Annotated in this window: 51 protein-coding genes (1 of these 51 only partly in view); 25 read left to right on the forward strand and 26 right to left on the reverse strand. The window is 71.7% G+C overall.

From position 1 onward, the window contains the following. Positions 1-18: 18 nt before the first annotated feature. The 14 genes from ACIQUC_RS11430 to ACIQUC_RS11495 all read right to left on the reverse strand — a co-directional run bounded on the left by ACIQUC_RS11430 (position 19) and on the right by ACIQUC_RS11495 (position 15,431). Positions 19-669 (reverse strand): hypothetical protein, encoded by a 651-nt coding sequence (locus tag ACIQUC_RS11430; RefSeq protein ID WP_402266845.1) that lies wholly within the window; start codon positions 667-669, stop codon positions 19-21. After that, entirely contained in the window at positions 666-2,246 is a 1,581-nt protein-coding gene (locus tag ACIQUC_RS11435) for a nicotinate phosphoribosyltransferase (RefSeq protein WP_402266848.1), read from the reverse strand. Before ACIQUC_RS11435 ends, ACIQUC_RS11430 begins: the two co-directional genes overlap by 4 nt. Next, complete coding sequence (locus ACIQUC_RS11440; RefSeq protein WP_402266851.1) at positions 2,243-3,073, reverse strand: ribose-phosphate pyrophosphokinase; 831 nt, start codon at positions 3,071-3,073, stop codon at positions 2,243-2,245. The genes ACIQUC_RS11435 and ACIQUC_RS11440 overlap by 4 nt, the downstream gene beginning before the upstream one ends. Before the next feature lie 50 nt (positions 3,074-3,123). Next, positions 3,124-7,494, reverse strand: coding sequence for an FtsK/SpoIIIE domain-containing protein (locus ACIQUC_RS11445; RefSeq protein ID WP_402266854.1), 4,371 nt, complete (start codon positions 7,492-7,494; stop codon positions 3,124-3,126). Between the two features lie 208 nt (positions 7,495-7,702). Continuing rightward, a complete protein-coding gene (locus ACIQUC_RS11450) occupies positions 7,703-8,257 on the reverse strand; it encodes a hypothetical protein (protein WP_402266856.1) in 555 nt (184 codons plus the stop codon). After that, positions 8,254-8,844, reverse strand: a complete 591-nt coding sequence (locus ACIQUC_RS11455; RefSeq protein WP_402266859.1) for a hypothetical protein — start codon at positions 8,842-8,844, stop codon at positions 8,254-8,256. Before ACIQUC_RS11455 ends, ACIQUC_RS11450 begins: the two co-directional genes overlap by 4 nt. After that, a complete protein-coding gene (locus ACIQUC_RS11460; RefSeq protein ID WP_402266862.1) occupies positions 8,841-10,055 on the reverse strand; it encodes a hypothetical protein in 1,215 nt (404 codons plus the stop codon). The genes ACIQUC_RS11455 and ACIQUC_RS11460 overlap by 4 nt, the downstream gene beginning before the upstream one ends. A gap of 254 nt (positions 10,056-10,309) precedes the next feature. Continuing rightward, positions 10,310-10,885 carry a hypothetical protein gene (locus tag ACIQUC_RS11465; protein ID WP_402266865.1) on the reverse strand — a complete coding sequence of 192 codons (576 nt, stop codon included), beginning with the start codon at positions 10,883-10,885 and terminating at the stop codon, positions 10,310-10,312. After that, a complete protein-coding gene (locus tag ACIQUC_RS11470; protein ID WP_402266868.1) occupies positions 10,882-12,363 on the reverse strand; it encodes a hypothetical protein in 1,482 nt (493 codons plus the stop codon). Before ACIQUC_RS11470 ends, ACIQUC_RS11465 begins: the two co-directional genes overlap by 4 nt. Then, positions 12,356-12,829, reverse strand: coding sequence for a hypothetical protein (locus ACIQUC_RS11475; protein WP_402266871.1), 474 nt, complete (start codon positions 12,827-12,829; stop codon positions 12,356-12,358). Before ACIQUC_RS11475 ends, ACIQUC_RS11470 begins: the two co-directional genes overlap by 8 nt. Continuing rightward, the gene (locus ACIQUC_RS11480) at positions 12,826-13,437 is read right to left on the reverse strand and encodes a hypothetical protein (RefSeq protein ID WP_402266874.1); all 612 of its coding nucleotides are present in this window, start codon (positions 13,435-13,437) and stop codon (positions 12,826-12,828) included. Before ACIQUC_RS11480 ends, ACIQUC_RS11475 begins: the two co-directional genes overlap by 4 nt. 17 nt (positions 13,438-13,454) lie before the next feature. After that, positions 13,455-14,738: a WXG100 family type VII secretion target gene (locus ACIQUC_RS11485; protein WP_402266877.1), complete on the reverse strand. Its 1,284-nt coding sequence runs from the start codon at positions 14,736-14,738 to the stop codon at positions 13,455-13,457. After that, a complete protein-coding gene (locus ACIQUC_RS11490; protein ID WP_402266880.1) occupies positions 14,738-15,031 on the reverse strand; it encodes a hypothetical protein in 294 nt (97 codons plus the stop codon). The genes ACIQUC_RS11485 and ACIQUC_RS11490 overlap by 1 nt, the downstream gene beginning before the upstream one ends. Positions 15,032-15,137: 106 nt before the next feature. Continuing rightward, positions 15,138-15,431: a WXG100 family type VII secretion target gene (locus ACIQUC_RS11495; protein WP_022908339.1), complete on the reverse strand. Its 294-nt coding sequence runs from the start codon at positions 15,429-15,431 to the stop codon at positions 15,138-15,140. A gap of 118 nt (positions 15,432-15,549) precedes the next feature. On the opposite strand from ACIQUC_RS11495, the gene ACIQUC_RS11500 reads away from it, so the two are divergent. Further along, complete coding sequence (locus tag ACIQUC_RS11500) at positions 15,550-16,059, forward strand: FHA domain-containing protein (protein ID WP_022908338.1); 510 nt, start codon at positions 15,550-15,552, stop codon at positions 16,057-16,059. On the opposite strand, the gene ACIQUC_RS11505 is transcribed toward ACIQUC_RS11500, so the two are convergent. The 5 genes from ACIQUC_RS11505 to ACIQUC_RS11525 all read right to left on the reverse strand — a co-directional run bounded on the left by ACIQUC_RS11505 (position 16,032) and on the right by ACIQUC_RS11525 (position 19,932). Then, complete coding sequence (locus tag ACIQUC_RS11505) at positions 16,032-16,823, reverse strand: oxygenase MpaB family protein (RefSeq protein ID WP_402266886.1); 792 nt, start codon at positions 16,821-16,823, stop codon at positions 16,032-16,034. The two genes, ACIQUC_RS11500 and ACIQUC_RS11505, sit on opposite strands and share 28 nt — an antisense overlap. A gap of 56 nt (positions 16,824-16,879) precedes the next feature. Next, positions 16,880-17,287, reverse strand: a complete 408-nt coding sequence (locus ACIQUC_RS11510; protein ID WP_022908336.1) for a hypothetical protein — start codon at positions 17,285-17,287, stop codon at positions 16,880-16,882. A 40-nt stretch (positions 17,288-17,327) separates the two neighbouring features. Continuing rightward, positions 17,328-17,621, reverse strand: a complete 294-nt coding sequence (locus ACIQUC_RS11515; RefSeq protein WP_402266889.1) for a hypothetical protein — start codon at positions 17,619-17,621, stop codon at positions 17,328-17,330. A 30-nt stretch (positions 17,622-17,651) separates the two neighbouring features. Continuing rightward, a complete protein-coding gene (locus ACIQUC_RS11520) occupies positions 17,652-18,074 on the reverse strand; it encodes an ester cyclase (protein WP_022908334.1) in 423 nt (140 codons plus the stop codon). A 229-nt stretch (positions 18,075-18,303) separates the two neighbouring features. Further along, complete coding sequence (locus tag ACIQUC_RS11525; RefSeq protein WP_402266893.1) at positions 18,304-19,932, reverse strand: RecQ family ATP-dependent DNA helicase; 1,629 nt, start codon at positions 19,930-19,932, stop codon at positions 18,304-18,306. 181 nt (positions 19,933-20,113) lie between these two features. Here ACIQUC_RS11525 and sucC point away from each other — a divergent pair, with 181 nt between their 5' ends. From sucC to ACIQUC_RS11570, 9 genes are all read left to right on the forward strand, one after another. Then, positions 20,114-21,283: an ADP-forming succinate--CoA ligase subunit beta gene (gene sucC / locus ACIQUC_RS11530; protein WP_402266896.1), complete on the forward strand. Its 1,170-nt coding sequence runs from the start codon at positions 20,114-20,116 to the stop codon at positions 21,281-21,283. Between the two features lie 11 nt (positions 21,284-21,294). Then, positions 21,295-22,182 (forward strand): succinate--CoA ligase subunit alpha, encoded by an 888-nt coding sequence (gene sucD, locus ACIQUC_RS11535; RefSeq protein ID WP_402266899.1) that lies wholly within the window; start codon positions 21,295-21,297, stop codon positions 22,180-22,182. Between the two features lie 138 nt (positions 22,183-22,320). Beyond that, positions 22,321-24,435 carry a DUF6350 family protein gene (locus ACIQUC_RS11540; protein ID WP_402266901.1) on the forward strand — a complete coding sequence of 705 codons (2,115 nt, stop codon included), beginning with the start codon at positions 22,321-22,323 and terminating at the stop codon, positions 24,433-24,435. Between the two features lie 23 nt (positions 24,436-24,458). Then, positions 24,459-25,052, forward strand: coding sequence for a phosphoribosylglycinamide formyltransferase (purN, locus tag ACIQUC_RS11545; protein WP_402266904.1), 594 nt, complete (start codon positions 24,459-24,461; stop codon positions 25,050-25,052). Then, a complete protein-coding gene (gene purH / locus ACIQUC_RS11550; RefSeq protein ID WP_402266907.1) occupies positions 25,049-26,683 on the forward strand; it encodes a bifunctional phosphoribosylaminoimidazolecarboxamide formyltransferase/IMP cyclohydrolase in 1,635 nt (544 codons plus the stop codon). The genes purN and purH overlap by 4 nt, the downstream gene beginning before the upstream one ends. 142 nt (positions 26,684-26,825) lie before the next feature. Further along, complete coding sequence (locus ACIQUC_RS11555; RefSeq protein ID WP_148287049.1) at positions 26,826-27,032, forward strand: hypothetical protein; 207 nt, start codon at positions 26,826-26,828, stop codon at positions 27,030-27,032. Positions 27,033-27,389: 357 nt separating this feature from the next. Then, the gene (locus tag ACIQUC_RS11560; protein ID WP_402266911.1) at positions 27,390-29,213 is read left to right on the forward strand and encodes an ABC transporter ATP-binding protein; all 1,824 of its coding nucleotides are present in this window, start codon (positions 27,390-27,392) and stop codon (positions 29,211-29,213) included. Between the two features lie 92 nt (positions 29,214-29,305). Beyond that, positions 29,306-31,114, forward strand: coding sequence for an ABC transporter ATP-binding protein (locus ACIQUC_RS11565; protein WP_402267263.1), 1,809 nt, complete (start codon positions 29,306-29,308; stop codon positions 31,112-31,114). A gap of 107 nt (positions 31,115-31,221) precedes the next feature. Then, the gene (locus tag ACIQUC_RS11570) at positions 31,222-31,647 is read left to right on the forward strand and encodes a DUF805 domain-containing protein (RefSeq protein ID WP_402266914.1); all 426 of its coding nucleotides are present in this window, start codon (positions 31,222-31,224) and stop codon (positions 31,645-31,647) included. Positions 31,648-31,684: 37 nt separating this feature from the next. On the opposite strand, the gene ACIQUC_RS11575 is transcribed toward ACIQUC_RS11570, so the two are convergent. Both ACIQUC_RS11575 and ACIQUC_RS11580 read right to left on the reverse strand, forming a co-directional pair. Then, complete coding sequence (locus ACIQUC_RS11575) at positions 31,685-32,131, reverse strand: MGMT family protein (protein ID WP_402266916.1); 447 nt, start codon at positions 32,129-32,131, stop codon at positions 31,685-31,687. After that, positions 32,131-32,586, reverse strand: a complete 456-nt coding sequence (locus tag ACIQUC_RS11580; RefSeq protein ID WP_022908321.1) for a GNAT family N-acetyltransferase — start codon at positions 32,584-32,586, stop codon at positions 32,131-32,133. The genes ACIQUC_RS11575 and ACIQUC_RS11580 overlap by 1 nt, the downstream gene beginning before the upstream one ends. Before the next feature lie 108 nt (positions 32,587-32,694). On the opposite strand from ACIQUC_RS11580, the gene ACIQUC_RS11585 reads away from it, so the two are divergent. The 9 genes from ACIQUC_RS11585 to ACIQUC_RS11625 all read left to right on the forward strand — a co-directional run bounded on the left by ACIQUC_RS11585 (position 32,695) and on the right by ACIQUC_RS11625 (position 46,339). After that, positions 32,695-33,939, forward strand: a complete 1,245-nt coding sequence (locus ACIQUC_RS11585) for an ROK family protein (protein ID WP_402266918.1) — start codon at positions 32,695-32,697, stop codon at positions 33,937-33,939. A 190-nt stretch (positions 33,940-34,129) separates the two neighbouring features. Next, a complete protein-coding gene (locus tag ACIQUC_RS11590) occupies positions 34,130-36,607 on the forward strand; it encodes a lamin tail domain-containing protein (protein ID WP_402266921.1) in 2,478 nt (825 codons plus the stop codon). Between the two features lie 243 nt (positions 36,608-36,850). Next, on the forward strand, positions 36,851-37,372 hold the full coding sequence (locus ACIQUC_RS11595; protein WP_402266924.1) for a DUF805 domain-containing protein: 522 nt from the start codon (positions 36,851-36,853) through the stop codon (positions 37,370-37,372). A 208-nt stretch (positions 37,373-37,580) separates the two neighbouring features. Then, positions 37,581-38,420 (forward strand): PhzF family phenazine biosynthesis protein, encoded by an 840-nt coding sequence (locus ACIQUC_RS11600; RefSeq protein ID WP_402266927.1) that lies wholly within the window; start codon positions 37,581-37,583, stop codon positions 38,418-38,420. Positions 38,421-38,541: 121 nt separating this feature from the next. Further along, positions 38,542-39,903 carry an extracellular solute-binding protein gene (locus ACIQUC_RS11605; protein WP_022908317.1) on the forward strand — a complete coding sequence of 454 codons (1,362 nt, stop codon included), beginning with the start codon at positions 38,542-38,544 and terminating at the stop codon, positions 39,901-39,903. A gap of 110 nt (positions 39,904-40,013) precedes the next feature. Further along, positions 40,014-40,964: a carbohydrate ABC transporter permease gene (locus ACIQUC_RS11610; RefSeq protein ID WP_402266930.1), complete on the forward strand. Its 951-nt coding sequence runs from the start codon at positions 40,014-40,016 to the stop codon at positions 40,962-40,964. Between the two features lie 2 nt (positions 40,965-40,966). Further along, positions 40,967-41,866 (forward strand): carbohydrate ABC transporter permease, encoded by a 900-nt coding sequence (locus tag ACIQUC_RS11615; RefSeq protein WP_022908315.1) that lies wholly within the window; start codon positions 40,967-40,969, stop codon positions 41,864-41,866. Positions 41,867-41,945: 79 nt separating this feature from the next. After that, the gene (locus ACIQUC_RS11620; protein ID WP_402266933.1) at positions 41,946-45,056 is read left to right on the forward strand and encodes an alpha-mannosidase; all 3,111 of its coding nucleotides are present in this window, start codon (positions 41,946-41,948) and stop codon (positions 45,054-45,056) included. 311 nt (positions 45,057-45,367) lie between these two features. Beyond that, the gene (locus tag ACIQUC_RS11625) at positions 45,368-46,339 is read left to right on the forward strand and encodes a hypothetical protein (RefSeq protein WP_402266936.1); all 972 of its coding nucleotides are present in this window, start codon (positions 45,368-45,370) and stop codon (positions 46,337-46,339) included. Positions 46,340-46,493: 154 nt separating this feature from the next. Here ACIQUC_RS11625 and ACIQUC_RS11630 read toward each other — a convergent pair whose 3' ends face one another. Then, entirely contained in the window at positions 46,494-46,931 is a 438-nt protein-coding gene (locus ACIQUC_RS11630; protein ID WP_402266938.1) for a YdeI/OmpD-associated family protein, read from the reverse strand. Between the two features lie 180 nt (positions 46,932-47,111). Here ACIQUC_RS11630 and ACIQUC_RS11635 point away from each other — a divergent pair, with 180 nt between their 5' ends. The 4 genes from ACIQUC_RS11635 to ACIQUC_RS11650 are packed head-to-tail and all read left to right on the forward strand — an operon-like array spanning position 47,112 to position 51,209. Beyond that, positions 47,112-48,254: an ABC transporter substrate-binding protein gene (locus ACIQUC_RS11635; RefSeq protein WP_402266941.1), complete on the forward strand. Its 1,143-nt coding sequence runs from the start codon at positions 47,112-47,114 to the stop codon at positions 48,252-48,254. Positions 48,255-48,259: 5 nt separating this feature from the next. Beyond that, a complete protein-coding gene (locus ACIQUC_RS11640) occupies positions 48,260-49,276 on the forward strand; it encodes an ABC transporter permease (RefSeq protein ID WP_402266944.1) in 1,017 nt (338 codons plus the stop codon). Then, positions 49,273-50,142 carry an ABC transporter permease gene (locus ACIQUC_RS11645; RefSeq protein ID WP_402266947.1) on the forward strand — a complete coding sequence of 290 codons (870 nt, stop codon included), beginning with the start codon at positions 49,273-49,275 and terminating at the stop codon, positions 50,140-50,142. Before ACIQUC_RS11640 ends, ACIQUC_RS11645 begins: the two co-directional genes overlap by 4 nt. Continuing rightward, entirely contained in the window at positions 50,139-51,209 is a 1,071-nt protein-coding gene (locus ACIQUC_RS11650; protein WP_402266950.1) for an ABC transporter ATP-binding protein, read from the forward strand. The genes ACIQUC_RS11645 and ACIQUC_RS11650 overlap by 4 nt, the downstream gene beginning before the upstream one ends. Before the next feature lie 180 nt (positions 51,210-51,389). Here ACIQUC_RS11650 and ACIQUC_RS11655 read toward each other — a convergent pair whose 3' ends face one another. Further along, positions 51,390-51,869, reverse strand: a complete 480-nt coding sequence (locus ACIQUC_RS11655; protein WP_402266952.1) for an NUDIX hydrolase — start codon at positions 51,867-51,869, stop codon at positions 51,390-51,392. 61 nt (positions 51,870-51,930) lie between these two features. Between ACIQUC_RS11655 and nagB the strand changes: the two genes are divergently transcribed. Then, positions 51,931-52,716: a glucosamine-6-phosphate deaminase gene (gene nagB / locus ACIQUC_RS11660; RefSeq protein WP_402266955.1), complete on the forward strand. Its 786-nt coding sequence runs from the start codon at positions 51,931-51,933 to the stop codon at positions 52,714-52,716. 9 nt (positions 52,717-52,725) lie between these two features. Here nagB and ACIQUC_RS11665 read toward each other — a convergent pair whose 3' ends face one another. Continuing rightward, positions 52,726-53,913 carry a MalY/PatB family protein gene (locus tag ACIQUC_RS11665; protein ID WP_402266958.1) on the reverse strand — a complete coding sequence of 396 codons (1,188 nt, stop codon included), beginning with the start codon at positions 53,911-53,913 and terminating at the stop codon, positions 52,726-52,728. A gap of 142 nt (positions 53,914-54,055) precedes the next feature. On the opposite strand from ACIQUC_RS11665, the gene ACIQUC_RS11670 reads away from it, so the two are divergent. Beyond that, the gene (locus tag ACIQUC_RS11670; RefSeq protein ID WP_402266961.1) at positions 54,056-56,509 is read left to right on the forward strand and encodes a GH92 family glycosyl hydrolase; all 2,454 of its coding nucleotides are present in this window, start codon (positions 54,056-54,058) and stop codon (positions 56,507-56,509) included. Between the two features lie 70 nt (positions 56,510-56,579). Here the strand turns inward: ACIQUC_RS11670 and ACIQUC_RS11675 are convergent, their stop codons facing one another. Together ACIQUC_RS11675 and nagA are read right to left on the reverse strand one after the other, a co-directional pair. Beyond that, the gene (locus ACIQUC_RS11675; protein ID WP_402266964.1) at positions 56,580-56,855 is read right to left on the reverse strand and encodes a hypothetical protein; all 276 of its coding nucleotides are present in this window, start codon (positions 56,853-56,855) and stop codon (positions 56,580-56,582) included. Continuing rightward, positions 56,852-57,478: the 3' portion of an N-acetylglucosamine-6-phosphate deacetylase gene (nagA, locus tag ACIQUC_RS11680; RefSeq protein WP_402267266.1), read on the reverse strand. 504 nt of this gene lie beyond the right edge of the window; the window shows 627 of its 1,131 coding nt (coding positions 505-1,131); the start codon falls outside the window, past its right edge; it ends in the stop codon at positions 56,852-56,854. Before nagA ends, ACIQUC_RS11675 begins: the two co-directional genes overlap by 4 nt.

The following is a 57,478-nucleotide window of genomic DNA, read 5'->3' on the forward strand; positions in this document are numbered from 1 at the left end:
GCCTCCACCCAACCGTGCTCAGTCCAGCCACGCCCAGGCTGCCGGGGGACGTCCGCCGCGGGGCCCGGCGCTCGCGGGGGCGTCGACCCGTGTGAGCGCGGGGTTCGACCGGAGCATCCGGTTGAGGTTGCCGGGGTCCGGGGCCGTGCCGGTGACCGCTGTCCGGAGCCGACTCGCGTCCGCGGTGGTGAAGCGCTCGCCGAGCAGCGCGCGGGTGAGCGGCAGGTCCGACCAGAGCCGGAGCCGGAGGTGCTCGAGCGCGGAACCGACGATCCGGTCGTGGTCGAAGGGCAGGCCGAGCGGGAGCGCGTCCACGCCGTGCCAGGCCGCATCCGGACCCGCGACCGCGTCGACGACGGCGAGGAACGCGATGCTGATCGCGGCGTTCCGCGGGTCGCGGTCGGGTCCGTCGAACGCACCGACCTGCGCGAGGTGGCGCACCGCCGTCGGATCGGTCCCGGCCTTGGTGCGCAGGGCGCGCAGTGCACCGTCGGCGAGGATCTCGGGACCGTCCAGGAGCACGCCGGGCAGCGCCTCCTGGCCCGCGTACGGCGCGTACTGCCGACGCGCGGTGGCGACCCGCAACCCGTCGCCCGTCGTGAACGACACCGGGACGACGTCGATCGCGATGAGCGGCTGGTCGCGGGCCGCCGACGGGGCGTCGGTCACGCCGACGCCCGACGGGTCGCGCGCTCGGCGCGTGCGCGGCTGAGGGTCGCTCGCACGTCGGCGAAGGACTGGAGGCGCGTGAAGCGTCCGTCGACCCACACCGGCTGGAGCAGGCTGGTCGCCTCGTCGTCGGCGGTGGCCTGGTCGGTCTGCCGGATCTCGCCCGTCTCGTCGCGGTGCAGGGCGATCCGCCCCTTCGCACTCTTCTTGCCGCTGCCGGTCTTCGGGTCCTTCTGGATGTCGACGGGCTCGCCGTCCACCAGTGCCCATGTCGCCTTCACGGCGCTGCCGAGGTTGTCGCGGGTCATGTACTGGTACGTGTACGACCCGATGCCGAGCACGATGTTGTCGCTCGCGTACCCCTTCGCGGCGAGGCGCTCGTAGATGCGGCGGGCACGGTCGAGGGTGATGCTGTCGCCGTAGATCACGCCGATGTGCTGGTCGAGGACCTTGAAGCCCTGCTCGTTCACGGTGTGGCCGAAGATCTCGTCGAGGAGCTCGACGACGCCCTTCTCCTCGTGGCTGCGGGCCGGGTCGCTCAGCGCCGCGGTGTCGACCCCGTGCACGGTGCCCGTGACGATGTCGACCGGGTCGCCGGAGTCCGGCCGGATGACGAGCTTGCCGTCGCGGCCGGTGATGCGGTCCTTGAGTGCCGGGAGCGTCTCGGTGACCACCTTGAAGAGGTCGAAGCCGTCGCTGACCGCCGACACGATGCCCGTCGGGTACACGTCGAGGATCTGCTCGAACGTCGCCAGCTCGCCGTCGGCGCCGCGGACGCACATCACGCTGTGCTCGGTGGCCGGGACGCTCGCCGCTACCCAGCCGTTGTCGCCCGGGTAGTAGCGGTCGATGAAGTCGAGCGACGGCATCGAGTCAGTGCCGAGGAACGAGAGCAGGTGTCCGGCCCCGCCGGCCGCAGCCGACTCGATGCTCGACTGGCCCCGGAAGGAGAAGTCGTGCGCGGCGAAGTCGATGCTGGCCTGGTCGGCACCGGTGCGGGCGGCCCAGTCCTCCATGAGGTCGCGGTACTCGAGGGCCTTCGTCGCGACGGTCGACGGGTGCCAGATCGAGGCCGAGAGCGCGGTCTCGATGTAGTTCGGCAGCCAGAAGAACTCGTCGACGGTGTTCTCGACGGTGAGGGTCGCGACACCGATCGGCGCGAGCGTGCCCTCGGGCAGCGCCCGGATCTCGAGCGGTAGGTACCCGAGGCGGTGCAGCGCCCGGACGTGGTCGGTGCCGATGTGGTTCGGCCCGAAGTACCCCTGGAGCGCCTGCTCGAACAGGTCGGCGACCTCGTCCTCGTCGGCCGCGAAGAACGGTGCCCACGCCTCGACGAGCGAGCGCTGGATGAACGCCTGCAGGCCGAACACGACCGCGTGGGTCGACTCGGGCATGTGCGCGTTCGAGCGGTTCGTCCAGTTGATGAGGATCCGCGTGGTGCCGGCGGGGTAGACCTGCCGGTGCGAGTGCTTGTAGCCGTCGACCGCCAGCAGTGGTGCGATCGGACTCGCCGTCGTGATGCGCGGTTCGAGGCCGGTCGTCGTCGTGTCGGTGGTGGTCGGTTCGGTCGCGGTCATCGGATCTGCTCCGTCAGGGTGGGGGTGAGTTCGATCGTGCGCAGGCCCTCGATGGGGTTCTGCGCGGGGTAGGAGTCCGTCGTGACGATGTCCCCGAAGTGCTCGGCGAGCTGCGGGGCCCGACCGGAGAAGACGCCGTGCGAGACCCAGAGGCCGAGGCGCTCCTTCGGCAGGCCGGTGGCGCCGGCGAGGCCCATGAACGTCCCGCCGCCGTCGCAGATGTCGTCGACCACGAGCAGTCGTCCGGTCTCGGGCAGCGGCTCGCAGGTGAACCCGTCGAGCTTGCCGGTGTCCGGGTTGCGGTGCTTCTCGGCACGGAACACCGGCAACCCGCAGGTCTCGGCGACGGCGGTCGCGCGTGCGACGGCGCCCTTGTCGGGGGCGATGATCCCGCTGTAGTCCGACCCGGCGACGACGTGGTCGCGGACGACCGTCTCGCTCGTGACCACGGTGAGCCGCTCCACCAGGTCCACGATCACCGGCGAGTGCGGGTCGAACGCGATGACCTGGTCGATCCCGAAGCCGTTGACCACGTCGGCGTAGACCTTCGCCCCGAACGGGAGCCCACGGTCCTGCCGGGCGCCGGGCAGGTAGGGGATGAGTGCGACGGACCGGGATCCGCGCTGCCGGACGGCGTCCGCCCACATGCCGAGCATGAGGAGGTCGTCACCGTTCGTGCCGCGCAGGGTCGCGATCTCGATGAGGTCCCCCACGTCGGCGTCGTGTGCGACCTTGACGTGTGCTTCACCGGCGGGGAACCGCATGGTGGAGAACGTCGCGGTCGTCTGGGTGCCCCGGGTGGTCCGGGTGCTGAGTTCGACTGCCATGACCCGACCGTACCACGGTATTTGTCAGTGTGACAAGAACTGCCGCGAGATCAGGGGACCGGCACCTGGACCGACACCAGCTCGCCGTCGCCGAGGTGCACGAGGGCAGAACCGACCTGCACGCGTTCGACGATGCTGCTGCGCGGCAGGCGCATGCCGAGCAGGTCGCCCTCGGTGATCGTCTGCGGGCTGAGGAGTGCCCCGGACCGACGCCGCTTCATGTCGACCTGCCAGCCCGTGAAGCCCACGCCGAACTCGGCCGTCAGCCCCGCCGCGACGATGGCCTGCCCGTTGTCCGCCGCGCTCTTCACGAAGCCCTGCAGCCAGCTCTTCGCGGGTGCGTCCTTGACGAGCTCGGCGTCGTCGATGACGAGGACCCGGCGGCCGGGTTGTCCGTCGAACAGCGGCGCGAGGTCGTCCTCGGTGACGTCGGCACCCTCGTGCGCGCCGAGGACGCCGGGCTCGGACGCGAGGGCGCGCAGGGGTGACTGCCGCGGGGTGACGAGCACGATCTCGCCCCCCTCGCGCAGCACCGACCGTGCGATCGAGAGCAGGACGGAGCTCCGACCGGACTTCGCGGGACCGCCCACGACGAACGAGCCCGCGGCCGCGAGGTCCGGCCCGATGGCGGTGAGGTCGTCGCCGCCGATGCCGACGAGCCCGAACAGGGCGGCGTCGTCGTCGCGCATCTCCCACGCCCGGTCGAACGGCACCGGTCCGGACAGCTGGTCGACGCGGAACGGCCGACGCGCACGCTCGACCGCGCGGTCGCGCTCGGTCGCGAAGGTCGCGAGGGCGGTGATCGCCGCAGCCTGCGACTGGCCCGTGCCGGCGGCGGCGAGCAGGGCGATCTGCGTCTCGGTGGCGGACTCCGACGCGAACGCCCGTCCGTCCGGGACCTGCTCCGGCAGCTTGCGCGGGTTGAGCGACGCGAGGCCGTAGTCGCCGCGGTCGGAGAGCCGGAGGACGAGCTTGTCCTCGACCAGGGTCGCCATCCGGCTCGACAGGAGCTGACGGTCCCCGGTGACCACCAGGTGGATGCCGACGCTCGCCCCTTCGCGCAGGAGGGTCATCACCTGGTCGGTCGGTGCACCGTGGTCGAGTTCGCCCAGCGAGCCGACGAACCCTTCCCACCGGTCGAGCATGAACACGATGTGGGGCAGCCGGTCGGAAGGGACGACCGCGGCGGCACGCTGCTCGACGATGCTCGCGAACCCGCCGTCGGCGAGGACCTGCTGCCGGCGGGCGAGCTCCTGGGTGAGCTTCGTGAGGAGCCGCTGCGCGCGCTCGGTCTGCACGCGCTGCACCACGGCGCCGGCGTGCGGGAGGGCCTGGATCGGCAGCAGCGCACCGTTGCCGCAGTCGAGCGCGTACACGTGGACGTCGGCAGCCGAGGTGTTCCGGGCGACCGCGGCGGCGATCGTGCGGAGTACCTGCGACCGACCGCTCCGCGGAGCACCGACCACGTAGAGGTGCCCGTCCGAGTCGAGGTCGAGGCTCCGGACCCGCTGCGCCTGCTCGGCCGGGAAGTCCTGCAGCGCGAAGGGCAGCGGGCCGACCCGGGCGTCGGTCGTGCTGCTGTCGTCGAGCTCCCACGCCCGGTCGTTCAGGTCGGTGAAGAGCAGCGTCTCCGGCAGGGCGTCGAGCCACGGACGGTAGGGAGCCGGTCCACCGAGCTCGGTCGCCGCCTCGGCCACCGCACCGACCAGCTCCTGCAGGTCGGTGCGTTCCTCGGCCTGCAGTTCCTTCGACTTCGGTGGTGCCGGCGGAGTGGTGCCGAGCGACGACCACGTCACGGTTCCGGCCCAGACCTGCTTGCGTCCGGTCGACAGCCCCGGACGCCGACCGCCGACCCGACCGGCCTGGAACGGCAGCAGCGCACCGGCGCCGAGCCGGATGTACCCGCGGCCGGGTGTGCTCTTCTGGATCTGCGCCGCGTCGCCGGCGTCGATGACGTCGGTGCTCTCGCTCGAGTCCGTCACCCGGAGCGCGATGCGGAGGTTGGTGTTCGCGCGGATGTCGTTCGACACCACACCCGTCGGACGCTGCGTGGCGAGGATCAGGTGGATGCCGAGCGACCGTCCCCGCTGCGCGATGTTCACCAGGCCGGTGACGAAGTCCGGGAGCTCGCGCACGAGGCTCGCGAACTCGTCGATCACGATGAGCAGGCGCGGCATCGGTGGCAGCGGCTCACCGCGGACGAGCCGGTCGACGTAGTCCTCGATGTCCTTCGCGGCGGCGTCGGCCAGCAGGTGCTCGCGGCGGCGGAGTTCGGCGCCGAGCGACTCGAGGGCGCGCTCGACCAGGTGCGTGTCGAGGTCCGTGACCATGCCGACCGTGTGCGGCAGCGGCGCGAAGTCGCGGAACGCCGCACCGCCCTTGTAGTCGATGAGGACGAAGTTCATGCCCTCCGGGGTGTTCGTCGCCGCCAGGGACGCGACGATCGTCTGCAGGAGCTCGGACTTGCCCGACCCGGTCGTGCCGGCGACCAGGCCGTGCGGGCCGTCCTTGCGGAGGTCGAACGCGAACGGGCCGTCGAGGCTCTCGCCCAGTACCACCTCGGTGGTGCGCGCACGCACGTTCCACCCGCCCGTGATCGCCCGCGCAGTCGGCGGCTCGAGCAGCATCACGTCGAGCAGTCGCGACGAGGACGGGAGCCCACCGGCATCGCTCTCGTCGTCGGCGTCGACCATGGGCGCCACCGCCCGGGCGACGGTCTCGAACCAGCCGTCCGGGATGCGGTCCGGTCGGACGTCGGTCACCGTCGCCTGACGCTGGGCGGCGACGCGGATGCGCTCCGGCCCCACCGTGACGACGACCGAGCACTCCTCGGGCAGCAGACGGGCCTCTTCCTCGATGCAGATCGCCCGGACACCGACCGCGGGGCCCTCCTTGAGGATGCGGATCAGGCCCGGCAGTGCGCGCAGCCGTCGAGCGCCGTCGAGCACCACGACCACGTCGGGACCGGGGATCCCCCGCACGTTCGACTCGCGCATCGCCCGCTGCCGTGCGTCGATGAGCTGCCCGATCTCGGCCACCCGAGCGCCGAGCGTCTCGGCGTCGTTGCCGATCGCGATGACGGCGTCCTGCCCGAACCCCGGTCGGGCCTGCGGCACCCAGCGCAGCCAGGCCCACTCGTCGGCGGACTGCGCGTCGGTGAGCACCACGAACTGGGTGTCCCGCGGGCTCTGCAGCACCGCGAGCTGCGCCACGAGCCACGACGTGAGGTGCCTCGTGTGCTCGTCGCGCCCGGCGACACCGACCACGCCGTGCTCGCCGAGGTCGACCACGACCGGCACGTCCTCGGCGAGCTTGTCGACCGCACGCCGGTGCTCCAGCGCTGCCGGGTCCTCGAGCACGACGCCGGACGGCACGTCCGCCGTGCCGACGCGCAGCGTCAGGTAGTCCGGGTCGGTCCGCCGACGCTCCCACAGCCGGGCGCGACGGCGCAGGGCGATGTCGAGCACCGTCGCAGGATCGGGCGCGCTGGTGCGTGACTCGCGCTGGTACCGGACCACCGCCTCCAGGGCGTCCGCCTCGACCGCCTTCTTCGTCTCCTCGTACTCGGCGACCCGCTGCCGGTGCGTCTTCTTGCCGTTGCGGCGGTCCCACCAGGCGTTGCCGAACATGATGATCGGGGACATCAGGCCGAAGGCCAGGTAGGCGACGTTGTGGAAGATCGAGATCATCACCGCCGCCATGCCGAGCGGTGCGAGCGCCGCGATGATCGGGATGGAGCGGCGCGACTGCTGCCCCGGCGTCGCCGGCAGCTTGAAGACCGTCGGGGTCTCCTCCGGCAGCAGGCGCGGCGGCCGGGTGTAGTCGAGCGATCCGCCACCCGGTGTCAGCGTGATCGCCGCGCGGTCCGCGTCGGGGACCGCGACCGACAGCAGCGTGTCGCCGATCGTGACGACGCTGCCCGGCTCGACCGGCGTCTCCTCGTCGAGCTCCGTGCCGTCGAGGAGGACGCGGGAATCGCGCGTCGGGATGATCGAGAAGCGCCGGTTGAGGTCGAGGCGCAGGATCGCCGCGTACTCGGGCGCGGTCCGGTCCGGCAGGTGCACCGTGGCGTCGGGAGCGGAACCGACGTGTGCGATGCCGGCGTCCAGCACCACGACCGTGCCGGCACCGGGTCCACCCACGATGCGGACGCTCGGCAGGTCGGCCGGCAGCGGCAGGACCGGTGCGGGGGCACCGAAGGTCAGGCGGGACCCCTCGAGCAGGACACCGTCACCGAGCCGGGCGTGCGGGGTCGTCGGGACGGCGTCGACCGCGACCTCGACGATGGACTCGGCGCTCAGGCCGAAGCGGCGGGCGACGATCTCGACGACCTCGCCGAGGACGGTGTCCTCGTCGCACTCGACCACGAAGTCCGCGGTGGCGTCGGTCGGCAGGTGGGTCGCGGTGAACGTCAGGCGCACGTGACACCCGCCACGTCGTGGGTCCTGGTCGTCGCGGAGCACCCCGTCGAGGCCCCCCGCAGCGTCGTGCTGCCGCTCATGGGTCGATTCTCGCAGGTTCCTGCGACGTGCAGGCCGGGTTGCGCCCGGCTTGTGGATGAGCGGTCGGACTGGAGGCGCGGTGCGGGGGAGCGGGGCAGCTCGCCCATGACGCCTCCCGCCCTGGCGCTCACCTCGCGTTGTGGATGCGTCGGACGAACGCCTCCAGGGACGCCTCAGCGGCAGCGAAGGCTGCGGCATGATCGCCGAGACCGGTGACCGTTATGGTCAGGGTGCCGGATCGGAAACGCCAGCAGCGCACGACCACGGCTCCCGTCGCATCGACGAACGGCCACGTCTCCGCTGTCTGCTCCCACACCGTCTGGGCGCCGGCGCGGAGGCCGTCGAACGGTGGGATGCCGGTACCGACCAGTCTGTCCTCGGTCGCGGTGACGGAGACGGTCGTCGTGTCCGTCGGGGATGTGATTTGTGGGCGGAAGAACGCGAACCGGAGGTCGGGCGCGCTCAGCCTGCAGTGCTGCTCGAGCGACCCAGCGGTCACGATGACCTCCACGGTCTTGAACGGTCGCACGTACCAGGGGAAGAGCCGGTAGGTAGTCGAGTTCGCCCAGCGCTTCGGCTTGCCCCGGACGTCCTCCGGCAGCGGGACGACCAACCAGTCCGCTCCGGCGATGTCCTCGAGGTTGGGGAGGCCGACGGGCGTCGGGTCCGCGGCGCCGCTCATGACGTCTCCCGGAGTTCGAGGCTGAGCGCGAGCCGGTCCACGTGCGGCAGCGCGAGATCGACGTTGCTCTCGTGCGCGATCACCGATGTGAGCACGGCCGTGCGGGAGAGCGATTCGTCGGAGAACGGCTGCACCCATCGGACCGAGGTCTTGACGGATCGTCTCCGAAGGAACCTGCTCGGTTCCGAAGTGTGTCTGAGCAGGATCCGTGTGGCGGTACCCAGCGCGGTGCGTGTCGTCGTGATCTCGGGGTCAGCAGTGAGCGATCCATCGCGGCGCTCCGCCCAGGAGTCGTCGATCACGAAGTCGGCCGCTCCGTCTCCGACGAGGTAGTGCACCGCGGTGTGCGCGATGACGTGCACTGACGGTCTGTTCGTGGTGAGGACGGCGAAGTCCGGCGCCTCGAACGTGTCGCGGTACCGAGCAAGGTCGCTGAACTCGCGCACGAGGCGGGCACGGTCCCTCGACGACACGGCTGTCTCCGCGAAGCTCACCGCGCGAGTGACAGCGGCCGTCCCGACTTCATCTGGCGCCCCGGGCTCGATGAACGTCCAGGCGTCGATCGGCCGGAAGTGCAGGTTCTTCATGATTCCTCTCCTCGTGATGCGCCGCTGAGCCACCACCGGTGGAGCGCCAGTGGGCCGCTCCCGTTGATCAGTGCTCGACGCCGGTACGCCACCCAAGCGAGAACGGGGAGGGCCATCGCGAGCAAGACGGCTGCGACGACGAGGTCCCAGCGCTGGGCCGGAACGGTCCAGAGCAGGGTCAGCAGCGAAGCCAGCACGACGATCGTCAGCGCTGCGGACCGTCCGCTCATCCGGTTGGGCTTGTCGACCGCGACTCTCGTCGGGTCGCCGACGCGCACAGACGTCTCCGTCCAGCCCAGCCAGCAGGTGAGGCCGACGTTCGTCGCAGCGAGCGCGAGGCACAGTGCACCGGCCCAGGGCAGTCCCGCGGCGAACGACGTCGCAGAACCCAGGACCGGCAACATGGTTGCGACGAGGACCGGCGTCACCCGTGCGACCCCGAGCTCGTTGCAGGACGACAGCGATCCCTTCGCGATGTCCAGGCTGGATCGGGTGTCGAGGCGCTGCGCCGGAGAAGACCGCACGTCCGGTTGATGCGCCGTCAGGATGCCGGATGCGTTGAAGAACGCCGTCAGCTGGTCGGGTCCGTCCGGGTACCAGGTCGCTGCATCCAGTTCTGCGCGAACGGTACCGGAGCCGTCGACCAGCAGAGCAGTGCGACGAGCGTCTTCGGTGAACACCACACGGCTGACCGCCATCGGGGACAGCGTCGAACTGGGAGTCTCCAGACGGCGCCACATGCCCTGGCCGTCCGTGAGCTCCAGCTGCTGACCACCGTTGACCGACAGCGACGCCGTACTCGTGAACCAAGCTGGTCCGTGTGGTCGGATCGCGTCAGTCGGTTCCCTCGTGATCCGTCGCCTGCCGATGATCACCGAGGAGGCAGCGACGACGACAGCGATCGATGCCGCGATCTGTGGGAGGCTCCACAACTCCCAGAGCAGGCGATGCGCCGTCGCTGCCACGACGAGCGCGGACGCGACGGAGAGCGGGATGAGCGCACCACCCCCGAGGACCGCCACGCGCACGAGGAGCTCGGCACGGGTGAAGAACGCCGGTGGCCGAGGAAGGATGACCGTCGGACGTGGGGTTCCGTTGAGCGTTGCCGATGCTCCGTACCGCTGGATCAGCAACGCGAGACCGCTCGAATCGAGTGCGGTGGACAAGAGCGTCGGGCTCGACGGCGTGATCCACCAGTCGTCGATCGGCACGATGAACTCGCGTCCGTGCTCGTCGCGGATCGCGACGGCTCCGTTGCCGGGACTCGCGACGATCGAGCGCGGGACGTCCGACCAGTCGAGGGCCCAAGCGGCCACGATCCGCCCGGTGAGCGCGAGGTGGCCCGTCGACCGCACGCCGTACAAGCGGTCGTCCACGACAGCGAGTGACTCCAGCTGACCCCGCGCGGCGCGTCGGTCGCTCAGCACGGCCGCGTGGGCGACCGTCTCCGCCCCGTCGATGACGCTCACCCCCAGTCGATGCGCAGGTCGCGGAGGAGCTCATCGAGCATGGGCCGAGCGAGGGCGCTGTCGTTCGCGTCCGGGACGAAGAAGGACACGACCACCGTGAGCTCGTTCAAGTCATCGACGATGGGGATGATCGCACGAACGACCTGCATCACCGGCCGCCCCCGGCCGCCGGTGCTGCGTTCCCGCATCTCCACGAGCGTTGCACGGCCGACGGGCAGGTCGAGTGTCCCGACACTGGCGTCGCCGATGCCGGACGCCCGCGGTGCACGAGCGTCGTCGATGAAGGTGTCCGCGCGGTCGACACCGGCGACGGTGTGCACGACCGTGTACGCGATCGCTCGGACCGTCGGCGCCGTGGTCGAGAGCACGAAGCAGGTCTCCGCCTTCGCCGCGGTCTGGAAGGCGGCGATGTCACGCACGACCGTTCGGAGCACCGTGCGTTCTCGACGCTTCGGCCGCTGCTTCGCCTGCGCGAGCGCATGCTCCACCGCTGCGTCGGTGACCTCGTCGACCTCACCCTCGTCGTCGAGCAGCGTCCACGCGCGGTTGTAGTTCCACAGCAGGCGAGTCATTCGTCTCCTCTCGGGGCTCCGATCACGATCCACCGTCCGAGCCCGACCGGTGCCTTTCCCCGCTCTGCGCGACGGCGACGGAACGTCAGCCACGAGACCAGTGGGACGGCGAGCACCAGGAGCAGGATGCTGGTCGCAGAGAAGATGTTGCCCTGCTCGAAGTACCAGACGGCGACGGCTGCTCCGATGAGCGGGATGCCCACAGCGACGAGGTGGCGTCGGGTGAGCGCTGGCTGGTCCGGACGTCCGTGCTGTTCCGGACGGATGCGAGCGACGGGGAGGCGCGAACTCGATTCGACGACGAAGACCGCGGCGGCCGTTGCGACCGCGATGGCGGCGAACAGCGCCGTGACGATCGTCGCGGTGTCCCCGGGGCCCGCCGAACGAGCCCCGGCGAGCACGACCGTCGTGAAGGCCGACGATGCGAGGAACGGGTACGCGGGTACGGCGCCCAGGACGTTCGGCAGCATCAGCGACGACGGGCCGACGCGGCTGCTGCGCATCTCGTCAAGCGCGAGCGCGGGCTGGTTGCGCAGATCGTCGGATGCGACGGTAAGGACACCGAGACGCTGCAGGAACTCTCGGAGGACGAGTGCCTCGTCCGGCGACGGCGCCCACAGACGCAGCGGCAACTGCGCGCGGACGGTGTCCGTTCCGTCGATGAGCAGCACTCGAGGGTCCTCGTCGTGGACGAACGCCGCGCGCACCACGGCATCCGGCCCGAGATGCCGATCCGGTGTTGCCAACCGTTGCGCGATGCCCTGCCCGTCGACGAGGACGAGACCCTGGTCGTCCGCGCTGATCGACGCCGCGTTGCGGAACCAGGAGGGGCCGGCCACAGGCCGGAGTGCCGGCGCGTCGGCGCTCCTGGGCCGACGCCTGCGCCCTGCGGCGACGACCAGCACCACCAATGCGTTGACGGCGGCTGCACCGGCCGAGATCCATCCGAAGGCCGGGGCGTCGGGGGTGCGGGTCATCGCCAGCACGATCGGGCCGAATGCATCCGTCAGGAATGCGCCGAGTCCGAGCAGGATGACGACGACCAGGATCTTCTGAATCCTGCGGCGTCGCCGCTCATCCGTGGGTGTCAGGACGTGGGCCGAGGCGAAGTGGCCGGGCGGAGGATCATCGGTGCCGAAACGATCGAGCAACGCGGCGAGACCGCTCGAGCGGAGTGCGAGTTCCTTCGGCACGATGGAGACGGGAGCCATCCACCAATCGTCGATCGGAACGAGGTAGAGGCTGCCGCTCACGTCCTCGATCAGCACGGCGCCGTTGCTGGCTGTGGGCGCGAGGTGCCTCGGGAGGACGTCGCCGTTCAGGAACCAGGCGCGGGCGACGGTGTCCGTCGTCGTTCGTTCACCGCCCTGGTCGAGGACGACGAGCCGATCTCGCTCGTCGATGACGAGCCGGATGGCACTGGTCGCAGCGGCCGCCCGGTCGCTCGACGCGGCAGGGCGGGCAAGGGTTTCAAGCATCGATGACGATCTTCGCAGCGAGGGCGTCGACGCGTGCGATCAACAGCTCGGCGAGTGCGGGTTCGGCGCTGCTCGATGAGAGGACGACGAGCTCGTCACCCACGACCCAGGACCACGATGCTTGGACCACGACGAAGGCTGCGCCGTCCGGCCGTTCCAGCGCGAGGCGTTGGACCAGTCGCAGCGCGTCGCCGCTGCTCGTGTGGAGCATCGATTCCTCGATCGGCCCGATCGGATCAGGCGCACGGAGGCCAGCCCGGGCGACCCCGGCGGGACGGCCGTCGAGCGGGGCCGTGCGGACGGCGACCCAGCCGACCTCGCGCGAGTCCTCGAGGACCGTCCAGGCTGCTGCTGCATCCGTTTCGTTGAGGAGTCTGATGATCGTCGGCGCACTCGAGGGATCACGACGATGCGCTTCGAGGTCGAGTGGACGGAGCGTGTCGGTCGGTGGCCATGTGAACTTCATCGCCCGCCGTCCCAGGCGAAGCCGGTCATCAGGATGTCGAAGTGTGCAACGCGCTCGTCCACGAACGGATCGCCCGCGCACTGGAACGAGATCAGCGCGAAGGAGCCGTGCTCCTGCGGCACTGGCAGGAGGTAGTCCACGCGAGTCGTCCTCGCTGGCCCGCCTGATCCCGATGCAGCGAGGAACGCCGCGGCGATGTCACCGGGGAGCGACGCCGGCAGCGATCCTCCTCCGTCGATCTCTCCTTCGGACCGCGCCCGGAGTGCTTCCCCCACGGGCAACTCCGTGAGCGTCGTCGATGCACCGAGCACCGGAGCGACCGCAGGGAGTTCGAGATCGGCGATCGTCGGTCCGAGGTAGACCACACCGACCGTGAACAACATGTTCATCGGCACTCCGCCGAACTGGCCGTCGAAGAAGTACAGGTCCGTCGTCCCCGCGTTCGCCATCGTGCTGAAGGCGGAGCGGATGTCGTCGCGCGCGCGGCGCCGTGCCTCCACAGCCGTCGGCTCGTCCCCACCGCGGAGGACCAGGTGACGATCGGCGAACGCTCGCGAAGCGCGCTTCGGATCGCCGTCGACCGGGTACCGGTACCACCCGTCGGGCAAGAGGACTCGGTACTGTGTCACAGGGAACCGACGTGGATCTCGCTCTTCGACTTCCAGTACCCGTTCCAGTCCGTGGCGGCGGAGACGACGTTCACCACGGGTTCCGGCAGATCCGGGAGACCGGGAAGTCCGGAGCCGGCGACGACACCGTTGGCCAGCGCTGCGCGCGTCGCTGCCTCGCGTGCGAGGGCGGAATCCGGCGCGAGCTTGAGGACCTGAGCGGTCTCCATCAGACCGCCGGTCACGTACGTGTCGAGCAACGCCGTGAGGGGCTTCCGTCCGACCGCTTCTGCCTCCCGGATGCCGGCATCGCCACCCCGGAGGAACGCACTCAGCTCGCCGCCCACTCCGGCGTTCGCGTTTCGCGCCGCAGCGGCAGCGGATGCTGCACGTGTCTCTCCCACTGCGCCCCGCAGCAGCCCCATCGCGGAGCCGGCGTACTTGGCGGCTCCGAACCCGACCCCGGCCAGTGCGAAGCCGAGGGCGTCCTTGCCGACGTCCCCCGCGCTCGCGTCACCCGCCACCGCCTGCGTTGCCGTGATCAGCAGCTTCGCGCCGGCCACAGCGAGCCCGATGGCGGCGATCACCGGGAGCGCCACGGGGAAGAAGATGGCCGCGACCACGGTGACGACCAGAAGGACGGCGCCGACCGCGTCGAGCGCATCCTTGATGACGTTGAGCACGCCGCGCGCCCCGTGGATGGCCTGCTTCACGTGGTCGAACCAGCCGTCCTTCAGCCCGTCGTCCGCGCCCTGTCGGATGCGATCGGCGACCCGACCGGCCAGCTCTCCGTACTCACCCTCTTCGCCGAAGGGACCGGCGAGCCGGTGGATGATCGCCTTCGCCGCGTCGATGTCGCCCTGCGCCGCACTCAGCGCCCGGTCCTGCGCGTCGACCTGGTCCTGGTGTTGCGGACTGTCGGCCTCGGCCGTGATGGTCTGGTTCGCGGCAGCGCGGTGCGCGTCCCGCGCGTCCTGCGCCTGCAGCAGGGCTGCGTCGGCCTCGCGCTGGAGCCCCTCGAGCCCGTCCGCCCACTGGTCGAGCGCGGCGGCGAGCTCGGTGTAGCGGCCCTTGGCCTTCTCGATGGCGCCGGCGAGGTCTCCGGCGGAGTCGCGGAACTTCGTTCCCGACTCGCTCTCCCAGCCGTCGCCGTCCTTGAGGCTGTTGAGCCGGTTGACCTGCTCGGTGATGGCCTGCTCGATCGAACGGGCGCCGGAGGCCGACTGCCGGATCTCGGCCGGGTCGCCGGGCACCGGGTCGAGCTGCATGTCGACCGCGCTCCAGTCGCTGGGCCGTGCCATCAGCTGTCCTTCCCGAGGATCTTGTTCGCGAGTTCGACCTCGGTCTGGGTGAAGCCGTCGTGCGCGCTCTCGGCCATCTCAGCCACGGCCTTGATGGACTCTTGGAGGCGCCCGCGTCGGATGTCCCAGTTGCCGGCGAAGTCGTCGATCGCACTGCCGACCGTCATCGAGCCGATGCCGGTCTTGTAGTCGGACGCGGCAGACGCGACGTGTTCGAAGTCGCCGTGCAGTCGCGAGAGGTCAGATGCGAGATTCCCGATCAGGTCGAGATCGAGCTTGATGGTGCCGGCCACGGTTCCCCCGGTGGATTCCTACTGCTGCTTGTCGTTCGACGCCGCCCCTGCGGCGAGAGCGGTGGCCGGCACCCCCGGGCGCCGGCCACCGTCGTGCTGGTCCTGACTAGCCGATGCTCGAAGCGAGCTGCTCGTCCGTCGACTCGAGCGTGTTCGCCGCGCTCTCGAGGAACCCGGCCATGCCGTCGATCGCCTGGATCGTCTGCGTCGCGCCGGAGTTGAACTCCGAGTACGTCGCGTCGAAGGCCTTCGACGACTTGTCGGTGACGTAGCCCGACGACACGAGGTTGTCGATCTGGCTCTTGAGCTGGGTCAGCTGGTCCTCGATGGACTTCTGGCCGTTGCGCAGCTGCGAAGCCTGGTTGCGGAGATCGTCGTAGGTGACGTTGACGTTTGCCATGTGCATACCCTCCCGATGCGGTATTTGATGTACCGGGAGCCCCCCGGCGGTTCGACGATACTTGATTCCGTTGCATCTCGCACCAGGTGGGGACAAGAACCAGAACGAGGGGTACACCGTGGCACGACGTCGCAGGGACGAGGGGGCGCCGGAGCGTCCGGTCGTGACGAGCGCCGAGGTCGAGCGCGATCGACAGGCCGGGCACCTGTCGCGAGCGTGGGTGCTGCCGAGCGCGCCGGTGTCCGACCGTGAGCCCGATGCCGTTGTGCACACCGACCAGCCGCTGCCGACGATCGGCGTGGTCCCTCGCCTCGTCCTCGAGGTCGCACCGGGCAACGTGGTGCCGCTCGACCAGCCGGTGGTCCTCGGGCGCAGGGTCGCGACGGCGCCGGGGCGGCGAGCGGTGCTGCTCGACGACCCGGGTCGTTCGGTGTCGCGCGAGCACGCGGCGATCCGGCCGACGGGCGACGGCGGGCTCGTGGTCGAGGACCTCGGCTCCGCGAACGGCACGGTCGTGGTCCGGGCGTCCGGCGCGCAGGAACCGAGCGTGGGCGGCGCGCAGGTCGTCGCCCGCCCCGGGGACGTGGTGATGGTCGGCGACTACGCGATCCGGGTCCTGGCCGGCTGAGCCCCGGCCGCGTGGCGCCGCATCGCCCGCAGGAGCAGCGGCCCCGGCAGCCGCAGCAGCCACCCCGGGACGACCGCCCGGACGACCCGGACCAGACGAACGGTCCGCCGGAAGCGCCGCTGTTCGCGCGGCCCCCACGCGAACCCGTACTGCGACCGGAGGGCATCCGGGAGCATCCCGACCGTCACGACCCGCACGAGCGGCATGGCGGCCCGCACCCACAGCGGCGCGAACCGCGGGTGCAGCAGGTCGCGCACGACACCACGGGCGTCGTCGGTGACGCGGAGCCCGGCGAGCGTGCGCGTCCAGTACCGCTCGAAGTCCGCCACCGTCGCGGGCCACCGGTCCGCTGGTACCCGCAGTGCCGTGCCGATCGGGGCGTAGGCGGCGAGCACGCGCTCGGCGACCTCCGGTCCGGCGGGTGTGCCGAACAGCTCGTGGGCGTGCATCGCGGAGTCGTACAGGGTCGCGGCCACCCACAGCTGCCGGTCCACGTCGTCGGCGCCGGCGACCGGTCGGTGCGCGCGCGTCACGAACGAGGCGGCGACGGCTGCGTCGGCCTCGGTGCCGACGACCACCGCGTACACGAACATGAGGGTGTGGGCGAGCCGCTGCTGCGGTCGTCGCGCGAAGTCCGAGTGCCGCCGCACCCCCGCTGCGACCACGGGGTCCGCGATCTGGAGCAGGATGGCGCGGCCGCCGGCGGCCACCGGCGTGCTGTCGGCGAGGAACCGACGCAGGTCGCGTTCCGGGACCCCGCCCACGGGCGGACTGGAGGGACGGTGCGGGCCCGGCCCCGCGCCTCCCGTCCGGTGCCCGCTCACGGTCGTGGTCCGCGCCGTCCGGCGCGGAGGCGGGGGAGTGCGTCGACCACGATCGCCGCGGCGAGCGCGAGTGTCCCGCCCACCAGGGCGGCGACGAGGAACGCGGGGCTCCCGACCTGCCCCGTCGCGGCGGCGATCAGGGCGGCGACCAGCCAGATCGACGGGAGCGGCCAGAGATGACTCGGCGACCCGGCGACCACCGCGAGCAGCACCCCGGCCACCACCAGCGGGACCCAGAGCACGTTCGTGCCGCACGGTGGTCCGTACGTGCCGGGGCCGCAGTCGGTCACACCGGACCGGACACCGGTGTGCGCTGCGGCCGCGACGAGCAGGAGCGAGGCGAGGGCCAGCAGCCGAGCCACGGCGGGCATGCGGCGGACACTGGCCTGGACGCGTCGGAGCACGGCCCGATCGTACTGGGCCGTGCTCCGCGGGTGGCGCTGGTCAGAGCGGCTTCGTGCCGAGGTCGTTCCCGAGGTCGGGACGGTCCTCGTTACCGTCGTGCTCCCACAGGTCCGGAGCACCCTCGCGCGGGGAACCGCCGGTCGGTCCGTCGTCGGTGCCGTCACCGGGCTGCGGCTCGACGGTCTCGCCGGCGACCGCGTCGTTCGTGACGGTCTCGAGGGACTCTTCGGACTCGTCCACCTCGTACGGGCCGACGTGCTCGCGGTCGACGTCGTCGTCGCGACGCTGCTGGGCGTCGAAGTCGTCGACGGGGCTGATGCCGGGGTCGCTCATGGTGGTTCCTCTCGTCGTTTCCGGTCCTGTCTACTCGCCCTGCTGGCCGCCGAGGCCCAGCTGCTGGGCGAGGCCCTGCTCGTCCGTCGCACCCCAGCGCTCGACGATCTTGCCGTCGCGGAAGCGGGACACCTGGATGCCGCGCACCTCGAACGACCGGCCGGTGGGCTCGTGCCCCTGGAACGGACCGGTGTGCGTGCCACGGATCGTGAACACCGCGGTGACGTGGTCGTCGGTGACGATCACCGGGTCCGGGACGAGCTCGAGATCGGGGAACGCGGTGGTGAACGCACGCCAGAAGTCGACGATGCCGGTCAGGCCGGGTGCCTGGTCGGGAGCCGGGTCGTGGTCGACCACGTCCTCGGCCCAGACCTCGCCGAACCGGTCGAAGGCCCGGTCGGAGATGATGCCGCCGAGGCGTTCCTGCGCGGCCTGGTTGACGTCCTTGCTCATGGTGTCCTCTCGTCGCCGGGCCGGTCTCCCCGGCCCGGCGTCCTGCGTACCCGGTGCCCGGTCCGAGGCGGCGCACAGGCCGGGGTACGGCTGTCCGACAGACGCACACGGGGTTCGTCGTTCACCTGCTGGTCACCCGGGGGCCACCCCGGCCGTGCACACTCACCGTGCTCGGGGGAGTGGAGCGCGGTCGCCGACGGGTGGTCGAGCGACCGCGCCTTCCCCCGCATCAGACGCGTTCGAGCAGCCCGCGCTCCGCGACGTCCACGAGGGCGAGCGTCCGGTACCCCACGGAGTCGAAGAACACGGTGAGCCGGTCGTCCTCGGTGCTCATCACGGTGCCGCGACCCCACTCGGGGTGCTCGACCTCGGCATCCGGCGGCCACTCGGCGTCGTGCGAGCCGTCCGCAGCGTGTGCTCGGCGGGCTGACCCCGACGAACAGGTGTCGCAGTTCCCGCACGGTTCCGGGAGCTCGTCGCCGAAGTAGCCGAGCAGGAACTGCCGACGACACTCGTCGGTCTCGGCGAACCGGCGCACCATCTGGATCCGGGACTCCTCGATCCGCTCCCGCTCGTGGGCGTGCTCCTTCGCACGGTCGGCCGCGGCCGCAGCGGTCCTCGGGCCGCCGTCGACCCGGTGGAGCCCGTCTCCGCCGTCGGCGAGGACCCCGGCCTCGACCAGGGTGTTGGCGGCTCGGCCCGCGGTCCGGGCCGCGAGACCCGATCGCTCGGTGAGCTCCGACCGCGCGACGGCCCCGCCGCCCGCCGGCACGGCGTCGTACACCGCGCGGAGCGAGGCCGGCCGCGGGCTCCCGGAGGCGAAGAACCGCCGGAGTCCGAGGTCCTCGGCGCGGTAGTGCATCGTCGCGAGTGCCGGCTCGCGGTCGCGCCCGGCCCGTCCGACCTCCTGGTAGTACGCGTCGACGGACTCCGGCACGTCGGCGTGCACCACGAACCGGACGTCGGGCTTGTCGATCCCCATGCCGAACGCGCTCGTGGCGACCACCACGTCGACCTCGCCGTCGAGGAAGGCGTGGTGCACCGCCTCGCGGTCCCGTGCCCGGAGTCCCGCGTGGTACGGCTTCGCGCGACGGCCGCTCTCGACCAGTTCGTCGGCGAGCACCAGGGTCTCGGCGCGGGTGGCGACGTACACGATGCCGGCGCCCTCGAGCCCGACGACCTGCCGCACGAGTGTGGTGCGCTTGCCCTCGTCGTCCTCGTGGCGGACCACCTCGAGCCGCAGCTCGGGCCGGTCGAACCCGGCGGCGACGACGAGCGGGTCGCGCATGCCGAGCCGCTCGACGACCTCGGTCCGGACCGGCGTGGACCCGGTGGCCGTCATCGCGAGCACCGGTGGACGGCCGAGCCGCTCGACCACCTCGCCGAGCACGAGGTAGTCGGGACGGAAGTCGTGCCCCCACGAGGACACGCAGTGCGCCTCGTCGACCGTGACGAGCGACACCCCGACGTGGCGCAGTCGCTCGACGACCTCGTCCTTCGCGAGCTGCTCCGGGGCGAGGAACACGTACCGCACCGATCCGTCGTCGACGGCTGCCCAGGCGGCGTCGAGGTCTCGGCGGGAGTGCGTGGCGTTGACGGTCACGGCGCGCGGGGCCTCCGGGTGGTCCTCGAGTCCGACGACCTGGTCCTCCTGCAGCGCCACGAGCGGGGACACCACGACGACGAGCCCGTCGAGTGCGAGTCCGGCGACCTGGTAGATCGCCGACTTCCCGGAGCCCGTCGGCATCACGGCGAGTGCGTCGCGGCCGTCGAGGACGGCGTCGACGAGGCGTTCCTGCTCGGGGCGGAGGGTCCAGCCGAAGACGTCGGCGGCACGGGTACGGAGTGCGGTGTCCATCGAGTCCACCGTGCCGAGCGCTCCCTGGGGGACCGGACGACGAGTGCGCGCACCGGACGTCCACGCAGCGGCGCTAGGCTGGCCGTTGGCCGTTGTCTCGACATCGAGCGACCCTCGATGTGGAGTGTGGCGACCGGGTAACCGATGCCGATCGCACGAACCGTGCGGGAAGAAGAACAGCGTGGATCTTTTCGAGTACCAGGCCAGGGACCTCTTCGAGTCCTACGGCGTCCCCGTGTTGCAGGGGATCATCGCCGACACCCCGGACGAGGCGAGGGCGGCGGCCGAGAAGATCGGTGGCGTCGTGGTCGTCAAGGCCCAGGTGAAGGTCGGCGGTCGCGGCAAGGCCGGTGGCGTCAAGGTCGCCAAGACCCCGGACGAGGCCTACGAGCACGCCCAGGCGATCCTCGGCCTCGACATCAAGGGCCACACGGTCGAGCGGGTCATGATCGCCCAGGGAGCGGACATCGCCGAGGAGTTCTACTTCTCCGTGCTGCTGGACCGGGCGAACCGCTCCTACCTCTCGCTCACGAGCGTCGAGGGCGGCATGGAGATCGAGCAGCTCGCAGTCGAGAAGCCCGAGGCCCTCGCCCGCGTCGAGGTGGACCCGCTCACCGGGATCGACAAGGCCGCCGCGCTCGAGATCGCCGCGCAGGCGAACTTCCCCGAGGCGCTCCGCGACCAGGTCGCCGACGTCTTCGTGAAGCTCTACGACGTGTACAAGGGCGAGGACGCCACCCTCGTCGAGGTGAACCCCCTCGTCCGCACGGGCGACGGCCAGATCCTCGCGCTCGACGGCAAGGTCTCGCTCGACGAGAACGCCGACTTCCGGCACGAGGGCCACAAGGCGCTCGAGGACACCGCGAGCGAGGACCCGCTCGAGGCCAAGGCGAAGGCGCACGGCCTCAACTACGTCAAGCTCGACGGCCAGGTCGGCGTGATCGGCAACGGTGCGGGGCTCGTCATGTCGACGCTCGACGTCGTCGCCTACGCCGGTGAGCGCCACGGCGGCGTGAAGCCCGCCAACTTCCTCGACATCGGCGGCGGCGCCTCGGCCGAGGTCATGGCCAACGGCCTCGACGTCATCCTCGGGGACCCGCAGGTGAAGAGCGTCTTCGTGAACGTCTTCGGCGGCATCACCGCCTGCGACGCCGTCGCGAACGGCATCGTCGCCGCGCTCGGCATCCTCGGCGACGCGGCCACCAAGCCGCTCGTCGTGCGCCTCGACGGCAACAACGTGGAAGAGGGTCGCCGGATCCTGGCGGAGGCAGCGCACCCGCTGGTCACCGTCGCCGCGACCATGGACGACGCGGCCGAGCAGGCCGCCGAACTCGCCGCCGCAGCGGCCTGAAGGGACTGACCATGTCGATCTTCCTCAACAAGGACTCCAAGGTCATCGTCCAGGGCATCACCGGCGGCGAGGGCACCAAGCACACCGCGCTCATGCTCAAGGCCGGCACGCGGGTCGTCGGCGGCGTGAACGCCCGCAAGGCCGGCACCACCGTCACGCACGGCGACGTCGAGCTCCCCGTCTTCGGCACCGTCCGCGAGGCCATCGACACCACCGGCGCCGACGTCTCGATCGTCTTCGTGCCGCCGGCGTTCGCGAAGGACGCCGTGCTCGAGGCCATCGACGCCGAGATCCCCCTCGTCGTCGTCATCACCGAGGGCATCCCGGTGCAGGACTCCGCCGAGTTCTGGGCGCACGCGAAGGCCAAGGGCGGCACGACCCGCATCATCGGCCCGAACTGCCCCGGCATCATCACGCCCGGTGAGTCGCTCGTCGGCATCACCCCGGCGACGATCACCGGCAAGGGCCCGATCGGCCTCGTCTCGAAGTCGGGCACGCTCACCTACCAGATGATGTACGAACTCCGTGACCTGGGCTTCTCGACCGCCATCGGCATCGGCGGCGACCCCGTCATCGGGACGACGCACATCGACGCGCTCGCCGCGTTCGAGGCCGACCCCGAAACCGAGGCGATCGTGATGATCGGTGAGATCGGCGGCGACGCCGAGGAGCGCGCGGCCGACTACATCAAGGCGCACGTCACGAAGCCCGTCGTCGGGTACGTCGCGGGCTTCACCGCTCCCGAGGGCAAGACCATGGGCCACGCCGGCGCGATCGTGTCCGGCTCCGCCGGTACCGCCGAGGCGAAGAAGCAGGCGCTCGAGGCCGCCGGCGTCAAGGTCGGCAAGACGCCGTCCGAGACGGCGGCGCTGCTCCGCGAGGTCGTCGCGAGCAAGTAGCGGTCACGACCCGTCACGGGTCGGACGGGAGGCGCGGTGCCGGCTGGCACCGCGCCTCCCGTCGTGACGCGGGGGACGTTCGCCCCGCCGCCGCGCGGCTCCCCGGCGAAGCGGACATCGGCACGTATCCTCGCTGCGATGAACCGCCTGGGAACCGCACTGCTCGCCGCGATCGAGGCGGTCGTGACGGTCGGCGTCGGCCTCGGGATCGCGCTCGTCCCGCTGACCCTCCTGTGGGGCTTCGAGTACGGGCTGCAGGTCGACTGGGACGTGTTCTGGAAGGCCACGGGGAGCGTCTGGCTCGTCGGGCACGGCGTCGACGTGTCGTTCCTCCTCGGTTCGGCCCTCGCGAAGTCGTCCGGGGTGACCGGCGCCGCCGACCCGATCCACGTGACCCTGGCCGCGCTCGGCTTCGCCCTCGTCACCGCGTGGCTCGCCGGACGAGCGGGGCGCCGCTTCGCCGAGACCGACCACCGCACGACGGGCCTGCTCGTCGGCACCGGTGTCGTCGCCCTCCTCGGGCTCCTCGTCGCCCTGTCGACGCGCTCGGCCGCGACCGTGCCGACGCTGTGGCAGGCGATCGTCCTGCCCGCCCTCTGGTTCGGGATCCCCGCGCTCGTGACGAGCGAGGTGTGCCGACGGCGACGGGGCCTGCCGGCCGATCCGCTCACGCAGCGGGTGCTCGACGGGCTCGAACGCGTGCCAGCCACCTGGCGTGCCGTCGGGGCGTTCGGCCTGCGCGCGGGCACCGCTGCGACCGCCGTGGTCGTCGCGGTCGCCGGGGTGGTCGTCGCCGTCCTGCTCTTCGCGTCCTTCGCCGAGGTCATCTCGCTCTACGAGCGGTCCCACGCCGGCATCGTCGGCGGCGTCGCCCTGACGGTCGGACAGCTCGCCTTCCTGCCGGACTTCGTGGGCTGGGCGACCGCGTGGCTCGTCGGGCCGGGGTTCGCGATCGGGACCGGTTCCAGCGTGTCGCCGATCGGCACGACGCTCGGCCCGATCCCCGGTCTGCCGGTGTTCGGGGCGCTGCCGGCGTCCGGGCACACCTTCGGGCTCGTCTGGGTGCTCGTGCCCGTCGTCGCCGGGTTCGCCGCCGGCGGGCTCCTGCGCCCACGGCTCGTCCGGACGCTCGGCAGCGCCGACTCGGCGCTCCACCGTGCACTCGGCGGAGTGGCGGCCGGCGTCGTCGCCGGGGTGCTGACCGGGTTCGTCGCCGGGCTGTCGTCGGGGTCGTTCGGCCCCGGTCGCCTGGCCGACGTCGGTCCGCACGCGCTCGTCGTCGGGGCCTTCGCCGCCCTCGAGGTCGGTGTCCCGGCGGTGGTCGCGCTCGCAGCGGGCAGCGACCTCGTCCGGGTGCCGGAACGGATCCGGGCGCGCGAGCAGTGGCACGAGGTCGAGGACGATCGTGCCGACGTGGACGCCGACACCGCCGCCGAGGGCTCGCTCCTCGCCGCACTCGACCGTGCCGGAGCCGGTCGGACCACCGACGTGCACCGCTTCGTCGTCGAGGAGGCGCACGGCGACGCCGCGACCGGCGCCGACCACACGAGTGCTCCGGTCCGGCGGGACCCGGGCGAGCGGGCGCGTGCCGCCGCCACGCGGACCGACCCCGACGAACGGGTCCCGGTCCGCGCTGCCGCCGCCGACGCTGCCCCCGACGAGCGGGACCGGACGACGGACCCGACCCCCGCTCGGACGACGGGCGCCGCGACGATCGCCCCCGGGACGACCCCCGGGACGACCGCTGGCGACGTGGCGGCGTCGAGCCGCGCCTCCCGGACCGCACCCGACCCCGCGCCGGACCGCGACCCGGACGCCGACGTCGAGCTGCCGGAGTGGGCCCGCACCGACGTGGTCGCCGCCGACCGGGTGCCCGCCGACCGCGCTGCCGACCGCTCCCGGGGCACCGGCCGCGGTGGCGTCGGCGCGATCCGCGACCGCCTGCGCGGAGCGGCCGACGGCGTCCGGGAACGCGTCGGCGACCTGCGCGACCGGGCGACCGGCGCCGACCGCGAGCCGGAGCAGCCCGCAGCACCCGTGCCGCACGCGCCCGGGACCGAGCCGCAGCCCGCGTTCCCGTGGAGCACCGAGGAGTTCGTCGCCGGCCGTGACGACGCCGACGACGGCCACGGCGGCATCACGACGAGCGCAGCACCGTCCGCACCGGCGGCCCCGCAGCAGCGGTGGGACGCCACGGACCAGATCCCCGAGGACGAGCTGCCGTGGTGGCGCCGCCCCAAGGACGACCGGTGACCGCGGCCCGGTAGGGTTGTCCCGTGCTCGAACTGGTCGTCCTGATCTCCGGTGCCGGCTCGAACCTGCGGGCCTTGCTCGAGGCGACCCTCGACGCGGAGTACCCCGCGCGGGTCGTCGCCATCGGTGCCGACCGCGACGCCGAGGGACTCGGCCTCGGCGAAGAGTTCCAGATCCCCACCTTCACGGTGCCGTTCTCGCGCTACGAGACGCGCGCCGCGTGGGGGGAAGCCCTCGCCGAGCAGATCCGCCCGTGGACGCCCGACCTGCTCGTGCTGTCCGGGCTCATGCGGCTGCTCCCGCCCGCGGTGGTGTCCGAGTTCGCGCCCGGCGTCATCAACACGCACCCGGCCTACCTGCCCGAGTTCCCCGGCGCCCACGGCGTGCGGGACGCCCTCGCCGCCGGTGTGGAGCAGACCGGTGCGAGCGTGATCCAGGTCGACGACGGCGTCGACAGCGGCCCGATCCTCGCCCAGGAGCGCGTCCCCGTGCTCCCCGGCGACTCCGAGTCGACGCTGCACGACCGCATCAAGCCGGTCGAGCGACGCCTGCTCATCCAGACCATCCTCGACATCGCCAACGGCACCACCGACCTGAAGGGCACCCCGAGCGCATGAGCGTGCACGCAGCCGACCCCAGCCTGTACCGCGACCGGGACCTCGTCCCCGTGCGGCGGGCGCTCATCTCGGTGAGCGACAAGTCCGGCCTGCTCGAGCTCGCCGGGGCCCTCGCCGACGCCGGCGTCGAGATCGTCTCGACCGGTTCCACGGCCGGAGCGATCCGCGACGCCGGGTACGCCGTCACGGACGTCTCGAGCGTCACGGGCTTCCCGGAGTCGCTCGACGGCCGCGTGAAGACCCTGCACCCGTCGGTGCACGCGGGCCTCCTCGCCGACCTCCGCCTCGAGTCGCACGAGCAGCAGCTCGCCGAGCTCGGCATCGAGCCGTTCCAGCTCGTGGTCGTCAACCTGTACCCGTTCGTCGCGACGGTGGCCTCCGGCGCCGACACCGCGACCGTCGTCGAGAACGTCGACATCGGCGGCCCCGCGATGGTCCGGGCCTCGGCGAAGAACCACCCGAACGTCGCGATCGTCGTGTCGCCGTCGTCCTACGCCGAGGTGGTCGAGGCCGTCCGTGCGGGCGGGACCACGCTCGAGCTCCGGAAGCGCCTCGCCGCCCAGGCCTTCGCGCACACCGCCGCGTACGACACCGCCGTCGCCGGGTACTTCGCGAGCGACGTCGTGGCAACGGCCGCGGCACCGACCACCAGCGGGGACACCGAGACGCCCGGCAGCTTCGACGAGCACCTCACGGTGGACGCCGACCTCGCCGCGACGCTCCGGTACGGCGAGAACGCGCACCAGGCCGCGGCGCTGTACACGAGCGCCGGCGGGACCGGGATCGCCCAGGCGGCGCAGCTGCACGGCAAGGAGATGTCGTACAACAACTACGTCGACGCCGATGCCGCCGTCCGCGCGGCCTACGACTTCGCCGAGCCCGCCGTCGCGATCATCAAGCACGCCAACCCGTGCGGCATCGCGATCGCACCGGCCGACGCCGCCGACCCGATCGCCGCCGCGCACGCCGCGGCCCACGCCTGCGACCCGCTCTCGGCGTTCGGTGGGGTCATCGCCGCGAACCGTCCGGTGACGAAGCAGATGGCCGAGACGGTCGCGGACATCTTCACCGAGGTCGTCGTCGCGCCAGCCTTCGACCCCGAGGCGATCGAGATCCTCTCGCGGAAGAAGAACATCCGGCTCCTCACGCTCCCGACCGACTTCGCCCTCGCCCCGCGCGAGGTCAAGCAGATCTCCGGCGGGTTCCTCGTGCAGGACGCCGACCGCTTCACCGCGTTCGACCAGTCCACGTGGACCCTCGTCGCCGGCGCACCGGCGGACGAGCAGACGCTCACCGACCTCGCGTTCGCGTGGAAGGCGAGCCGTGCCGTGAAGTCGAACGGGATCCTCCTGGCGAACCAGGGGGCGAGCGTCGGCGTCGGCATGGGCCAGGTGAACCGGGTCGACTCGTGCCACCTCGCGGTGAGCCGTGCGGGGGAGCGGGCCGCGGGCAGCGTCGCGGCATCGGACGCCTTCTTCCCGTTCGCGGACGGCCTGCAGGTCCTCCTCGACGCGGGTGTCCGCGCGGTGGCGCAGCCCGGCGGCAGCGTCCGCGACGACGAGGTCATCGCCGCGGCGACGGCGGCGGGCGTGACGATGTACTTCACGGGCGAGCGCCACTTCTTCCACTGAGTCGAACAACCGGCAACTCCGGAAAACGCTTGCGCACCACGTTCGACTGTGAATAGTCTGTAAGGCTCCGCGACAGGCACGCCGACGGCCCCAGTGTCCACGACAGACACCGGCCGGCGGCACCGCGGACACAACGGTGACGATGACGACGACTGGAGTGACGATGAACACGACGACCGGAACCGTGGCGACGGCTGCCCGTGCGGGTCTCGTGCTCCTCGTGGGGACCGCTCCCGACGCACGACCGTTCGGCGGGACCCGTGGCATGCGCCCGCGTCCCGCGTCCGCGGCCGTCGCGCCGTACCCCCACCGGGGTGCGCCCGCCGCCACGGCACCGCTGTCCGCGTAGGGCTGCCTCCCACAGCCAGCGACGAGTCGACGGGACCGCCCGACGACGACGAGCACGCGACGAGCCGCCGCGACACCAGCGACGACGACGAGCACGGGCCCGCGCGAGCCCACGCCTGAACCCGGGGGACGACACGCTCCCGGTGCACTCCGACCGAACCGACGCCGCGTCCGACGCGGCGGCGGGCGACCGCGACGCGGACCGAGCACGCCTCACCAGGGCGGGCACGGCCCGAGGACGCGACCGACCCGCTCGGCCGACGACCACCACGCAACGGACACCGAGCCTCCAGACCGGCGGCTGCGACAGCAGCGACCGATCCAGAGGGTCTCGGCACGACGCACGAGGACGCAATCCATGTCCAAGACGCCAGACCAGGCGCGCCCGTCCACCGACCGCCCCTCGACCTTCCGCGCCATCGCGCGGATCTACCCCTACGTGAAGCCGCACCAGCGGCGCCTCATCGGCGGCATGTTCGCCGCCATGGGCGCCTCCCTGGTCGCGCTCGCGATCCCCTACGTCCTGCAGTGGCTCGTCGACGGGCCGCTGTCCTCGAAGGACTCCGCACAGATCTGGCCGGCCGGCCTCGGCGTGCTCGCGCTCGGCGTGCTCGAGGCGTTCTTCATCGCCTCGCGCCGCCGACTCGTGATGCGCCCGTCGACGCGCATCGAGACGAGCATGCGGAACGCGCTCTACGCGAAGCTGCAGGACCTGCCGGTCGCGTTCCACGACCGCTGGGAGTCCGGACAGCTGCTGTCCCGCTCCGTCTCCGACCTGTCGTTGATCCGACGGTGGCTGGCGTTCGGCGTCGTGCTGCTCGTGGTCAACATCGTGACCATCGTGGTCGGCTTCGTCGTGCTGTTCACCTTCGGGTGGCTGCTCGGCCTGGTGTTCCTCGTCGCGTCCATCCCGCTGTGGATCAACGGGCTGCTGTTCGAACGTCGGTACTCCGTCGTCGCACGCCGCAGCCAGGACCAGGTCGGCGACCTCGCCACGAGCGTCGAGCAGTCGGTGCACGGCATCCGCGTGCTCAAGGCGTTCGGTCGCGGGCGCTACAAGCTCGACGAGTTCAGCGAGCAGGCCGAGGCCCTGCGCGGGACCGAGATCGAGAAGGCGAAGGCGATCGCGAGCATCTGGCTGTGGCTGCTGCTCGTGCCGGACGTCGCGTTCGCGCTCTGCCTGCTCGCCGGCATCTGGCTCGCCTCGCAGGGGGAACTGTCCGTCGGGCAGCTGTTCGCGTTCTTCGCGACCGCGACGGTGCTGCGGTTCCCGATCGAGTCGATCGGCTTCCTGCTCTCGATGACGTTCGACACCCGCACCGCGGTCGACCGCTTCTTCGAGGTCATGGACTCCGAGAACACGATCACCGACCCCGAGTCGCCGAAGACCATCGCCGAGCCGCACGGTGCGCTGTCCTTCAACGGGGTGCACTTCCGCTACCAGGACTCCGCACCGCAGTACCCGGACCTCATCAACGGCGTCGAGCTGCAGCTGCAGCCGGGCGAGACCATGGCGCTCGTCGGGCTGACCGGCTGCGGCAAGACCACGCTGCTGTCGCTCGTGCCGCGGCTCTACGACGTCACCGGAGGCTCGGTGACGATCGACGGGGTCGACATCCGCGACCTCACCCGCGAGGAGCTGCGGCGGCACGTCGGCGTCGCGTTCGAGGACGCCACGCTGTTCTCGACGACCGTGCGCGAGAACGTGCTGCTCGGTCGCCCCGACCTGTCCGGCGCCGAGGCCGAGGCGGTCATGCGCGAGGCCCTCGACATCGCGCAGGCGTCCTTCGTGGACGACCTGCCGGACGGGGTCGACACCCGTGTCGGCGAAGAGGGCCTGTCCCTCTCCGGTGGGCAGCGGCAGCGCCTGGCGCTCGCCCGTGCGATCGCGGCGCGGCCGTCGGTGCTCGTCCTGGACGACCCGCTGTCCGCGCTCGACGTCGACACCGAGGCTCGGGTCGAGGCCGGCCTCCGCCGCGTCCTCGCCGAGACCACGTCGCTCATCGTGGCGCACCGCCCGTCGACCGTGACGCTCGCCGACCGGGTGGCGCTCATGGAGAACGGCATCGTCACCGCCGTCGGCACCCACTCGGAGCTGATGGCCACCAACGACCACTACCGCTACGTCATCTCGTCGCTCGACGAGGACGACGCCACCGCACGAGAGGGGGCGATGGCATGAGCCAGCAGGAACAGCAACTGCCAGCCCAGACGTCGGCGCAGTCGACCGACGCACCCGATGTCGACGACGCGCAGCAGCCCGTCACCGCGTCGATCACCACGCTCGGTGTGCGTGGCGAGGAACGTGACGACTTCACCAAGGCGGAGAGCAAGCGCCTGCGGCGCCGCTCCCTCGCACTGCTCGGGTCCCTCGCCGCGCCCCTCAAAGCCAGGCTCGTCCTGCTCGGCGTCGTGGTCGTGGTCTCCACTGCGGGCACCGTCGCGGGTCCGGCGCTCATCGCGTGGGGCATCGACAACGCCCTGCCGGCCGTCCTCGACCGGAACGACTGGGTGCCGGCGTTCGGCGTCGTCGCGACGTACATCGTCGTGGCCGTCCTCGGCGCCGTCCTGACCGCGTGGTACACGGTGCTCGCGGCCCGGATCAGCCAGGCGATCCTGTTCGACCTGCGGAAGCGGGTGTTCCTGCACACGCAGCGGCTCTCGCTGGAGTTCCACGAGACCTACACGTCCGGCCGGATCATCTCGCGCCAGACGAGTGACCTCGACTCGATCCGCGAGCTGCTCGACTCCGGGCTGAACCAACTCATCCAGGGCGTGCTCTACATGGTGTTCACGGCGATCGCCCTCGTGGCGCTCGACCCGACGTCCGGGCTGGTGCTCGCGGTGTCGCTCGTGCCGCTGTGGTTCCTGATCCGCTGGTTCCAGTCGAACTCGCAGACGCTGTTCCGCGCCACCCGTGTCGCCTCGGCACGTGTGATCGTGCACTTCGTCGAGACGATGACGGGCATCCGCGCGGTGCAGGCCTTCCGCAAGGAGTCCCGCAACCGCGACGAGTACGGCGGCTTCGTCGAGGACTACCGGGTGGCGAACACGAAGGTGTTCAACCTGTTCGGGACGTTCGACCCGGTGCTCGTGCTCATCGGGAACGCCACGCTCGCGGCGGTCGTGATCGTGGGCGGCTTCCGGATCGTCGGCGGATCGCTCGAGGTCGGTGCGCTGCTCGCGGTCGCGCTGTACGCCAAGCGCTTCTTCGACCCGGCGCAGGAACTCGCGATGTTCTACAACGGGTACCAGTCGGCCTCGGCCGCGATGGAGAAGATCTCCGGCGTGCTCGAGGAACGGCCGAGCGTGCCGGACCCCGCGAAGCCGACGCGGCTGGCGGACGCCACCGGCAAGATGGACTTCGACGACGTCGTGTTCGCCTACAACAAGGGCAAGGTCGTCCTGCCGGAGTTCGACCTGCACATCCCGGCGGGGCAGACGATCGCGCTCGTCGGGTCGACCGGTGCCGGCAAGTCGACGCTCGCCAAGCTCATGGCGCGCTTCTACGACCCGTCCGAGGGCTCGGTGCGGCTCGACGGCGTCGACCTGCGGGACCTCGACACGAAGGACATGCGTCGCGCGATCGTCATGGTCACGCAGGAGGCGTACCTGTTCTCCGGCACGGTCGCGGACAACATCGCGCTCGGCAAGCCGGGGGCGTCACGGGACGAGATCGAGTCGGCGGCGAAAGCGGTCGGCGCGCACGAGTTCATCATGGCGCTGCCCGACGGGTACGACACCGACGTGAACAAGCGCGGCGGCCGGGTGTCGGCCGGGCAGCGGCAGCTCCTGTCGTTCGCCCGGGCGTTCATCGCGGACCCGAAGGTGCTCATCCTCGACGAGGCCACGGCGTCGCTCGACATCCCGTCGGAGCGGCTCGTGCAGGAGGGGCTCGAGACGCTGCTCGCCGACCGGACCGCGGTCATCATCGCGCACCGTCTGTCGACCGTCGCGATCGCGCACCGCGTGCTCGTGATGGAGTACGGCCGGATCGTCGAGGACGGCACCCCGGACGACCTCATCGCCGGGACCGGACGGTTCGCCCAGCTGCACGCGGCCTGGCGGGACTCGCTCGTGTAGCGGCACCGTCGATCGGCCCTGTCGGACGAACCACGGATCCGACGTGGAACCACGCACTCGCGCTGGTTCCATGTCGGATCCGTGGTTCCACGTGGTTGGGTGGACCCATGAGCGACGACAGCGTGCAGCCCGGCGGCGTGGCCCTGCGCGACCCCTTCTACGGGGCACCCTTCACCGAGGCCGTCCGGCGGTTCTGGCGGAAGTACACCGTGTTCACGGGCCGGGCGTCCCGAGCCGAGTTCTGGTGGTGGTGGATCACGTCGTTCGCGATCGGCCTCGTGCTGCAGCTCGTGCCGCAGGCCTTCACGCCGGACACCCCCGTGCTCGAGAACCCCGTCGGCTCCTACCTCTTCGTGGTGTGGGGGCTCGCGACGCTGATCGGCTCCCTCGCCCTCGGCGCCCGACGGCTGCACGACGCGAACCTGTCCGGCTTCTGGCAGTTCCTGCACGTGGTGGTCGGCATCGGCTCGCTCGTGCTGTTCGTGCTGTGCCTGCTGCCGTCGAACCCGAAGGGCGCCCGCTTCGACGCGTGAGCCGAGGCCCGCGCCGGTACTGCCCGTGCACTGCCCGTCAGAACGGGTCGTCCGCGTCCGTCGCCGGTGACCACCGTGCGCGACGCATGTCGACCCTCCAGGTCTTCGTGCCCTGCACCAGGGGCGTGCCCTCGGCGCGGTAGTGCTCGTGCGCGCGGGCCTCGTGGTGCACCGGCGGCAGTCCGCCCGACCGCACCACGCGCCACCACGGCAGGTCGGCACCCTCGTGCGCCATCACCTTGCCGACGGCTCGGGACGCCCGGGACCCGAGCGCCGCGGCGACGTCGCCGTAGGTCATGACGTGGCCAGGGGGGATGTGGCGCACGACCTCGGCCACGGCCGCACCGAAGTCGTCGGCAGCGGGCAGCCCGTCGCCGGACGAGCTGGCAGTGGGCGCCCCGTCGCCGGACGAGACGGCAGCGGGCGCCCCGTGGCCGGACGAGACGGCAGCGGGCGCCCCGTGGCCGACCGGTCCTCGGGCCACTAGAGCGTCAGCACCGCGAAGTGGTCGCCGTACTGGGTCTCGCGCACGAACTCGAAGCCGACGGCGCGGAAGAACGCCTCGGGGCTGTCGTCCCCGCCGGGCTCGTACACGACGGTCAGACGCTCGAGGCCGCGGCTCCGTGCCTCGTCCGCCAGACCGTGCACGGCGAACCGGCCGACACCGCGACCCTGCGCCGTCGCCGAGACGTTGACCCGCCAGATGGCGCTGCGCAGTTCTTCCTCGGCGTTGTCCTCGTCGAAGGTGCCGATGATCATGCCGACGACCTCGTCGCCGTCGAGGACCACGCGCGTCCACGCCGAACTCGGCTTCACGTCGGACTCCGCGACGCCGTAGGTGGTCGGCTGCACGAACTGCTCCTGCCCGGGCTTGAGGGTCAGGGAGTTCGCCGCCGCAGCGGTCGACGCGGAGAGTTCTTCGAGGCGGAGGTCCGTCATGCCGCTCAGGGTAGCCGTGCGACCCGTGTGGGGGCCAGCGAGCCGCGCGACCGATACCGCACCGTTGTGCCACCGGTGCAGGGCCGACCGGCGCGGTATGGTCGCGGCATGGCAGAGCATCGGCGTGGGGCGAACCTCCCGTCGATCGGTGGGTTCAACCGGACGGTCGTGCTCGACGCGGTGCGTCGCTCGCCGGACGGGCTGAGCCGGGTCGAGCTGGCGTCCCGCACCGGCCTGAGCGCGCAGACCGTGTCGAACGTCACGCGGTTCCTCATCGAGGCGGGGATGATCGCGGAGTCCGGCACGGTCGTGTCCGGTCGCGGCAAGCCCCGCACCATCCTGCGGCTCGAGGCCGGCAGTCGGTACGCCGTCGGGGTGCACGTCGACCCGGCGGTCGTCACCTACGTGCTGCTGGACCTCGCCGGGACCGTCGTCGCGTCGAGCACCACGTCGACCCCGACCGCCGACGACCCGTCCGAGGTGGTCCGGACCATCGCGACCGCGGTCGACGACCTCGTGGCGGGTGCCCGGGTCGACGTGGACGCCGTGCTCGGGGTGGGCATCGCGAGCCCCGGTCCGATCGACGTCGACGCCGGTGTCGTGCTCGACCCGCCGTTCCTGCCGCGGTGGCGGGACGTCCCGCTGCGCGATGCGCTCGCCGAGGCGACCGGGTACCCGGTGCTCCTCGAGAAGGACGTCACGGCGGCGGTGATCGGCGAGATGTTCCTCGCCGGGGAGTCCTCGGCGCGGAACTTCGCCTTCGTCTACTTCGGCACCGGCTTCGGTGTGGGGCTCGTCGTCGACCACGAGCCCGTCCGCGGCGTCGGGTCGAACGCCGGTGACGCCGGGCACATCATGGTCGACCAGGGGTCGCTCGCCGGGACGCCGGACGGCGAGGGCACCCGCGGCGAGGTCGGTGCGGCGGTCGCCCCGGACCGTCTGGTGCACGTCGCGCAGGCGCGCGGCCTGGCACTCGGCGGCGCCCCGGCGGGCGTCGCGGCCGTCGACCGGGCCTGGGACGCACTCGGAGCGGCGATCGACGCCGGGGACCCGGTGGCCCGTGGGCTCGCGACCGAGGCCGGGACGGTGATGGGGAACGCGGTCGTCCTCATCGTGAACCTGCTCGACATCGACCGGGTGGTCTTCGGCGGGCCCTTCTGGTCGCGGATCGCGAGCGCCGCCCTGCCGGCCGCGCGCGACGCGATCGTCGGGTCGCCGCTGCTCGTCCCGAAGCACCCGGTCGTCGTGACCGAGAGCGACCGCGGCGCCGACGTGGCCGCGGTCGGCGCGGCCTGCCTCGTCCTCGACGCGGCGCTGTCGCCGCGGGCGAGCACCCTGCTCATCCGTCGCTGACGGAGGTCCGTCGCGCGCACCACCGGCCTGGAGGCGCGGTGCGGGGCCGACCCGCGCCTCACGTCCGGCACACGGTGCCGTCCCGTGCGGTGCGGGCGACACCCGTCGTTCACCTCGGCGCCACCGGCCGGATGCCCGGATGCTGAACAGTCGTGCAGGTCCCCCCTTGAACACCCGAGAAGGACCCTGCATGCATCCCCGTGCTCTGCGCCTCGGCGCGTCCGTCGTCGCTGCCCTCGTCGTCGTCGGCGGCGCCCTGACGACGTCCCCCGCCTCCGCTGCCGTCGGTGACGACGACCCCACCGTGGGGGCGTCCGCCGCCAACGGACTGGTCGTCAACGAGGTCGAGTCGAACGGCGACGACACCGACTGGGTCGAGCTCGCGAACACCTCGTCGGCGGCGATCGACCTGTCCGGGTACGCGTTCCTCGACGATGACAGCTCCCACGAGGCGTACGTCCTGCCGACCGGCTCGACCATCGCCGCGGGCGGGTACTTCGTCATCGACCAGCTGTCCGCGACCGCTCCCGGCTTCGACTTCGGGCTCGGCGGCGCCGACACCGTCAGGGTCTACGACCCGGCGGGCGACCTGGTGCTCCGGTACGCGTGGACGGCGCACGCGGCGGTCACGTACGGGCGCTGCCCGGACGGCACCGGTGCCCTCGTGGACACGACCGCGTCGACGAAGGGCGCGGCGAACGACTGCTCCTCGCCGGTGCGCATCAACGAGGTGGAGTCCGACGGCGGCACCCCGGGCGACTGGGTGGAGCTGACGAACACCGGGACGACGACCGTCGACCTCGGCGGGTACGTGTTCTCGGACAGTGACGACGCGCACGCGTACGCGATCCCGTCCGGCACGTCCGTCGCTCCCGGTGGCTTCACGGTGCTCGACGAGCAGGACTTCGGGTTCGGGCTCGGCAAGGCGGACTCGGCACGGCTCCTCGACCCACGGGGGACCCTCGTCGACTCGTACTCGTGGACGGCGCACGCCGCGACGACGTACGGCCGGAACCCCGACGGCACCGGGGCGTTCGCCGAGACCGCCGCACCGACCAAGGGTGCCGCCAACCGGTTCGCCGGCGTTGTCACCGCCGAGGCGTGGCCCGGCGGTCCGGACGAGCGGGTGCTCGACGACGAGGACACCTTCACCGGTGACCTGAGCGGCATCGACTGGACGCCGTCGGCATCGGCGTCGACTCCGGCGTCGGCCGCGGGGCAGCTCTGGGCGGTGCAGAACGGCGACGGGCTGCTCTACCACCTCACGTCGGACGGGGCGGGCGGCTGGGCGCCGACGAACGCGGCCGGGACCGAGCTCCACTACGCCGACGGCTCCGGGACGCCGGACGCCGAGGGCGTGACCGTCACCTCCGACGACCCCGGTGCCGTGTACGTCTCGACCGAGCGGAACAACGACGTGTCCGGGACCAGCCGTCCCGCGGTGCTGCGCTTCGCGACCACCGACGGCTCCCAGACGACGCTGAACGCGACCGACGAGTGGAACCTCGCGGCGGACTTCCCCGGGCTCGGGGCGAACGCGGGCCTCGAGGGCGTCACCTGGATCCCGGACTCGTGGCTCACCGCACACGGCTTCGCGGACGAGCACACCGGCGCCGCGTACTCGCCGGCGACCTACGCCGGACACGGCGACGGGCTGTTCTTCGTCGGCGTCGAGGGCACCGCGAGCGTGTACGCGTACGCCCTGATGTCCGACGGCGGGTCCCAGCGGGTGGCGACGATCGCGACGCCGTTCTCCGTCGTCGCCGACGTGCAGTTCGACCCGACGCTCGACGCGCTCTGGGTGGTGTGCGACGACGCCTGCTCCGGCCGGACGGCACTGTACGAGGTGACCGACGGGGCCTTCGCCGCCACGACGGTGTACGGGGCGCCGACGAACGCGGACCGGGCGCTGGCGAACGAGGGCTTCGCGATCTCGGGCGTCTGCACCGAGGGTGCGCGGGCGACGTTCTACGCGGACGACAACGACACGGACGGGTTCTCGCTCCGGACCGGCACCTACCCGTGCGACTCGTCGACGCCGGGTGACGGTGGGACGACTCCGACTCCGACGCCCACGCCGGGCGACGGCGGGACTCCGGGTCACGGCGGGACGACGCCGACTCCCACGCCGGGCGGCGGGTCGACGCCCGCGCCGGGTGGCACCGCGCCGGGTGGCACCGCGCCGGGTGGCACCGCGCCGGGCGGCTCGGCCCCCGGGTCTGGCACGTCGCCCTCGGGATCGCCCGTCGCGCCGCCCGAGGCGTCCCTGACCCAGGCGAACCGCGGCTCGCTCACCGCCCCGGCCACCGCGCGCCCCGGCGACACCATCACGGTCGGCGTCGGCACCCGGTACGCCGGGCAGCAGGTGCTCGTCTGGATGTTCTCCACGCCGACGCTCCTCGGCACCGCCACGGTCGCAGCGGACGGCACGGTCACGGCGACCATCCCCGCCGACGCCCCCGCGGGGCAACACCGCATCGTGGTGACCGCCGAGGACGGCACGGTGCTCGGCTGGACGACGATCACGATCGACCCGGTCACCGGTGCGCTCGCGTTCACCGGTGCCGAGGGTCTCGGAGTCGCCGCGCTCGCCGCGTTCCTGCTGCTCGTCGCCGGTGCGGGCGTGCTCGTGCTCCGTCGACGCCGGGGGACCCCCGCCTCGGAGTGATCCGGTGAGCAGGAATGGTCGGGTTCGTGGCGCGGACCCGACCGTTCCTGCTCACGAACGCACGCCAGCGTCGCCTGACACCGGGGGCGACCTGCGCGGGCGACCTGCGTGGGGGCCTGTGGTGAGGCGTTGCGACATCGTGGTCGTCGTACGACAGCGAGGATGTCGCCCGGGGTCCGCACACGCCGCACCGGGGGACGCCCGACGCGAGTGCCGCTCAGGATTCCTCGGTAGGCAGGACGTGTGCAGACCGAACCACGAGCAACCCAACCCCCGGTCGGCGTGCCGTGGCACGGTGCGACCTTCGTGTCGGCGTTCCCACGGTTCTTCCGCGGCTACGCCGTGTTCCGGGGGCGCGCCGCACGACCGGAGTTCTGGTGGTGGGCGCTGTGGTCGTTCCTCATCGTCCAGGCCCTGCAGATCCCGTGGGCAATCGGCATCGTGACGTGGCGACCGGGCCCGGTGAGCGCAGCCGACTCGGCGATGCTCGACGACGCGATGCGCTCGTTCAACCCGTTCCCGGTATGGGGGTACCTGCTGGGTTCCCTCCCACCGATCGCGCAGATCGGCATCGGGCTCTACGGCGTCGTCCTGCTCGTCATCGCGCTGCCCTGGATCGCGATCGCGGTCCGGCGCCTGCACGACTCGGGCCGTTCGGGGTGGTGGGTGCTGCTCTACCTGGTGCCGATCGGCAACATCGTGCTGCTGGTGCTCCTGGCGCAGCCGTCCGACGAACGCGGGGCGCGGTTCGACCGACCGGCCTGACCGGGGTCCGCAGGCCGCACGACGCCGGGGGACCCCGCCTCGGAGTGATCTGGTGAGCAGGAATGGTCGGATTCGTGGCGCGGACCCGACCGTTCCTGCTCACGAACGCGCGCCAGCGGCCCGCGCACCCGCGGCCCGCACGCCCGCGGCCCGCGCACCCGCGGCCCACGCGCCGGCGAGGCCAAGCGCCCGGCGGTACCGTCGGAGGGTGCGCACCGAGATCCTCCGCTACACCGCCTTCGCCGCCGAGCCCGGGGGCGGCAACCCCGCCGGCATCGTCCTGGACGCCTCCGGCCTGTCCGACGACGACATGCTCGCGATCGCGCAGGAGGTCGGCTACCCCGAGACCGCCTTCGTCACCGGGCGCACCGAGGCGGGCGCCCGCGTGCGGTACTTCTCGCCGGCGGCCGAGGTCCCGTTCTGCGGTCACGCGACCATCGCCACCGCGGTCGTGCTCGCCGAGCGCGAGGGTCTCGGATGCCGGGTCTTCACGACCGCCGCGGGCGAGATCGCCCTCGACGCCACGGCCGCCCCGGACGGCAGCGTCCAGGTCGCCATGACGAGTGTCCCTCCCGAGTCCCGTCCGCTCGATCCCGACCTGCGCGATCGGCTGTTCGCCCTGCTCGGCCTGACGATCGACGACGTCGCGCCGGACTTCCCGGTGCTCGAGTCCTTCGCGGGGAACTGGCACCCGGTGATCGTCCTCGCCGACGTGGAGCTGTTCCACCAGTTCCGCTTCGCCCCGGAGCCCCTCGCTGCCCTGAAGCGCGAGGCGGGCTGGGCGGGGACGGTCACGGTGCTGCACCGGACGGGCGCGCTGGAGTACGAGGCGCGGAACCTCTTCCCGGCCGGTCGGATCACCGAGGACCCGGCGACGGGATCGGCGGCAGCGTCGACCGGCGCGTACCTCCGCGAGGTCGGCGCGGTCCAGCCCGACGACCGCGTGGTGATCCGACAGGGACGGCACGTCGGGCGGCCGAGCGTGCTGCTCGTCGACGTCCCGGCGACCGGCGGCATCACCGTGACCGGAGGCGCCACCCCGGTCTGAGCCGCGAGGGAGCGTGACCGAATCGACACGAACAGGCTCTTGACACGGATAAGTAAATACGGTGGAGTAATCCTGCGCGCGGGTGACGGAGCCCGCGAACATCCCGTGCAAAGGAGCACCGATGAAACGCCGCACCCGAATCATCGCCGGTCTCGCAGCCGTGGCAGTCGCCGCGGTCGGACTGGCGGGTTGTTCCAGCTCAGGGTCTGCCTCGAGCGACACCATCAAGATCGCCTACCAGAAGTTCGGCGCCTTCCAGCAGCTCGACGCCCAGATGAAGGTCGTCAAGAAGGAGTACGAGAAGGAGTACCCGGGCAAGAAGGTCACCCTCGTGCCGATCCAAGCGCAGGGCAACGACTACTACACGAAGCTCGCGCTCATGAACAAGGCGCCGGCCACCGCACCGGACGTCATGTACGAGGACACCTTCCTCATCAAGGCCGACGCCCAGGCCGGGTACCTCCTGCCGCTCGACGAGTACGTGGCCAAGTGGAAGGACTGGGACCAGTTCTACGACAACGCCAAGCAGGCCGGCGAGGGTGTCGACGGCAAGACCTACGGCGTCTCGATGGGCACTGACACCCGGGCCCTCTGGTACAACAAGGACATCTTCAAGAAGGTCGGCCTGCCGGTCCCGTGGCAGCCGAAGACCTGGGACGACGTCCTCGCCGCGGCGAAGACCATCAAGGAGAAGGACTCCGGCGTCATCCCGTTCAACATCTACTCGGGCAAGGCACAGGGCGAGGCCTCGACCATGCAGGGCTTCGAGATGCTCCTGTACGGGGCGGACGGTTCCGGCAACACGCTCTACAAGGACAAGAAGTGGGTCACGGGCTCGAAGCAGTTCCAGGACTCGCTGCAGTTCGTGAAGGACGTCTACCAGGGCGGCCTCGGCCCGACACCGCAGCAGGCGCTCGACACGAACGTCGGCACGACCATCGCGCAGACGTGGCTGCCCCAGGGCAAGCTCGCGATCGACCTCGACGGCTCGTGGCAGTCCGGCACGTGGCTGAAGACCGGCACCGCGCCGTGGGCTGAGTGGAACGACGTGATGGGCCAGGCAGCGTTCCCGACGCAGAACGGTCAGGAGCCCGGCTACAACTCCATGTCGGGTGGTTGGACGCTCGCGATCGGCAAGAACTCGAAGGCCCCGCAGGCCGCGTTCGACTTCATCACGAAGTTCCTCGACAAGGACGGCTCGCTGAAGTACGACACCGAGAACAGCCAGATCGCCGTGCGCAAGGACGTCGCCGAGGACAGCGCCTACACCGACGCGAACCCCACGTTCAAGTTCTTCTCCGGGCTGGTGGAACACACCAACTTCCGCCCGGCGACGAGCGACTACTCGCAGGTCTCGAACGCGATCCAGGTCGCGATGGAGTCGGTCATGACCGGGCAGCAGACACCGAAGCAGGCGGCTGCCGCGTACGACACGGCCGTCGAACAGGTCGTCGGCAAGGACAACACCGTCTCCGCCGGTTGACGCTCGTCACCACCTGACGGACTGGAGGCGCGGCTCGCGTCGTGCGCCGCGCCTCCCGTCCGTCACCACCCACCTTCGGAACCCTCTCCGCACCCGGAAGGCAACCAACCGTGTCCAGCACCCCCCTCGCGCCGACCCTGTCGGCGCCCGGTGCGCCGAAGCGCACCGATCCGCCGGTCCCGCGCAAGCGGAAGCCGCTGCGGAACGTCGGACGGGCCGTCCCCCTCCTGCCCGCCGTCGTCCTCCTCGTCATCTTCCTGCTCGGCCCCGTCATCTCGTCGTTCTACGGATCGTTCACCAACTCCGCCCTCACCGGCGTCGGTGCCTCCGACCAGCAGTTCGTCGGGCTGAAGAACTACGTCGAGCTCTTCCAGGACCCGGACTTCCCGAAGTCCGTCATCCTCACCATCGTCTTCCTGCTCGCCTCCGCCGTCGTCGGCCAGAACGTGCTCGGTCTCGGGCTGGCCCTCCTCATGCGGAGCGCCAACAAGGTCATCCGGTCCATCGTCGGTACGTTCGTCGTCGCCGCGTGGGTGCTCCCCGAGATCGTCGCGTCGTTCGCCGCGTACGCGTTCTTCAACGACCAGGGCACGCTCAACGAGTTCCTGAAGACCATCGGGATCACCGGGCCGAACTGGCTGTACACGTACCCGATGCTCGCGGTCATCCTCGCGAACATCTGGCGCGGGACGGCGTTCTCGATGCTCGTCTACTCCGCCGCCGTGCAGGAGGTCCCCGAGGAGATCACCGAGTCCGCCGAGGTCGACGGTGCCGCCGGCTGGCAGCGCCTCGTGTACATCACGCTCCCGGTCATCCGGCGGTCGATCTCGACGAACCTCATGCTGACGACGCTGCAGACGCTGTCGGTGTTCACGCTCATCTTCGTGATGACCGGCGGCGGCCCCGGCACGAACTCGTCGACGCTGCCGATCCTGGCGTACCAGGAGGCGTTCAAGTTCTCGCAGCTCGGCTTCGGGACGGCGATCGCCACGATCCTGCTCATCGTGGGCGCGGTCTTCTCGATCATCTACATCAAGGCACTGAAGCCGGAGGTGGACTGACCATGGCCCTCACCGCTGACCGTCCGGTCTCGAACGCCACCCGCGCGGTGACCGCCCCCGGTGCGCTGCACATGACCTCGCCGCGCGGCCGCACGATGCGCTGGGTGTCGAACGTCGTGCTGCTCGTCATCGCCGTGTGCTTCGCCGTGCCGCTGCTGTGGCTCGTGCTCGCCTCGCTCGACACCCAGGCGTCGCTGTCCGTGAAGATGCCGACGCAGTTCACGCTCGACAACTTCGCGAAGGTGCTCACCCCGGACCTGTCGTTCATCCCGCTCGGGAACAGCCTGCTGCTCTCCGGCGGCACGGCGGTCGTCACGGTCGTCGTCGCGATCCTCGCCGCCTACCCGCTGTCCCGGTACAAGATGCGGGTGAACAAGCCGTTCCTCTACAGCATCCTGTTCGGCACCGGCCTGCCGATCACCGCGATGATGGTCCCCGTCTACGCGCTGTTCGTGTCGCTGAACCTCATCGACAACGTGTGGGGCTGCATCTTCTTCCTCGCCGCGACCAGCCTGCCGATGGCCATCTGGATGGCGAAGAACTTCATGGACTCGGTGCCGATCTCGCTCGAGGAGGCGGCGTGGACCGACGGCGCCTCGATGCTCACCACGCTGTGGCGGATCGTCATCCCGCTCATGCGCCCGGGCATCGCCGTGGTGTTCATCTTCGTGTTCATCCAGGCCTGGGGGAACTTCTTCGTCCCCTTCGTGCTGCTCCTCTCGCCCGACAAGGTGCCCGCCGCGGTGAGCATCTTCAACTTCTTCGGGCAGAACGGCGCCGTCGCCTACGGGCAGCTCGCCGCGTTCTCGATCGTGTACTCCGTGCCGGTCATCGCCCTCTACGTCCTCGTGTCCCGGGGCCTCGGCGGCGGCAACGCCCTCGCCGGTGGCATCAAGGGCTGACACACCCGTCCGCGGGCCGCGCCGTCGGCCCCTCGCCGGGCCGCGCCGCCGGCCCACCTGCTGGGAAGGAATCCCCTCCATGCACTCCGACGAACCGCTCGTCCACGCCCGGATCGCCCGACTGGTCCGCGACCGCATCGACCCCGCCGTGCACCGCCGCTCGGCCCCCGTCACGATCGACGCCTGGCAGGTGCCGGACGAACCGGTGCCCTTCGCCACCGCCGTCGCCGCCGACTACACGCCGTTCGACGGCGGCGCCTGGGGCGGGAAGCCCTGGGGCACGACGTGGTTCCGGATCCGCGGCACCGTCCCGGCCGACTTCGGCACCGCGCCCGGCACCACCGCCGAGCTCCTCGTCGACCTCGGCTTCACCAAGCGCAACCCCGGCTTCCAGGCCGAGGGGCTCGCGTGGCGTCCGGACGGCACGACGATCAAGGGCATCGAGCCGCACAACGACACCGTGCCGCTCGAGGTCGGGCCCGGCGAGTCCTTCGAGCTCTACGTCGAGGCCGCCGCCAACCCCGACATCGGCGGCGACTCGTTCCAGGGCGCGACGCCGCTCGGTTCGAAGTCCACCGCCGGATCGGACCCGATCTACCGGGTCCGCCGCATCGAACTCGTCGAGCGCGACGACACCGTGTGGGAACTCCAGCAGGACTTCTGGGTCCTCCGTGGCCTGATGGGGGAGCTCCCCACGGACGGCACGCGTGGCGCGGACCTGCTGCGCGGCCTCGAGCGTGCCGCCGACGCCCTCGACCCCGACGACGTCGCCGGCACCGCGGCCGACGCCCGGGCCGTGCTCGCGCCGCTGTTGGCCGTCGGGGCGTCCGGGTCCGCCGGTCGCGCCGTCGCGGTCGGCCACGCGCACATCGACTCGGCCTGGCTGTGGCCGGTGCGCGAGACGATCCGCAAGTGCGCCCGCACCTTCTCGAACGTGCTCGACCTGATGGACCGCGACCCGGACTTCACGTTCGCGTGCTCGTCCGCCCAGCAGTACGCCTGGATCCGTGACGGCTACCCGTCGATCTGGGCCCGCATCAAGCAGCGCGTCGCCGAGGGCCGGTGGATCCCGGTCGGCGGCATGTGGGTCGAGTCGGACACGAACCTCCCCGGCGGCGAGGCCCTCGCCCGGCAGTTCGTCGCCGGCAAGCGGTTCTTCCTCGAGGAGTTCGGCATCGACACCCCCGAGGCCTGGCTCCCGGACTCGTTCGGCTACTCGGGCGCGCTGCCCCAGATCGTCCGCGCCGCGGGCTCCAAGTGGTTCGTCACGCAGAAGCCCTCGTGGAACGAGACGAACGTCATCCCGCACACCTCCTTCCACTGGGAGGGCATCGACGGGTCCCGCGTCCTCACCCACCTGCCCCCGGCGGACACCTACAACTCGGACGTCTCGCCCGCCGACCTGCACCGCGGCGAGCGGCAGAACAAGGAGCGCGGCGTCGCCAACACGTCGATGCTCCTGTACGGCTTCGGCGACGGCGGTGGCGGCCCCACCCGCGAGATGGTCGCAGCGGCACGGCGCCAGCACGACCTCGACGGATCGCCCCGGGTCGACCTCGGCACCCCGGCGCAGGTCTTCGAGGAGATCGAGGCCACCCTGCCGACGCCGTCGGTGTGGTCCGGCGAGATGTACCTCGAGTTCCACCGCGGCACGTACACGTCCCAGATCCGGACGAAGCAGGGCAACCGGCGCTCCGAGCACCTGCTCCGCGAGGCCGAGCTCTGGGCGTCCACCGCGGCCGTCCGCCTCGGGCTCGACTACCCGTACGAGGAGCTCGAGGAGGCCTGGCACACGGTGCTGCTGCAGCAGTTCCACGACATCCTGCCGGGGTCCTCGATCGCCTGGGTCTACGAGAACGCCGAGGCGAACTACGCCGAGGTCGCCCGCGTCCTCGAGGGGCTGATCGGCAACGCCACGACGGCGCTCGCGAACGGCGGGGCCGCGGCGCTCGCCGGGGTCGGGGCGTCGTCGTCGACGGTGGCCGGCGGCGGCAGAGCGCTGCTCGACGCTCCGTCCGGCGCCGACGCCGTCGGCGGGAGCGGCTCGTCCGGGAACGTCGTGCGCTTCAACGCCTCGCCCGTCACCGCGGGGGACGCAACCGCCCTGGGTGGTTCGCTCGCCCCGGCACCGCGAGCCGTGCCTCCCGTCCGGAACGGCGACCACTTCGTCTTCGACACCGGCGTCGTCACGGCGACCGTCGACGCCGCCGGTCACGTCGTGTCGCTCGTCGACCACGCGACCGGACGCGACGCCGTCGCACCCGGTGCGGCGGCCGCCGAGTACACCGTGTTCCGCGACACCCCGAACCAGTGGGAGGCGTGGGACATCGACCGCGCCTACCAGCGCAACGGCACGGTGCTCACGGCGTCCTCGGTCGAGATCGACGGTCCGTCGCTCGTCGTGCAGCGGACCTTCGGGTCGTCGTCGATCACCACCCGGTACTCGGCGGTCGACGGCGAGGCCGAGCTGACCATCGAGACCGAGGTGGACTGGCACGAGCGGCAGAAGCTGCTCAAGCTCGCGTTCCCCCTCGACGTCCGTGCGTCGTCGGCCTCGAGCGAGATCCAGTTCGGGCACATCGACCGCCCGACGCACCAGAACACCTCGTGGGACATGGCCCGCTTCGAGACGAGCGCCCACCGCTGGGTGCACGTCGCCGAGCCGGGGTTCGGTGTCGCCGTCGCGAACGACTCCACCTACGGGCACGACATCACCCGGACCACCCGGGCCGACGGCGGGACCACGACGCTCGTCCGCGAGTCGCTGCTGCGCGCCCCGACGTTCCCGGACCCGCACGCCGACCAGGGGCACCACGTGTTCCGCACCGTGCTGCGGGTGGGCGCGTCGGTCCTCGACGCCGCCGACAGCGGCTACCGGCTCAACCTGCCGGTGCGCACGGTCGAGGGGACGACCACGGTCGACCCGCTCGTCACGGTGTCGTCGCCGCAGGTGTTCGTGGAGGCGGTGAAGATCGCCGAGGACCGCTCCGGCGACGTCGTCGTGCGGCTCTACGAGGCGTCCGGTGGGCGGGCTGCCGACGTCGGCGTGGACTTCGGGTTCGACGTCGCCACGGTGACGGCGGTGGACCTGCTGGAACGTGGGCTGGGGGACTCGTGGGAGTCGGGGGAGCCGGTCGTGCTCACGCTCCGACCCTTCGAGATCGTCACCCTGCGGGTACGCCGGGCCTGAGGCAGCGGGGCCGGCGGGGGAGACCGCGGCGCCGGACGGGACTCGGGTGCGTTCCGTCCGGCGCCGTGCTGCGCTGGCGGGTGCTGGTGCTGGTGCTGGTGGGTGCTGGTACCCGGTCGTTCCGGGCGTCGGTGGTCGAATCGGGCGTACCTGGTCAAAGGTTCCGACCAGGTACGCCCGATTTCGTCAGGGATCGCGCCCGTCATGGGAAGGAACGTTCACTCCTCCACACCAGGGCGGGCCTGGAGGCGCGTCCACAGTTCACGACGCCGGCCTGCTGAGCGCATGGCTGGTCGGGCATCGTCGCGTGCATGGACGAACCCCTGCCCATCCTCCGGGCCTCCACCACCCGCGAAGCCGGCCTCGACGCCAGCACCCTGCGCCGACGGACACGGCTGCGCGGCGCCGGTCGGCTCGTCCGTGCGGGGCCGAACGCCTTCGTCGACGGCGCAGCCTGGGACGCCGCCGGGCCCCGGCAGCGGTACGTCACTCGTGTGTACGCGCGGCTCGGTCGGCTCGGCACGCGGGCGACCATCTCCCACGCGTCCGCCGCCGCGGTGTACGGGCTGCCCTCACTCGGCGGGTGGAGCATGCCCGTCCACGCGACCGTGCCGGAGTCGATGTACCGCGCCCGGACGTCGGAACTGGTCCTGCACACCCGTCCTGTGTCCGCCGCCGAGCGGATCCGAGCGGGCGACCTCGCGATCACCACGGTCCCGCGGACCGTCATCGACATCGCGATGACGGACGACCTGCGGACCGGTGTCGTCGTGGCCGACGCGGCGCTCCGCAGCGGCATCGGGCGAGACGACCTCTGGCGAGCCGTGCACCCGAGCGCCCGGGGACGGGCACGCGCCGCACAGGTCGTCGACCTCGCCGACGCACGATCGGGTTCGCCGGCGGAGTCCCTCGCGCGCGTGGTCTTCCGCGAGCTCGGGCTGTCCGTGCCCGTGCTGCAGCAGGAGTTCGTGGTCGGCGGGCATCGGTTCGCCGTCGACTTCTGGTTCCCGGACGAGGGGGTCGTCATCGAGATCGATGGACGCGCCAAGTACACGCAGGAGCGGTACCTCGGCGGACGCGACCAGACCGAGGTGTTCCTGGACGAGAAACGTCGTCATGCCCGCCTGCTCACCGTGCCGGGGGTCCGTACGGTCCTCCGCGTCGAGTGGCGCGAGCTGTTCGACCTCGACGCACTGGCGGTCCGGTTCCGTGCCGCGGGTCTCCCGTGTGCGATCCGACCGGTGCGGAGCGCTCGACACCCCGCGGCCACACCGAACCGGTGAGCCCGCTCGGTGTTCAACGCTGCTCGTTCTTTCCCAGAGCGTCCGCGATGCAAGGTGTTTCCGGGCGTACCTGCCCGAAACTTTCGACCAGGTACGCCCGAAACGAGCAAGTACGCCCGAAGCGACCAGGTACGCCCGGCGGCGCGCCCGAGGGTCAGGCGCGCAGGGCCTCGACGGCCTTCTCGATCCGGCGCTGCCGGGTCTCCGGGGCCTTCGCCTGCTCGACCGGGTCGACGAGGGCCCGCTGCCGAGAGTTCGAGAGCGTGTCGAACGCGCCCCGGACACCGGCCTCGTGCAGGGCCGTCGCCAGGTCCTCCGGCACGTCGATCACCCGCGGCTGCGTGTCGACCTCGATGGTGACCTCGACCGTGTCGCCGGCCGCGACCCCCGATGCGGCCCGGTGCTCCGCCGACAGCGGGACGAGGGACTGATCGGCCATCACGCCGATCGACGAACGGTACGTGTAGGCGCCGTTCACGGTGACCACCACCGGTGGTCGGCGCCCCGCGCCCAGCGCCTCGACGACGTCGGACGGGACCGGCAGACCGGTCGCCGTCTTCCGCGCCTGCAGGACGGTCGTCGTGAACTGCATGCGTGCCTCCTGGACTGTGCCGGACTGGGCCGGCACCCTTGCCGACAGTCGAGACCGTACAGCCGCACCCGCTGTTCCGCCACCGTTCACCACGGCAGCACTGGTCGGAAACCGGCCGCGTCCACGATCGTCCAGGACCCGGATCCCGGGTCCGTCCCGATCACCCGAAAGGCACACCCCGTGCAGCACAAGCGCACCCTCGCCGGCATCGCCCTGGCCGCCGCCGCCATCGTCACCCTCGCCGGCTGCTCGGCCACGAGCTCGGCCAGCACCACCAAGGACGACACCGACTGGAAGACCGCCACGAGCGCCGAGTCCGCCGGGGGCATGGACGCCCTCGTGAAGGCCGCCAAGGCCGAGGGGCAGCTCAACGTCATCGCGCTGCCGCCGTCGTGGGCCAACTACGGCAAGATCATCGACGGTTTCACCAAGAAGTACGGCATCAAGATCACCTCCGCGAACCCGAACGGCTCGAGCGCCGACGAGGTCGCCGCCGTGAAGTCGCAGAAGGGCCAGTCGACCGCGCCCGACGTGCTCGACCTCGGCAACGCCGTACTGCAGCAGAACCTCGACCTGCTCACCGACTACAAGGTCGCGAACTGGAGCGACATCCCCTCGAACCTCAAGGACGCGGACGGCGCCTGGACCCGCGACTACACCGGTCTGATGTCGATCGGCTACGACTCGTCGAAGATCACGGACGCCCCGAAGGACCTCGACGACCTGCTCGGCTCGGAGTACAAGGGCAAGGTCGCGATCTCGGGTGACCCGACGCAGGCGAACCAGGCCGCTTCGGCGGTGTACCTCGCGGCGCTCGAGAACGGCGGCTCGGCCGACGACATCACCAAGGGTGTGGAGTACTTCGGCAAGCTGAAGCAGGCCGGCAACTTCCAGAACGTGCTGCCGACGCAGGCGACGGTCGCCTCGGGTGAGACCCCCGTCGTCATCCAGTGGTCGTACAACAACCTCGCATGGGGCCCGGCCGCCGGTGCCTCCGGGAACAAGAACTGGAAGACCGTCGTCCCTGAGGGACAGGCCCTCGCCTCGTACTACTCGCAGGCGATCAACAAGGACGCCCCGCACCCGGCCGCCGCGCGCCTCTGGCAGGAGTACATCGCGAGCCCGGACGTGCAGAACCTGTACCTCCAGGCCGGAGCCTTCCCGTCCACCCTGGCCGCGCTCGAGAAGTCGGGCAAGGTCGACCAGGACGCCCTCGACGCCGCAGGTGGCGCGCCGAAGGACTCCGTCGAGCTGACCGACGAGCAGGCCACCGCCGCGGCCAAGGTGCTGTCGGCCAAGTGGGCCTCGACGATGGGCTCCTGAGCAGCATGACCACCGCATCGGCACCGGGCGCCGGCGGGAACCCGCTCGTCGGGGCACCCGGCCGTGGGACCGCTCCGGCACCCGTCCCTGCCGGACCCGCCGCGACGACCGCGGCCACCCCTCCGGCGACGACCGCCGATGCCACCGCCCGCCGCGCCGCCGGACCCCGTGTCCGGCGCCGCGGCGGCGTCGCGTGGCTCGGCCTCACCCCGTTCGCCGTCTACGTCCTGCTGTTCCTCGCCGTCCCCGCGGTGATCGCGGTCGGCAGTGGCTTCTTCACGAGCGGCGGCGCGTTCACCTTCGCGAACCTCGCCGCGTTCGCCGACCCGTCGGTGCTCCGCGCCTTCGGGGGCTCGTTCGGTCTGTCCGCCGTGTCCGCCGTGATCGGCGCCGTGATCGGCGCCGTCGTGTGCTGGGCGCTCGCCGCGCTCCGACCGGACGGTCTCGTCCGGTCGATGATCGACGCGGCCGCGAGCGTCCTCGCCCAGTTCGGCGGTGTCATGCTCGCGTTCGCGTTCATCGCCACGATCGGGGCGCAGGGACTCGTCACCACCTGGTTGGTGTCCGCCCTGCACATCGACCTCAACGCCGACGGCACCTTCCTGTACACGGTGCCCGGGCTCGTCATCCCCTACGTCTACTTCCAGGTGCCGCTGATGGTCCTCACGTTCATGCCGGCCCTCGAGGGCGTCAAGGCCCAGTGGGGTGAGGCAGCCGCCACCCTCGGGGCGTCGCGCGCGACCTACTGGCGACGGATCGCGCTGCCCGTGCTCGCGCCGGCGTTCTGGGGATCGCTGCTGCTCCTCTTCGCGAACGGGTTCTCGTCGTTCGCCACGGCTGCGGCGCTCATCTCCCAGGGCGGGATCGTGCCGTTGACGATCCGGACCCAGCTCACCAGCGAGACGATCATCGGGCTGCAGAACGTCGCCGGCGTGCTCGCCTTCGGCATGGTCGTCGTGATGGCCCTGGTGATGGGCGCCTACTCGCTGCTGCAGCGTCGGGCAGCGCGGTGGCAGCGATGAGCGCGGCCACCGGCGGGCGCACGGTCCGGCAGCGACGGACGGGAGGCGCGACCCGCGTCGGCCGCTTCGGCGCGGCCCCGTCGCGGGTCACCGCCGCGATCGTGCTCGTCGTGATCGGCCTCGTGTTCGCCGTCCCGCTCGTCGCCCTCGCGCAGTTCACCTTCCGCCAGGGGACCGACGGCAGCCTGACGCTCGCGCACTACACGGCACTCGTCGACCCGGTGAACGCGGCGACCTACCAGCCGGTGTTCGACGGGCTCGGCGCCTCGCTGCTCATCGCGCTCATCACCGTGGCGATCGTGCTGCTCGTGCTGCTGCCGGCCCAGATCATCACGGCCCTGCGGTACCCGAGGCTCCGCCGGGTCCTCGAGTTCGTGTGCATCGTGCCGATCACCGTGCCCGTGGTCGTCCTCGTCGTCGGGTTCATCCCCGTGTACCAGGTCGTCGCCGAGGTCTTCGGCTCGGACGCGTGGACGCTGTCCTTCGCGATCGGCATCATCGCGCTGCCCTTCGCGTTCCGACCGATCGCCGCGGCCATCACCGCGATGGACATGTCGGTGCTCTCCGAGGCCGCCCGGTCGCTCGGCGCCTCGTGGTGGACCGTGACGTGGCGGGTGCTTCTGCCGAACCTCCGTCGCGGCATCACGGCCGCCTGCTTCCTGACGATCACGGTCGTCCTCGGCGAGTACACCCTCGCCTCGTTCCTCTCCCGCACGACGTTCCAGACCGCGCTCCTGCTCGTGCAGTCGACCGACCCCTACGTCGCCGCGATCTTCTCGCTCGCCGCACTCGTCTTCGGATTCGTGCTGCTCGTCCTCATCGGCCGGGTCGGCTCCCGCCGCCGTGCCCCGAAGGAGTCCGCATGACCGTCACCGCCCCCGCCGCCCCGGCATCGCTCGCGACCGACGGCGCGATCGTCGAACTCGACGGCGTCGAGAAGCACTACGGCGCGCACCGTGCCCTCGCCGGGCTGTCGCTCCGTATCGAACCCGGTGAGTTCGTCTCGCTGCTCGGCCCGTCCGGGTGCGGCAAGACGACCGCGCTCCGGGCGCTCGCGGGCCTCGAGGGCATCGACGCCGGGTCGATCCGCATCGACGGCCAGGACGTCGCCGACACCCCCGTCAACAAGCGGGACATCGGCATGGTGTTCCAGCAGTACTCGCTGTTCCCGCACATGACGGTCCGGCAGAACGTGGCGTTCGGCCTCGAGATGCGCCGCGTGCCGGCCGCCGCCCGCCGCGAGCAGGTCATCGACGCGCTCGACATGGTGCACCTCGCCGAGTTCGCCGACCGGTACCCGCACCAGCTCTCCGGTGGGCAGCAGCAGCGCGTCGCCCTCGCCCGGGCACTCGTCACCCGGCCCCGCGTGCTCCTGCTCGACGAGCCGCTGTCGGCCCTCGACGCCAAGGTGCGGGTGTCCCTGCGCGACGAGATCCGGCGCATCCAGAGCGACCTCGGCATCACGACCGTGTTCGTCACCCACGACCAAGAGGAGGCGCTCGCCGTCTCGGACCGCATCGCGGTGATGAACGCCGGCGGCATCGAGCAGATCGGCACGCCGGAGGAGCTCTACCGCTCCCCGTCGTCGGCGTTCACGGCGGACTTCGTCGGGCAGTCGAACCGCCTCCGCGGCGACCTGCGCGGTGGGGACGTGTTCGTGTACGGGTTCCGTGTGCCGGCACTCGACGCCGCGGCACCGGACGGCCCGGTCCTCGCCTACGTCCGCCCGGAGGACGTCGCCTTCGCGTCGGAGGGCGTCACCGGCACGGTCGTCGCGTCCAGCTTCCTGGGGTCGATCCGACGGACGACGGTCCGGCTCGACGACGACACGGTCGTGACGGTGCAGCACGAGGTCGGGGACCGCCGCTTTGCCGGCGACGCGGTCGCCGTGCGGCTGCTCGGCGCCCCCGTCGCGGTCGCCCCGCTCGCGTAGCACCGACGAGCCACTCCGCTCGCGGAGCGGCGACGGCCGCCCCGGCGAGACCGAGTCTCGGCTGGGCGGACAGTTCCGCGACGCTCCGACCGCGAAACCGTCCGCCTGCGCGAGACTCGGCTGCGCACTTGCGGACGGGAGGCGCGGTGCGGGCTGGCACCGCGCCTCCTGTCCGAGCAGTCAGCGCTGGAAGCGGGTGGCCGGGTCGTCGGACAGGGCCGCGTCGATGCGTGCCCGCATGGTCGCGGGCATCTCGGGCAGGGCATCGAGCGGTGCCCAGAAGGCCTCGATGTTCTCGCCGTCGGCGGGGAACGGGTCGCCGGACACGTACCGGCAGGCGAACACGAGGTCGAGGTACTGCGCCCGGTCGCCGTTCGGGTACGTCATCTCCGGCAGCACCTGCACCCATGCGAGGCGCTCGGCGACGGCGACGACGTCGGCTTCCTCGAGGACCTCGCGTTCGGCGGCGACCGCGGGTTCCTCGCCGGGGTCGACGATGCCGGTCACCGGCGTGAACGCGAGGTTGTCGGCCCGACGCACGACGAGGAGCTCACGGTCCGGACCCTCGCCGCGCGTCACGACGGCGGTGACCCCGGTGAGCCAGAGCGGCTCGTTCCCGATCTTCGAGCGGAGGGACAGGACGAAGTCAGGTGTGGGCATGCCGCCACGCTACCGACACGGGACCCTGTCGCGGACTGGTCATGACCAGTAGGCTGTGACCGTGGAGATCATCATCCTGCCCACGCCGGCTGAGGTCGGTCGCGTCGCCGCGGCCAAGATCGCTTCCGTCGTCGCGAAGAAGCCGTCCGCCGTCATCGGAGTCGCCACCGGGTCCAGCCCGCAGGGCATCTACGCCGACCTGCGACGTCGCGTCGAGGCGGGGGAGATCTCGTTCGCCGAGGCCCGCGCCTTCGCGCTCGACGAGTACGTCGGCATCCCGCTCGAGCACCCCGAGTCCTACGCCTCGGTGATCCAGCGCGACGTCATCGCCCCGCTCGGGTTCGAGCCCTCCCGCGTCCGGGTCCCGGACGGTCGCGCGTCCGACCTCGAGTTCGCGGCGAAGGAGTACGACGCCGCGATCCGTGCCGCCGGCGGGGTGGACGTGCAGATCCTCGGCATCGGCGCGAACGGGCACATCGGGTTCAACGAACCGACGTCGTCGTTCGCGTCCCGCACGCGCATCAAGACCCTCGCCCCGTCCACGCGTGAGGCGAACGCCCGGTTCTTCGACAGCCTCGACCAGGTCCCGACGCACTGCATGACGCAGGGGCTCGGCACCATCCTCGATGCTCGCGAGCTCGTCCTCGTCGCCCAGGGGTCGTCGAAGGCCGATGCCGTGGCCGCCGCGGTCGAGGGGCCGCTGTCGTCGTTCGTCCCGGGCTCGGCACTGCAGCTGCACGAGCACGCGACCGTCGTCGTCGACGAGGAAGCCGCCGCGGGGCTCACGCTCGCCGACTACTACCGGTACACGTACGCGAACAAGCCGGCCTGGCAGCTGTTCGAGTGAGTCCCCGGCTCAGCCGCCCGTGCGCCGCGACCACGCGGTGTGCAGGCGGCTGAGTCCTTCGTCGAGGGTCTCGGCCGAGCACCCGAAGTTCAGCCGGGCGAAGCCGGCTCCCTGCCGACCGAAGTCCGGGCCGCTGCTGAGCGCCACCTTCGCCTCGTCGACGAGGTGTGCGGCGGGGTCGTCGCCCCACGGCAGCGCGCGCAGGTCGAGCCACGCCAGGTAGGACGCCTGCGGTTGCCGGTAGCCGGCACCGGGCAGCACCGCACCGATGCGCTCGGCCAGGGTGCGGCGGTTCGCGGCGAGCTCGGTCAGCAGCGACGCGAGCCAGGGTCCGCCCTCGCTGAACGCCGCCACGCTCGCGGTGTACCCGAGGATCCCGGTGCGCTCCACCACCTCGGTCGGCATGCCGTCGAACCACGCTCGCGCCCGGTCCGAGGCACCGACCATGAGCGCGCACTTCGTCCCCGCGAGGTTCCAGGCCTTGCTCGCGCTGGTCAGGGCGACGCCGAGGTCGGCGGCCTCGGGGCACGAGTCGAGGAACGGCGTGAAGGTCGCATCCGCGTGCACGAGCGGTGCGTGGATCTCGTCGGAGACGACCACCGCGTCCCACTCGGCGGCGAGCCGGGCGAGGGCGGCCAGGTCGTCCCGGGTGTGCACCAGCCCGAGGGGGTTGTGCGGGTTGCACAGCAGCACCGTCCGGGCGCCGTCCGCGAACGCTCGGCGGATGCCGTCGAGGTCCATCCGCCAGCCGGCCGTGGTGTCGAACGGGTCCGCGGTGCCCTCTGGCGCGAGCAGCGGGACCTCGGTCACGGAGCCGCCGGCCTCGGCGACGTACTCCCAGAACGGCGGGTAGACCGGCGGCATGATGACGACCTGGTCGCCGGGTTCGATCACCCGGCGGAGCGTCTCCACCGCGGCCACCGAGACGTCCGTGGTCGTCCGGACCATGTCGGGGTCGAGCCGCCACGACCAGCGGGCCTCGGCGAAGTCGGCGAACGCCTCGGGGAGCGCCCGGCCGTGCCCGACGTAGCCGGTGTCGCCGTTCGTGACCGCGGCCACGAGGGCGTCCCGCACCGGCTCGGCGAGCATGCTGTCCATCTCGGCGACGAACATCGGCAGCACCTCCGGCGGGTGTGCCGTGTACTTCTCGCTGGTGCGGGTGCGGTGCGCATCGAAGAGGGAGACCATGACGCTCATGGGGCCATCCTCGCAGCGGACGGTGTGATCTGGACCTCAGTCGAGGTCGGCGAGGGTGTACGGTCCACGCCGACGTGAACAGCGGGGGAGCGCTCGGTGACCGACCGCACGTCCCCCGTCCGAGGGGTCTAGCGTCGCCGACGTGAACCGTTCCCGCGTGCACCGTCGCCCGCTCCTCCGCCCGCTGCCGCTCGCCGCGGTGGCCACGATCGCCGCGTTGCTCGGGACGGGGATGGTCGCCGCACCGGCGGTCGCCTCGCCCTCGGGACAGGCAGGGCAGGGGACCCGGACCGTCTCCGACCCCGCCCGGTACGTCGACCCGTTCATCGGCACGAGCGGCGACGGCAACACCTGGCCCGGTGCCACCGCGCCGTTCGGCATGCTGCAGTGGAGCCCGACCGGCACCGCGGGTGACCAGACCTCGACCCCGGTCGCGAACGGCTACTCGTACGACGTCGACCGGCTGCGGGGGTTCAGCCTGACGCACCTGAACGGTGCCGGCTGCGCGCCGGGAGCCGCCGGTGACGTGCCGATCATGCCCGTCACGACCCCGGTCACGACCTCGCCGTCGTCCGACTCCACCGACGCGGTCTACGCCGCCGGCTACTCGCACGACGACGAGTCCGCGAGTCCCGGCCGCTACACGGTCCGACTCGACAACGGCGTCCGCACCGACCTCGCCGTCACGACGCGTGCCGGCGTCGGCGAGTTCGCGTTCCCGGCCGGCAAGGCCGCGAACCTGCTCTTCCGCACGTCGAACTCCATCAACGGCAGCGAGGCGGCCACCACCAGCGTCGACGCCCGCACCCGCACCGTCAGCGGCAGCGTCCTGACCGGCGGCTTCTGCAGCCGCCGTGCGAACGGCGGCGGGGCCACCAACCCCGACCGCCGCAGCTACTACCGCCTGTTCTTCACGGCCACCTTCGACCGGGCGTTCTCGAGCACGGGAACGTGGCAGGACGGCACGGTCCAGCCAGGAGGCACGGCCTCCTCCGGTGGGGAGGGGTACCTGACCGGCGCCGACCGCGCCGGACGCGGCTCCGGCGCGTGGGTCGGGTTCGACGCGCGTCGCGGTGCGACGGTGCACGCGCGGATCGGCATCTCGTACGTGAGCGCCGCAGGAGCGATAGCGAACCGCGACGGCGAGATCACCACGCGCGCGACCGTCGCCAGCGTGGCGGCCGGCACCCGCGCCTCCTGGAACCGTGAACTGTCGCGCCTGCGCGTCGGAGGCGGCACGACGGACCGGACCACCCAGCTGTACACGTCCGTCTACCACGCACTCATGCAGCCGAACACGCTGAACGACCGCGACGGGCGGTACCTCGGGCCGGACCAGCGGGTGCACCGGATGGACCGCGGACACCGGGCCGTCTACGGCACGTACTCCGGGTGGGACCAGTACCGGGCGCAGATCCAGCTGCTCGCGCTGCTGCGACCGGACGTCGCCGGGGACATGGCGCAGTCGATGCTGCGGTTCGCCGAGCAGAACGGCGGGGTGTGGGACCGATGGCTGCACCTCGGTGCCCCGACGCACGTGATGACGGGGGACCCGTCGGCGGCGACGCTCGCCACCTGGTACGCCATGGGGGTCCGGAACTTCGACGTGCGGGCCGCCTACCAGTCGCTGAAGCGTCAGGCGACCGTCGAGAACGCCGACGCCGAGAGCGACATCGGCTGCCCGGGCCAGTGCCTCGCGCAGCGGCCGGCGCTCGACGAGTACCTCGAGCGGCACTACGCCGCGAACGACGACTGCTCGTGCTGGGGTGGCGCTGCCGAGACGCTCGAGGACTCGATCTCCGACAGCGCGCTCGGGTACTGGGCGGGGTCCCTCGGGCTGGGCTCCGACGCCCGGATGTTCGCGGAGCGTGGGACCTACTGGAAGAACACGTTCGACCCGGCCGTCGGGTACCAGGCCGCTCGCCAGGCGGACGGCTCGTGGACGCCGGGCTGGTCGCCCTCGACCGGCACCGGGTTCGCGCAGGGCACGAGTGCGCAGTACACCTGGCTCGTGCCGCAGGACGTCCACGGGCTGTCGACGGCGCTCGGCGGCGACGACGCTGCCGTCGCCCGGCTCGACGCGTTCTTCCACGACAGCGCCGGTGCGTTCGCGGTGACCGGCGGCGACCCGACGAAGTTCGACCCGACCAACGAGCCGGACATCCACACACCGTGGATGTACAACGCGCTCGGCGAGCCGTGGAAGACGCAGGAGACCGTGCGACGGGTCGTCGACGATGCCTACACGACCGGTCCGAGCGGGCTGCCCGGGAACGACGACCTCGGCACGATGAGCGCCTGGTACGTGTTCGCGTCGATCGGCTTGTTCCCGCAGACGCCCGGGCGGGCGGAGATGCTCGTGGGGAGCCCGACGTTCACCACCGTCGACATCCGGCGGTCGAGCGGGGAGCGGATCGCGATCCGCTCGTCGAGCACGGACCCGTTCGTGCAGTCGGCCCGACTCGACGGCCGGACGCTCGCGCAGTCGTGGGTGCCGTCGTCACTCGTCACGCGCGGCGGGACCCTGTCCTTCCGGGTGGGCCCGACGGCGACGACGTGGGCGAGCGGCGCGCAGGACCGGCCGGTCGACCGGTAGGGGCCGGCCATCGGCCGCGCACGGCCGGCAGCGTCGCGCCCGGGCCCGGAGCCCACAGGGTGCCCCTCGCTCACACGTCGCGGCCACGTGCCCGAGCGCGGCGTGCCGCGACCAAGCCGATCGTCGATGCGGTGGCCGGCAGGGCGAAGGAGACGAAGACGCCTGTCGCGATCTGGTTCGCGCGGGCATCTCGGTCCGGATCCTCGCCCGGAAGCCGTCCGATGAGCACGAGCACGGTGGTCGCGAGTGCCACGGCCACGCACCACAACGTGATGGTGACCACCGCCAGCACGATCACGATCCGGCGCCGCCGGTGGTCCGATCGTGCTGAGTCCGTGTCCGTCACCTGATCGGCCGTCCGGCACCCCAGACCCGCTGCACCTCGAGCGACGGGGACAGCGCCACCAGGTCGGCCGCGAACCCCGGCGCGAGTCGGCCCAGGCGGTCGCCGAGCCCCAGCGCCGCCGCCGGGATGCTGGTCAGCGCCGCCACGGCGTCCGGCAGCGTCTGCCCCGCGAGGGTGACGGCGTTCCGGAGCGCCGCGTCCTGCGTCAGGGTCGAGCCCGCGATGGTGTCGGTCCCCGCGACGTGTGCGACGCCGTCGGTGACGGTCACGGCGAGGGAGCCCAGCGTGTACGAGCCGTCGGCCGAACCCGCCGCGCCCATGGCATCCGTGACGAAGGCCACCCGCCCGGGAGCGGCCCGCAGCAGCATCGACGCCACGGACGGGTGCACGTGCACGGCGTCGAGGATGAGCTCGAGCGTCACGCGGTCGTCCGCCACGGCGGCACCGATCGGCCCCGGCGCACGGTGGTGCAGCCCCGGCATCGCGTTGAACGCGTGGGTCAGCAGCGTCGCACCGGCGTCGAACGCGGCACGGGCCTGGTCGTAGGTGCCGACGGTGTGGCCGACGGCGACGGTGACCCCGGCGGCGACGAACCGGCGGACGGCGTCGAGCGCGCCGGGGAG

The sequence above is a fragment of the Curtobacterium sp. NPDC098951 genome, assembly GCF_044759965.1.
In the GTDB taxonomy this organism is placed as follows: Bacteria; Actinomycetota; Actinomycetes; order Actinomycetales; family Microbacteriaceae; genus Curtobacterium.

What these genes read in the sequence shown, in the direction of transcription:
- ACIQUC_RS11435 (WP_402266848.1), bottom strand. Translation starts at nt 2,246, where the DNA reads ATGACCGCGACCGAACCGACCACCACCGACACGACGACGACCGGCCTC.
- ACIQUC_RS11440 (WP_402266851.1), bottom strand. Translation starts at nt 3,073, where the DNA reads ATGGCAGTCGAACTCAGCACCCGGACCACCCGGGGCACCCAGACGACC.
- ACIQUC_RS11450 (WP_402266856.1), bottom strand. Translation starts at nt 8,257, where the DNA reads ATGAGCGGCGCCGCGGACCCGACGCCCGTCGGCCTCCCCAACCTCGAG.
- ACIQUC_RS11455 (WP_402266859.1), bottom strand. Translation starts at nt 8,844, where the DNA reads ATGAAGAACCTGCACTTCCGGCCGATCGACGCCTGGACGTTCATCGAG.
- ACIQUC_RS11465 (WP_402266865.1), bottom strand. Translation starts at nt 10,885, where the DNA reads ATGACTCGCCTGCTGTGGAACTACAACCGCGCGTGGACGCTGCTCGAC.
- ACIQUC_RS11470 (WP_402266868.1), bottom strand. Translation starts at nt 12,363, where the DNA reads ATGCTTGAAACCCTTGCCCGCCCTGCCGCGTCGAGCGACCGGGCGGCC.
- ACIQUC_RS11475 (WP_402266871.1), bottom strand. Translation starts at nt 12,829, where the DNA reads ATGAAGTTCACATGGCCACCGACCGACACGCTCCGTCCACTCGACCTC.
- ACIQUC_RS11485 (WP_402266877.1), bottom strand. Translation starts at nt 14,738, where the DNA reads ATGGCACGGCCCAGCGACTGGAGCGCGGTCGACATGCAGCTCGACCCG.
- ACIQUC_RS11495 (WP_022908339.1), bottom strand. Translation starts at nt 15,431, where the DNA reads ATGGCAAACGTCAACGTCACCTACGACGATCTCCGCAACCAGGCTTCG.
- ACIQUC_RS11515 (WP_402266889.1), bottom strand. Translation starts at nt 17,621, where the DNA reads ATGAGCGACCCCGGCATCAGCCCCGTCGACGACTTCGACGCCCAGCAG.
- ACIQUC_RS11520 (WP_022908334.1), bottom strand. Translation starts at nt 18,074, where the DNA reads ATGAGCAAGGACGTCAACCAGGCCGCGCAGGAACGCCTCGGCGGCATC.
- ACIQUC_RS11525 (WP_402266893.1), bottom strand. Translation starts at nt 19,932, where the DNA reads ATGGACACCGCACTCCGTACCCGTGCCGCCGACGTCTTCGGCTGGACC.
- sucD (WP_402266899.1), top strand. Translation starts at nt 21,295, where the DNA reads ATGTCGATCTTCCTCAACAAGGACTCCAAGGTCATCGTCCAGGGCATC.
- ACIQUC_RS11540 (WP_402266901.1), top strand. Translation starts at nt 22,321, where the DNA reads ATGAACCGCCTGGGAACCGCACTGCTCGCCGCGATCGAGGCGGTCGTG.
- purH (WP_402266907.1), top strand. Translation starts at nt 25,049, where the DNA reads ATGAGCGTGCACGCAGCCGACCCCAGCCTGTACCGCGACCGGGACCTC.
- ACIQUC_RS11555 (WP_148287049.1), top strand. Translation starts at nt 26,826, where the DNA reads ATGACGACGACTGGAGTGACGATGAACACGACGACCGGAACCGTGGCG.
- ACIQUC_RS11560 (WP_402266911.1), top strand. Translation starts at nt 27,390, where the DNA reads ATGTCCAAGACGCCAGACCAGGCGCGCCCGTCCACCGACCGCCCCTCG.
- ACIQUC_RS11570 (WP_402266914.1), top strand. Translation starts at nt 31,222, where the DNA reads ATGAGCGACGACAGCGTGCAGCCCGGCGGCGTGGCCCTGCGCGACCCC.
- ACIQUC_RS11580 (WP_022908321.1), bottom strand. Translation starts at nt 32,586, where the DNA reads ATGACGGACCTCCGCCTCGAAGAACTCTCCGCGTCGACCGCTGCGGCG.
- ACIQUC_RS11585 (WP_402266918.1), top strand. Translation starts at nt 32,695, where the DNA reads ATGGCAGAGCATCGGCGTGGGGCGAACCTCCCGTCGATCGGTGGGTTC.
- ACIQUC_RS11590 (WP_402266921.1), top strand. Translation starts at nt 34,130, where the DNA reads ATGCATCCCCGTGCTCTGCGCCTCGGCGCGTCCGTCGTCGCTGCCCTC.
- ACIQUC_RS11605 (WP_022908317.1), top strand. Translation starts at nt 38,542, where the DNA reads ATGAAACGCCGCACCCGAATCATCGCCGGTCTCGCAGCCGTGGCAGTC.
- ACIQUC_RS11615 (WP_022908315.1), top strand. Translation starts at nt 40,967, where the DNA reads ATGGCCCTCACCGCTGACCGTCCGGTCTCGAACGCCACCCGCGCGGTG.
- ACIQUC_RS11620 (WP_402266933.1), top strand. Translation starts at nt 41,946, where the DNA reads ATGCACTCCGACGAACCGCTCGTCCACGCCCGGATCGCCCGACTGGTC.
- ACIQUC_RS11625 (WP_402266936.1), top strand. Translation starts at nt 45,368, where the DNA reads ATGGACGAACCCCTGCCCATCCTCCGGGCCTCCACCACCCGCGAAGCC.
- ACIQUC_RS11630 (WP_402266938.1), bottom strand. Translation starts at nt 46,931, where the DNA reads ATGCAGTTCACGACGACCGTCCTGCAGGCGCGGAAGACGGCGACCGGT.
- ACIQUC_RS11640 (WP_402266944.1), top strand. Translation starts at nt 48,260, where the DNA reads ATGACCACCGCATCGGCACCGGGCGCCGGCGGGAACCCGCTCGTCGGG.
- ACIQUC_RS11645 (WP_402266947.1), top strand. Translation starts at nt 49,273, where the DNA reads ATGAGCGCGGCCACCGGCGGGCGCACGGTCCGGCAGCGACGGACGGGA.
- ACIQUC_RS11650 (WP_402266950.1), top strand. Translation starts at nt 50,139, where the DNA reads ATGACCGTCACCGCCCCCGCCGCCCCGGCATCGCTCGCGACCGACGGC.
- ACIQUC_RS11655 (WP_402266952.1), bottom strand. Translation starts at nt 51,869, where the DNA reads ATGCCCACACCTGACTTCGTCCTGTCCCTCCGCTCGAAGATCGGGAAC.
- ACIQUC_RS11665 (WP_402266958.1), bottom strand. Translation starts at nt 53,913, where the DNA reads ATGAGCGTCATGGTCTCCCTCTTCGATGCGCACCGCACCCGCACCAGC.